58 protein-coding genes and 1 other annotated feature (2 of these 59 cut by a window edge) are annotated in these 57,671 nt (G+C 38.0%); of the genes, 7 read left to right on the forward strand and 51 right to left on the reverse strand.

The features are described 5' to 3' along the window. From pyrC to KI363_RS09515, 33 genes are all read right to left on the reverse strand, one after another. Positions 1 to 1,256 carry the 5' portion of a dihydroorotase gene (gene pyrC / locus KI363_RS09355; RefSeq protein ID WP_158320427.1) on the reverse strand. It extends 25 nt beyond the left edge of the window, so 1,256 of the gene's 1,281 nt are visible here — the first part of the coding sequence; the start codon lies at positions 1,254 to 1,256; its stop codon lies off the left edge, out of view. A 14-nt stretch (positions 1,257 to 1,270) separates the two neighbouring features. Continuing rightward, positions 1,271 to 2,146 carry an aspartate carbamoyltransferase catalytic subunit gene (locus tag KI363_RS09360; RefSeq protein WP_212966182.1) on the reverse strand — a complete coding sequence of 292 codons (876 nt, stop codon included), beginning with the start codon at positions 2,144 to 2,146 and terminating at the stop codon, positions 1,271 to 1,273. 145 nt (positions 2,147 to 2,291) lie between these two features. After that, the gene (pyrR, locus tag KI363_RS09365) at positions 2,292 to 2,828 is read right to left on the reverse strand and encodes a bifunctional pyr operon transcriptional regulator/uracil phosphoribosyltransferase PyrR (RefSeq protein WP_212966183.1); all 537 of its coding nucleotides are present in this window, start codon (positions 2,826 to 2,828) and stop codon (positions 2,292 to 2,294) included. Between the two features lie 371 nt (positions 2,829 to 3,199). After that, positions 3,200 to 4,102 carry an RluA family pseudouridine synthase gene (locus tag KI363_RS09370; protein WP_212966184.1) on the reverse strand — a complete coding sequence of 301 codons (903 nt, stop codon included), beginning with the start codon at positions 4,100 to 4,102 and terminating at the stop codon, positions 3,200 to 3,202. Then, entirely contained in the window at positions 4,089 to 4,565 is a 477-nt protein-coding gene (gene lspA / locus KI363_RS09375; protein WP_158320431.1) for a signal peptidase II, read from the reverse strand. Before lspA ends, KI363_RS09370 begins: the two co-directional genes overlap by 14 nt. Before the next feature lie 118 nt (positions 4,566 to 4,683). Then, complete coding sequence (ileS, locus tag KI363_RS09380; RefSeq protein WP_212966185.1) at positions 4,684 to 7,446, reverse strand: isoleucine--tRNA ligase; 2,763 nt, start codon at positions 7,444 to 7,446, stop codon at positions 4,684 to 4,686. A gap of 237 nt (positions 7,447 to 7,683) precedes the next feature. Next, positions 7,684 to 7,903, reverse strand: a binding site (T-box leader). A 49-nt stretch (positions 7,904 to 7,952) separates the two neighbouring features. Further along, entirely contained in the window at positions 7,953 to 8,468 is a 516-nt protein-coding gene (locus KI363_RS09385) for a DivIVA domain-containing protein (protein WP_158320433.1), read from the reverse strand. 92 nt (positions 8,469 to 8,560) lie between these two features. Continuing rightward, a complete protein-coding gene (locus KI363_RS09390) occupies positions 8,561 to 9,337 on the reverse strand; it encodes a YlmH family RNA-binding protein (protein ID WP_212966186.1) in 777 nt (258 codons plus the stop codon). A gap of 16 nt (positions 9,338 to 9,353) precedes the next feature. After that, positions 9,354 to 9,614 (reverse strand): YggT family protein, encoded by a 261-nt coding sequence (locus KI363_RS09395; RefSeq protein ID WP_158320435.1) that lies wholly within the window; start codon positions 9,612 to 9,614, stop codon positions 9,354 to 9,356. Positions 9,615 to 9,617: 3 nt separating this feature from the next. Next, a complete protein-coding gene (locus KI363_RS09400; protein WP_158320436.1) occupies positions 9,618 to 10,058 on the reverse strand; it encodes a cell division protein SepF in 441 nt (146 codons plus the stop codon). A 22-nt stretch (positions 10,059 to 10,080) separates the two neighbouring features. Then, positions 10,081 to 10,752 carry a YggS family pyridoxal phosphate-dependent enzyme gene (locus tag KI363_RS09405; protein ID WP_158320437.1) on the reverse strand — a complete coding sequence of 224 codons (672 nt, stop codon included), beginning with the start codon at positions 10,750 to 10,752 and terminating at the stop codon, positions 10,081 to 10,083. A 104-nt stretch (positions 10,753 to 10,856) separates the two neighbouring features. Continuing rightward, a complete protein-coding gene (locus KI363_RS09410) occupies positions 10,857 to 11,129 on the reverse strand; it encodes a YlmC/YmxH family sporulation protein (RefSeq protein ID WP_158320438.1) in 273 nt (90 codons plus the stop codon). Between the two features lie 170 nt (positions 11,130 to 11,299). Further along, a complete protein-coding gene (gene sigG / locus KI363_RS09415) occupies positions 11,300 to 12,118 on the reverse strand; it encodes an RNA polymerase sporulation sigma factor SigG (protein ID WP_212966211.1) in 819 nt (272 codons plus the stop codon). A 131-nt stretch (positions 12,119 to 12,249) separates the two neighbouring features. Further along, positions 12,250 to 12,969 carry an RNA polymerase sporulation sigma factor SigE gene (sigE, locus tag KI363_RS09420; protein WP_158320439.1) on the reverse strand — a complete coding sequence of 240 codons (720 nt, stop codon included), beginning with the start codon at positions 12,967 to 12,969 and terminating at the stop codon, positions 12,250 to 12,252. Positions 12,970 to 12,989: 20 nt separating this feature from the next. Further along, complete coding sequence (gene spoIIGA, locus KI363_RS09425; protein ID WP_212966187.1) at positions 12,990 to 13,916, reverse strand: sigma-E processing peptidase SpoIIGA; 927 nt, start codon at positions 13,914 to 13,916, stop codon at positions 12,990 to 12,992. A 473-nt stretch (positions 13,917 to 14,389) separates the two neighbouring features. After that, on the reverse strand, positions 14,390 to 15,538 hold the full coding sequence (gene ftsZ, locus KI363_RS09430; protein ID WP_158320441.1) for a cell division protein FtsZ: 1,149 nt from the start codon (positions 15,536 to 15,538) through the stop codon (positions 14,390 to 14,392). 37 nt (positions 15,539 to 15,575) lie between these two features. Further along, a complete protein-coding gene (gene ftsA, locus KI363_RS09435) occupies positions 15,576 to 16,850 on the reverse strand; it encodes a cell division protein FtsA (RefSeq protein WP_158320442.1) in 1,275 nt (424 codons plus the stop codon). A gap of 129 nt (positions 16,851 to 16,979) precedes the next feature. Next, entirely contained in the window at positions 16,980 to 17,336 is a 357-nt protein-coding gene (locus KI363_RS09440) for a small basic family protein (RefSeq protein ID WP_158320602.1), read from the reverse strand. Position 17,337: 1 nt separating this feature from the next. Further along, positions 17,338 to 18,063 (reverse strand): DUF881 domain-containing protein, encoded by a 726-nt coding sequence (locus tag KI363_RS09445; protein WP_212966188.1) that lies wholly within the window; start codon positions 18,061 to 18,063, stop codon positions 17,338 to 17,340. Continuing rightward, positions 18,063 to 18,767, reverse strand: coding sequence for a DUF881 domain-containing protein (locus KI363_RS09450; RefSeq protein ID WP_212966189.1), 705 nt, complete (start codon positions 18,765 to 18,767; stop codon positions 18,063 to 18,065). Before KI363_RS09450 ends, KI363_RS09445 begins: the two co-directional genes overlap by 1 nt. Beyond that, entirely contained in the window at positions 18,748 to 19,524 is a 777-nt protein-coding gene (locus KI363_RS09455; protein WP_212966190.1) for a cell division protein FtsQ/DivIB, read from the reverse strand. The genes KI363_RS09450 and KI363_RS09455 overlap by 20 nt, the downstream gene beginning before the upstream one ends. Positions 19,525 to 19,582: 58 nt before the next feature. Then, positions 19,583 to 20,680 (reverse strand): undecaprenyldiphospho-muramoylpentapeptide beta-N-acetylglucosaminyltransferase, encoded by a 1,098-nt coding sequence (gene murG / locus KI363_RS09460; protein ID WP_212966191.1) that lies wholly within the window; start codon positions 20,678 to 20,680, stop codon positions 19,583 to 19,585. A 177-nt stretch (positions 20,681 to 20,857) separates the two neighbouring features. Next, complete coding sequence (spoVE, locus tag KI363_RS09465; protein WP_158320447.1) at positions 20,858 to 21,958, reverse strand: stage V sporulation protein E; 1,101 nt, start codon at positions 21,956 to 21,958, stop codon at positions 20,858 to 20,860. A 72-nt stretch (positions 21,959 to 22,030) separates the two neighbouring features. Then, positions 22,031 to 23,398 carry a UDP-N-acetylmuramoyl-L-alanine--D-glutamate ligase gene (murD, locus tag KI363_RS09470; RefSeq protein ID WP_212966192.1) on the reverse strand — a complete coding sequence of 456 codons (1,368 nt, stop codon included), beginning with the start codon at positions 23,396 to 23,398 and terminating at the stop codon, positions 22,031 to 22,033. A 1-nt stretch (position 23,399) separates the two neighbouring features. Next, positions 23,400 to 24,374 carry a phospho-N-acetylmuramoyl-pentapeptide-transferase gene (mraY, locus tag KI363_RS09475; protein WP_158320449.1) on the reverse strand — a complete coding sequence of 325 codons (975 nt, stop codon included), beginning with the start codon at positions 24,372 to 24,374 and terminating at the stop codon, positions 23,400 to 23,402. Positions 24,375 to 24,497: 123 nt separating this feature from the next. Continuing rightward, positions 24,498 to 25,955 (reverse strand): UDP-N-acetylmuramoyl-L-alanyl-D-glutamate--2,6-diaminopimelate ligase, encoded by a 1,458-nt coding sequence (locus KI363_RS09480; protein WP_212966193.1) that lies wholly within the window; start codon positions 25,953 to 25,955, stop codon positions 24,498 to 24,500. Between the two features lie 605 nt (positions 25,956 to 26,560). After that, complete coding sequence (locus KI363_RS09485; protein WP_246516820.1) at positions 26,561 to 28,474, reverse strand: stage V sporulation protein D; 1,914 nt, start codon at positions 28,472 to 28,474, stop codon at positions 26,561 to 26,563. A 119-nt stretch (positions 28,475 to 28,593) separates the two neighbouring features. Beyond that, positions 28,594 to 30,756 (reverse strand): penicillin-binding protein, encoded by a 2,163-nt coding sequence (locus tag KI363_RS09490; protein ID WP_212966195.1) that lies wholly within the window; start codon positions 30,754 to 30,756, stop codon positions 28,594 to 28,596. Then, positions 30,753 to 31,109 (reverse strand): cell division protein FtsL, encoded by a 357-nt coding sequence (gene ftsL, locus KI363_RS09495; protein ID WP_212966196.1) that lies wholly within the window; start codon positions 31,107 to 31,109, stop codon positions 30,753 to 30,755. Before ftsL ends, KI363_RS09490 begins: the two co-directional genes overlap by 4 nt. Before the next feature lie 45 nt (positions 31,110 to 31,154). After that, positions 31,155 to 32,087, reverse strand: coding sequence for a 16S rRNA (cytosine(1402)-N(4))-methyltransferase RsmH (gene rsmH, locus KI363_RS09500; protein ID WP_212966197.1), 933 nt, complete (start codon positions 32,085 to 32,087; stop codon positions 31,155 to 31,157). Between the two features lie 31 nt (positions 32,088 to 32,118). Next, positions 32,119 to 32,550: a division/cell wall cluster transcriptional repressor MraZ gene (mraZ, locus tag KI363_RS09505; RefSeq protein ID WP_158320455.1), complete on the reverse strand. Its 432-nt coding sequence runs from the start codon at positions 32,548 to 32,550 to the stop codon at positions 32,119 to 32,121. A 125-nt stretch (positions 32,551 to 32,675) separates the two neighbouring features. Further along, a complete protein-coding gene (gene bshC, locus KI363_RS09510) occupies positions 32,676 to 34,304 on the reverse strand; it encodes a bacillithiol biosynthesis cysteine-adding enzyme BshC (protein ID WP_212966198.1) in 1,629 nt (542 codons plus the stop codon). Between the two features lie 78 nt (positions 34,305 to 34,382). Continuing rightward, entirely contained in the window at positions 34,383 to 35,285 is a 903-nt protein-coding gene (locus KI363_RS09515) for a 2-dehydropantoate 2-reductase (protein WP_212966199.1), read from the reverse strand. 219 nt (positions 35,286 to 35,504) lie between these two features. On the opposite strand from KI363_RS09515, the gene KI363_RS09520 reads away from it, so the two are divergent. Continuing rightward, positions 35,505 to 35,972: an N-acetyltransferase gene (locus KI363_RS09520; RefSeq protein ID WP_158320458.1), complete on the forward strand. Its 468-nt coding sequence runs from the start codon at positions 35,505 to 35,507 to the stop codon at positions 35,970 to 35,972. 78 nt (positions 35,973 to 36,050) lie between these two features. Further along, positions 36,051 to 36,491, forward strand: a complete 441-nt coding sequence (locus tag KI363_RS09525) for a DUF4064 domain-containing protein (protein WP_158320459.1) — start codon at positions 36,051 to 36,053, stop codon at positions 36,489 to 36,491. Positions 36,492 to 36,533: 42 nt separating this feature from the next. Here the strand turns inward: KI363_RS09525 and KI363_RS09530 are convergent, their stop codons facing one another. The 3 genes from KI363_RS09530 to KI363_RS09540 all read right to left on the reverse strand — a co-directional run bounded on the left by KI363_RS09530 (position 36,534) and on the right by KI363_RS09540 (position 38,316). Next, the gene (locus tag KI363_RS09530; RefSeq protein WP_158320460.1) at positions 36,534 to 37,112 is read right to left on the reverse strand and encodes an RsfA family transcriptional regulator; all 579 of its coding nucleotides are present in this window, start codon (positions 37,110 to 37,112) and stop codon (positions 36,534 to 36,536) included. Between the two features lie 449 nt (positions 37,113 to 37,561). Beyond that, the gene (rpmF, locus tag KI363_RS09535) at positions 37,562 to 37,735 is read right to left on the reverse strand and encodes a 50S ribosomal protein L32 (protein WP_158320461.1); all 174 of its coding nucleotides are present in this window, start codon (positions 37,733 to 37,735) and stop codon (positions 37,562 to 37,564) included. Positions 37,736 to 37,776: 41 nt separating this feature from the next. Beyond that, positions 37,777 to 38,316 (reverse strand): YceD family protein, encoded by a 540-nt coding sequence (locus tag KI363_RS09540; RefSeq protein WP_246516821.1) that lies wholly within the window; start codon positions 38,314 to 38,316, stop codon positions 37,777 to 37,779. Between the two features lie 217 nt (positions 38,317 to 38,533). Between KI363_RS09540 and KI363_RS09545 the strand changes: the two genes are divergently transcribed. Together KI363_RS09545 and spoVV are read left to right on the forward strand one after the other, a co-directional pair. Next, positions 38,534 to 39,742, forward strand: coding sequence for a nucleotidyltransferase (locus KI363_RS09545; RefSeq protein ID WP_212966200.1), 1,209 nt, complete (start codon positions 38,534 to 38,536; stop codon positions 39,740 to 39,742). A 143-nt stretch (positions 39,743 to 39,885) separates the two neighbouring features. Beyond that, on the forward strand, positions 39,886 to 41,142 hold the full coding sequence (gene spoVV / locus KI363_RS09550) for a dipicolinic acid transporter SpoVV (RefSeq protein WP_212966213.1): 1,257 nt from the start codon (positions 39,886 to 39,888) through the stop codon (positions 41,140 to 41,142). Positions 41,143 to 41,199: 57 nt separating this feature from the next. Here spoVV and coaD read toward each other — a convergent pair whose 3' ends face one another. The 10 genes from coaD to KI363_RS09595 form a co-directional block, all read right to left on the reverse strand. Next, on the reverse strand, positions 41,200 to 41,682 hold the full coding sequence (gene coaD, locus KI363_RS09555) for a pantetheine-phosphate adenylyltransferase (RefSeq protein WP_158320463.1): 483 nt from the start codon (positions 41,680 to 41,682) through the stop codon (positions 41,200 to 41,202). Further along, the gene (gene rsmD / locus KI363_RS09560; RefSeq protein ID WP_158320464.1) at positions 41,679 to 42,245 is read right to left on the reverse strand and encodes a 16S rRNA (guanine(966)-N(2))-methyltransferase RsmD; all 567 of its coding nucleotides are present in this window, start codon (positions 42,243 to 42,245) and stop codon (positions 41,679 to 41,681) included. Before rsmD ends, coaD begins: the two co-directional genes overlap by 4 nt. Positions 42,246 to 42,368: 123 nt before the next feature. After that, the gene (locus KI363_RS22235) at positions 42,369 to 42,503 is read right to left on the reverse strand and encodes a hypothetical protein (protein ID WP_281414100.1); all 135 of its coding nucleotides are present in this window, start codon (positions 42,501 to 42,503) and stop codon (positions 42,369 to 42,371) included. 27 nt (positions 42,504 to 42,530) lie between these two features. Then, a complete protein-coding gene (locus KI363_RS09565; RefSeq protein WP_212966201.1) occupies positions 42,531 to 43,922 on the reverse strand; it encodes a hypothetical protein in 1,392 nt (463 codons plus the stop codon). 144 nt (positions 43,923 to 44,066) lie between these two features. Then, on the reverse strand, positions 44,067 to 44,342 hold the full coding sequence (locus KI363_RS09570; protein ID WP_212966202.1) for a YlbG family protein: 276 nt from the start codon (positions 44,340 to 44,342) through the stop codon (positions 44,067 to 44,069). Positions 44,343 to 44,363: 21 nt separating this feature from the next. After that, on the reverse strand, positions 44,364 to 44,810 hold the full coding sequence (locus KI363_RS09575; RefSeq protein ID WP_158320467.1) for a YlbF/YmcA family competence regulator: 447 nt from the start codon (positions 44,808 to 44,810) through the stop codon (positions 44,364 to 44,366). A gap of 109 nt (positions 44,811 to 44,919) precedes the next feature. Further along, positions 44,920 to 45,297: a hypothetical protein gene (locus KI363_RS09580; RefSeq protein ID WP_158320468.1), complete on the reverse strand. Its 378-nt coding sequence runs from the start codon at positions 45,295 to 45,297 to the stop codon at positions 44,920 to 44,922. A gap of 60 nt (positions 45,298 to 45,357) precedes the next feature. Next, entirely contained in the window at positions 45,358 to 45,597 is a 240-nt protein-coding gene (locus KI363_RS09585) for a YlbE-like family protein (RefSeq protein ID WP_158320469.1), read from the reverse strand. A gap of 12 nt (positions 45,598 to 45,609) precedes the next feature. Beyond that, entirely contained in the window at positions 45,610 to 46,020 is a 411-nt protein-coding gene (gene ylbD, locus KI363_RS09590; RefSeq protein WP_158320470.1) for a YlbD family protein, read from the reverse strand. 134 nt (positions 46,021 to 46,154) lie between these two features. Beyond that, a complete protein-coding gene (locus KI363_RS09595; protein WP_246516822.1) occupies positions 46,155 to 47,120 on the reverse strand; it encodes a CAP domain-containing protein in 966 nt (321 codons plus the stop codon). A 420-nt stretch (positions 47,121 to 47,540) separates the two neighbouring features. Here KI363_RS09595 and KI363_RS09600 point away from each other — a divergent pair, with 420 nt between their 5' ends. The 3 genes from KI363_RS09600 to KI363_RS09610 all read left to right on the forward strand — a co-directional run bounded on the left by KI363_RS09600 (position 47,541) and on the right by KI363_RS09610 (position 50,708). Next, positions 47,541 to 47,900, forward strand: a complete 360-nt coding sequence (locus KI363_RS09600) for a YugN family protein (RefSeq protein WP_158320472.1) — start codon at positions 47,541 to 47,543, stop codon at positions 47,898 to 47,900. 177 nt (positions 47,901 to 48,077) lie between these two features. Further along, positions 48,078 to 49,136 carry a sporulation integral membrane protein YtvI gene (gene ytvI / locus KI363_RS09605; RefSeq protein WP_212966203.1) on the forward strand — a complete coding sequence of 353 codons (1,059 nt, stop codon included), beginning with the start codon at positions 48,078 to 48,080 and terminating at the stop codon, positions 49,134 to 49,136. A gap of 214 nt (positions 49,137 to 49,350) precedes the next feature. Continuing rightward, positions 49,351 to 50,708 (forward strand): IS3 family transposase gene (locus KI363_RS09610; RefSeq protein ID WP_373306765.1). Its coding sequence is split into 2 segments (ribosomal slippage): positions 49,351 to 49,822 and positions 49,822 to 50,708, totalling 1,359 coding nucleotides; the frame shifts between segments, so codons are not numbered across the junction. 117 nt (positions 50,709 to 50,825) lie between these two features. Here KI363_RS09610 and KI363_RS09615 read toward each other — a convergent pair. From KI363_RS09615 to ctaD, 5 genes are all read right to left on the reverse strand, one after another. After that, positions 50,826 to 54,332: a hypothetical protein gene (locus KI363_RS09615; protein WP_212966204.1), complete on the reverse strand. Its 3,507-nt coding sequence runs from the start codon at positions 54,330 to 54,332 to the stop codon at positions 50,826 to 50,828. Positions 54,333 to 54,653: 321 nt separating this feature from the next. After that, positions 54,654 to 55,580 (reverse strand): cytochrome c oxidase assembly factor CtaG, encoded by a 927-nt coding sequence (gene ctaG, locus KI363_RS09620; protein ID WP_306345167.1) that lies wholly within the window; start codon positions 55,578 to 55,580, stop codon positions 54,654 to 54,656. Positions 55,581 to 55,697: 117 nt separating this feature from the next. Beyond that, positions 55,698 to 56,030: a cytochrome c oxidase subunit IVB gene (gene ctaF, locus KI363_RS09625; protein WP_158320477.1), complete on the reverse strand. Its 333-nt coding sequence runs from the start codon at positions 56,028 to 56,030 to the stop codon at positions 55,698 to 55,700. A 5-nt stretch (positions 56,031 to 56,035) separates the two neighbouring features. Further along, a complete protein-coding gene (locus KI363_RS09630) occupies positions 56,036 to 56,662 on the reverse strand; it encodes a cytochrome c oxidase subunit 3 (RefSeq protein WP_212966206.1) in 627 nt (208 codons plus the stop codon). Beyond that, positions 56,662 to 57,671, reverse strand: the 3' portion of a protein-coding gene (ctaD, locus tag KI363_RS09635; RefSeq protein ID WP_158320479.1) for a cytochrome c oxidase subunit I. The gene runs 859 nt beyond the window's last position; only the last 1,010 of its 1,869 coding nucleotides appear in the window; the start codon falls outside the window, past its right edge — the gene reads right to left on this strand; the stop codon is at positions 56,662 to 56,664. Before ctaD ends, KI363_RS09630 begins: the two co-directional genes overlap by 1 nt.

Genomic DNA, 57,671 nt, shown 5'->3' on the forward strand with positions numbered 1-57,671 from the left:
CATTTCAATTCCCCATTAACAAAAGTGGCTACTGGCCATCCTTGACAATTCCATCCCGTGAACGGTGTGTTTTTTCCTTTAGAGACAAAATCACTGGGGTCGATTGTTTTTTCTTGCTTTAAATCAATCAATGTGAAATCAGCTGAGACCCCTAACACTATTTGCCCTTTTTCAAGGTTAAAAGTTTGCGCTGGTTTAATGGTTAACCAATCAAGAAGTTGTTCCAATTGAAAAACGCCTGTTTTGACAAAATGTGTATAAAGGAGTGGGAAGGCTGTTTCTAAGCCAACGATTCCAAATGGTGCTTGACGCATCCCCTTCGCCTTATCCTCAGCCGTATGGGGGGCATGATCAGTTGCAATAAAATCAATCGTGCCATCAAGCAATCCTTCAATCAGTGCCTTGCGATCTTCTTTCCCCCTTAAAGGAGGATTCATTTTAAAGTTCGTATCGTTTCCAGGAATATCCTCATCACAAAGCAGTAAATGGTGGGGCGAAACCTCAGCTGTCACTCGAATCCCTGCCCGTTTCGCATCCCTAACTGTTCTTACCGACTCTTTTGTACTAATATGACAAACATGATAATGACAATTCGCTGCTTCTGCTAGTAAAACATCTCTAGCAATTTGGACGGATTCACAAATTGACGGAATGCCTAGAATACCCGTTTGCCGAGAAAACTTTCCTTCATGTACGGCTCCTCCATAAATAAGGGAGTTATCTTCACAATGAGCTACAATCGCCATATCAAGCTTTGCCGCCTGCTTCATTGCTTCGTACATCTTCCCTGCCTCTTGCACACCGACACCATCATCTGTAAAGGCAAATGCTCCAGCTTGCTTTAAGGCTTCAAAGTCAACCAGTTCTTCTCCTTTTTGGCCGACCGTAATCGCTGAATAGGGTAACACATTGACATAGCCTCTCTTTTTACATTCATTTACGAGCCAACTCATTTGTTCAGCTGAGTCTGGCACTGGATTGGTATTCGGCATGGCCGCAACAGTCGTAAAACCGCCCTTTGCGGCAGCAAGTGTACCTGTTTCAATCGTCTCTTTCTGCTCCCCACCTGGTTCACGTAGATGAATATGGACATCAACAAATCCTGGGCTAAGGAGTAAGCCGTTTGCATTCCATTCCTTTTCACCTTGATTTGAAAGATCTTTTCCTAATTCTTTTATTATTCCATCCGTGACTCTTACATCTACTCTCTCTGAAGAGTTTGTTTGTAAACTCGCATTCTTAATTAACCAATTCATTTGCAACACGCCTCCTAGGATTCTAGTAATTTCCTTAAAACAGCCATTCTGACATAAACACCATTTTCCATTTGTTTAAAAATTCTTGAGCGCTCACACTCTACTAAAGAATCAGCTATCTCTACTTGACGATTCACCGGTGCAGGGTGCATAATAATGCTCCCATTTTTCATTCTTTTTTCACGTTCCACTGTCAACCCATGTTGCCTGTGATATTGTTCAGCTGTAATCGCCGATAAGCTTAAATGGCGCTCATGTTGGATTCTAAGGAGCATGACAACATCAACAGATTCAATAATTTCGTCTATTTTGTAGTTACACGTTCCCTTATCCAAAAACCATTCATCCGGCCCAGAAAAAACAACTTCTGCTCCCAATGCCTCTAATGCTTTTACATTTGATTTGGCCACCCGACTATGATTTAAATCCCCGATAATTGCCACCTTTAGACCTGCAAAAGAACCAAATTCTTGTTGGATTGTCAGTAAATCTAGTAAACATTGGGTAGGATGCTGTCCACAACCATCTCCGCCATTTACAAGGTGCAGCCCCACTCTATCTTTTAAATTGTTATAATAGGCTTCTTGTTCATGTCGTATCACAGCAATCGAGATCCCAATCGATTCTAAAGTACGAACTGTGTCATATAAACTCTCGCCTTTTGTTGTACTGCAGAACCCTGCCTCAAAAGGAATCACATCTAGGCCAATCTTTCGTTCCGCCATCTCAAAGCTTGTTTTCGTTCTTGTACTTGGTTCAAAAAACAAGTTGGCCGCATATGTCTTTTGTGCCGGAGACCAACTGTCGCCCTTGGCAAATGAATCAGCAATATGTAAAATTTCCAATATCTCGCTCGTCGTTAAATCATTCATAGATAGCAAATGCTTCATTCCAGTAGCCTCCTCATTTCCCCATAAAAAAACCCTCTGTCCAAATCTAGACAAAGAGGGTACAAAAAGAAGCAGGCAAAAATGGCTTCCTGTTTAACCTCCCTTTGTCAGCCTCTCTGGACTGTCTTTTAAAAGGGAATTCAATTTATTTTAAAATATTTACCTGGTCAATTCCATCGGATTCTACAAGTTCAACAACAATCTTTTCTTGACGGGATGTTGGGATATTCTTACCAATGAAATCTGCTCGGATTGGTAATTCGCGATGACCACGATCCACTAATACAGCTAACTGAATAGAAGCGGCACGACCAAAGTCTACAAGAGCATCCATGGCAGCCCGAACTGTTCGCCCTGTATATAACACATCATCGACCACAATCACTTTTTTATTGGTGATCTCGACCGGCAATTCCGATCCTCTCACTTCCGGTTCAGCATCAGCTGTTTTATACGAGAGATCATCTCGATATAAAGTAATATCCAATTCTCCTACAGGGATGATCTGTCCTTCAATTTGCTCGATTCGTTTCGCTAATCGCTCAGCTAGATGAATGCCTCTCGTTTTAATCCCAACGAGAATACACTCTTCAATCCCTTTATTTCGTTCTAAAATTTCATGGGCAATCCTCGTTAAAGCCCGTTGAATCGCTTTTTCATCCAAAACCAATGTCTTTTCCATCTTACTCACCTCTTTTTAAAGAAATGAAAAACCCTCACACCTTAAGGCATGAGGGTATACGAATCCCAAATGAATGACTTATGTCACGTTGACACAAGTAATGGTTTGTATCCTTCATAGCCTCACAGGACTACATTAAAGGTTCATATGTAACTATTCACACTATATACTTACCATTGACTATTGTCAATGATTTTTTTAGTTTTTCGGGCTGAATTTTGCGTTTCTAGGGATGCCTTAACTTTTCGTGCATCCAACATCACTTTGGATCGACGTTTTCGGGGATGCCTTGACTTTTCGTGCATCCAACATCACTTTGGATCTGTTTTCGTAATCTTTGAGTATAGGCGGGGGAACAAGGACAGAGAAACTCATTTCAAATTATTTAACAACTCCTGAAAATACGTCGGCAATGGGCTTGGAAATTCCATATATTCTTTTTTACGCGGATGAATGAATCCTAATACACCTGCGTGTAACACTTGTCCATTCGTCTCCAATGTTTTTCTAGGACCATATTTGGGATCTCCGACAAGTGGATAGCCGATATATTTCATATGAACACGAATTTGATGGGTTCTACCCGTTTCTAGTACACATTCCAATAATGTATATGGATCCAAACGTTCTATCACTTGAAAATGCGTAACCGCATGTTTTCCACCATCGACCACAGTCATCCTTTGTCGGTCTTCTTTATCACGACCAATCGGGGCATCAATTGTTCCATGATCATGAGGAATGACACCATGCACAAGAGCGAAATACTTTCGAGTTACTGTTTTTTCCACTAATTGGTTAACTAATTGTTCATGGGCATAGTCATTTTTTGCGACCATTAATAAACCAGAAGTATCTTTATCAATTCGATGGACAATGCCCGGACGTAATACTCCATTAATGCCTGATAAATCTTGACAGTGGGCCATGAGACCATTTACGAGAGTCCCTGTATAATGTCCAGGTGCAGGATGGACGACCATTCCTTTCGGCTTGTTCACGACAATGACATCTTCATCCTCATAATAGACATCAAGATCCATTGGTTCTGGTTGGACATCCAGCGGTTCTGGTTCTGGTATAGAAATGTCAATTTCATCGCCTATACGACATTTATAATTTGCTTTTGCTTTTTTCCCATTTACTTGAACACGTCCATCACGAATCCATTGTTGTATTTGCGTACGGGACCATTCTGTATGAAATGCAGTAATCACTTTATCGATGCGTTCTCCATTCCCGTCTTCAACTGTAAAGTGTTCAATGTTGTTCATTCTTTTTCTCCTTTTCTTCCCGAGCTTCCTTAATGAGTTGGATAAACATAAGAATGACTCCTATCGTTAGGGCCGAATCAGCGATATTAAAGATCGGAAAATCATAAGTGAAAATATAGGTATCGACAAAATCGACCACTTCTTGGCGAAAAACACGGTCAATAAAGTTGCCAAACGCCCCTCCCAATATAAAACTTAAACTAAGTTGGAACAGGTATTTCCCTTTTGCATGCTTTTCGAGATAATAAATGATCCCCACAACAACAATCACAGTAATAATATAAAATAACCACATTTGATTTTCTAATATTCCCCATGCTGCACCACGGTTCCTGTGGGAGGTTATGTAAAAGAAATTTTGAATAATTGGGATGCTTTCCCCAAGCTCCATATTTTTCACAATCAGCCATTTGGTCAACTGATCAAGAGCCACAATAAAAAATGCAATGATATAAAAGATCACTGGCTAACCTCCGCTTCAAAATGAAATCTATTCTTATGTATTTTAGCATAAATACGCACGCAGAACGAACCTATTGTGGAAAAATAGCTCTCCTCAGAAGTGGAGAGCTATCGATCATTTATGCGTAATTCTCTTTTACAACTTTTGCACAGCGCGGACAAAGGGTTGGGTGATCTTTGTCTTGGCCGACATCAGGAGTTACAACCCAACATCTTTCACAGGTTTCTCCTTCAGCCTTTTCCACTACAATCGCCCCATGTTCTAATTTCAAAGCTGCTTCAGGAGCCTCTTCAATGCCGCCACCAATCGCAAAATCAGAGACAATGAACAATTGTTTCATATTGTCATGTAACTGTTCCAATAAAGCTTTCGTTTCCTCATTGACATATAAGGTTACTTTTGCTGTCAATGATTTTCCGATCACTTTTTGATTACGTGCTTCTTCCAAAGCTTTCAATACATCATCACGTAATTTTAGGAATTCGCTCCAGCGCGCTTCAATTTGCTCACTATGCTCTATTTCTTTAAACTCAGGCATATCTGTAAGCTGTACACTTTCTTCCTGAACGCCTGGTACAAATGACCAAACTTCATCGGCTGTATGCGGCAAGATTGGAGAAAGAAGTTTCACCAATGTCACAAGCGATTCATACATCACGGTTTGCATGGCACGTCGTTCATAATGATCCTTTGCCTCAATGTATAAAATATCTTTCGCAAAATCCAAATAAAACGAACTTAAGTCAAGGGTACAGAAATTATTCACTTCGTGGTAAATGTTCATGTACTCAAAGTTTTCGTAGGCATCCCGAACTTTTTGGGTAAGGTTATTTAAACGAACAACTAAAAATTGATCCACTTCTCTTAATTTTTCATAGGGAATTGTATCCGTATCTGGATTAAAATCAGCGAGATTCCCTAGTAAGAAGCGAAATGTATTTCTGATTTTCCGATAAACTTCACTTACTTGCTTGATAATGGGATCTGAAATCCGCACATCGGCCTGATAATCAACGGAAGCCACCCAGAGTCTTACAATTTCTGCTCCATATTGATTCATCAATTTCGACGGAACAATCACATTCCCAATCGATTTACTCATTTTACGGCCTTCCCCGTCATTGACAAAGCCATGACTAAGGACGCTTTTATAAGGTGCTTGACCGATTACCGCAACAGCAGTTGTTAACGAAGAGTTAAACCAGCCACGGTATTGATCCGATCCTTCCAAATATAAATCAGCCGGGCGTTGGAGATCACTCCGTTCTTCTAAGACGCCTTGATGAGATGAGCCTGAATCAAACCAAACATCCATAATATCTGTTTCTTTTGTAAACTGTCCATTTGGACTACCTGGATGTTCAAATCCTTCTGGCAGTAACTCACCAGCTTCCTTTTCAAACCAAATATTCGATCCATGTTCCCTAAAGAGCTTGGCAATATAATTAATTGTTTCATCGGTCATAATAGATTCGCCATTTTCTGCGTAAAAGACAGGAATGGGAACGCCCCATACACGTTGTCTGGAAATACACCAATCACCACGATCGCGAATCATATTAAAGAGACGAGTTTCGCCCCATTTTGGTACCCATTGTACATTCTTTACAGCTTCTAATAATTCCTCTCTGAAATCCTTAATCGAGGCAAACCACTGAGAAGTTGCACGGAAAATAATTGGTTTTTTCGTCCGCCAATCATGTGGATAGGAGTGAGTAATGAAGCTTAAATGTAACAAGGCACCGACTTCATTTAATTTTTCTGTAATAGCTTTATTCGCTTTATCATAAAATAAACCTTCAAATCCTGGGGCCTCGGCAGTCATACACCCTCTATCATCGACAGGACAAAGCACATCGAGACCATATTTCTGTCCAACATAAAAGTCATCTTCCCCATGACCAGGCGCTGTGTGGACACAACCAGTTCCTGACTCAATGGTAACATGCTCTCCCAAAATGATTGGCGATTCGCGATCGTAAAGAGGATGCTTCGTCGTAATATTTTCTAGTTGGGACCCTTTAAATGTTTGTAATACCTCGGCATTATCCCACTCTAAAGTTGTTTGCACAGATTCTAATAGAGCTTCCGCAATCACATAGTTTTGATCCGCTACTTTGACAACAGCATAATCCAAATCTGGATGAACAGCGACAGCCAAATTGGCTGGGATCGTCCACGGAGTTGTCGTCCAAATAATAAATTTTGTCCCTGTTTCAAGGATATTCTTTCCATCGGTCACTTCAAAACTTACATAAATGGAAGGTGAGCGTTTATCTTTATACTCAATTTCTGCTTCAGCTAATGCCGATTCACTTGATGGAGACCAATAAACAGGTTTTTTGCCTTTATAAATATAACCCTTCTTCGCCATTTCTCCGAAGACTAAAATTTGCTGTGCTTCGTATTCAGGCTTAAGTGTAATATACGGATTTTCCCAATCCCCACGAACACCAAGACGCTTAAACTCTGTTCTTTGATTATCAATTTGTTCCAATGCATACTTGGCACAAAGTTCCCGAAATTCTTTTAAGGACATTTCTTTTCGTTTAACACCTTTGTTCGTAAGAGCCTGCTCAATTGGCAAACCATGTGTATCCCAACCTGGAACATATGGAGCGCAATATCCGCTCATTGATTTATAACGAACAATAAAATCCTTCAATATTTTATTAAGTGCATGCCCCATATGAAGATTCCCATTTGCATATGGAGGGCCATCATGCAATACATATAATGGCCGATCCTTCGTCCGTTCTTGCACTTTCTTATAAATATCTAGTTCTTGCCAACGAGCTTGCATCTCTGGCTCTTTCTTAGGTAGATTTCCTCGCATAGGAAAGTCTGTCTTGGGCATTAAGAGCGTTTCTTTATATTCCATTTATAAAATCCTCCTATCATTTAAGAAAAGCGTAAGCGCCCGTTTAGCGACGTACAAACTTTTTAGGGGCCTGACGAGATAAAGGAAACACGATGAACCCGAAGGGTGAATCGATGTTGACTTATCGTAGGAAGGCACCGAAAGTTTGCTAGTCGCTGGGCGCTGGAGCTAGATCCAACATTAGCTAAAATTTATACTTTCCTATCCTGTTATAAAAAAATAGCCTCCTCATCCCTTGTAAGGGACGAGAAGACTATTTCCCGCGGTACCACCCGTATTAGCAATGAAAATTGCTCACTCTTTCCGTATCGTGGAGGACCGCTTCCGTTTACTCATCAAAGAATTTCAACGCAAGAACTCTCGGGTGATTTTCGATTTCTACTTTTCCCAGGCTTACACCGTCCCTGGTTCGCTAAATAAAGAGGTAGAAATGTACTCTCCCTGTCATCGTTTCATTATCCATTACAATATTATTACATCATTATAGAGGATATCTTTGTCATTCGTCAATATTCACTTTCAGCTTCCTCTAATCCTTTTAATTCTGTTGTATCGACGTCATATTCCATCAATTTATCCCAATCATCATTGTCAATCAAATCCAATTGAGCCTCAATCAACATTTTGAACCTTGTTCGAAATACTTTCGATTGTTTTTTTAATTCCTCAATCTCTAAAGCAATTTTACGGGCTTTGCTCAAAGATTCATTGACAATTCGATCCGCATTTTTCTCCGCTTCACGAATAATCAATTTAGCTTCTTTTTGAGCATTCCCCTTCACTTCTTCAGCAGCCTCTTGAGCAACAACGATTGATTTATGCAATGTATCTTCAATGGTACTAAAATGTCCTAGACGTTCATTCGTACCTGCCAGTTTGTCTTCCAGTTCTTTCTTTTCACGTAAAATAATTTCAAATTCTTTAATAATCTGGTCAAGAAATGAATTGACCTCATCTTCATCATATCCACGCATTTTTCGACTAAATTCTTTATTATGTATGTCCACGGGCGTTAAAGCCATTGTGACGCCACCTCCACTAATCTCCTACATAGCTATCTTTATTATACAAAGTTCGACGTAATTTAGCTAGAATCCTTTTATTTTTTTTTAGATTATTTTAAAACACCTAATTTTACTCGTAGTTTATCCTTTTTTGTCATCCCAAGTATTTCTAGTAAAGTGCATCTTCCCAATCCTCTTACAGAGACCACATCTCCTTGAGCACATTCAAAAGATGTTTGCTCGATGATTCCCCAATTTACCTTCGTCTTACCTTGTTGAATTAGAAGTTGTGCCTTGTTTCGAGAAATTTGAAAAGCAGTTGCAGTCAGTGTATCTAAACGAAGTGAACTCATCGTAGTTTCTTTTTCTTTCCACTGTTCCTTTGGAGATAAGATCATAGCCAAATCCTGTTTTTCAATCGATATTTTTGCCTTCCCGATTTGATTCAAATGGACACGGATATAATCTTCCATTGCAAGATCAGTTAAAAATTGAACTCGATCTTCATGAATGATAATATCACCAAATTTTTCACGTTTTATTCCTAAGGACATAATGGATCCAAGAATCATCCTATGATCCAATTGGACAAACTTCTTTGGGTAGTTCATTTCATATAAGCCAATTTGGAAGTCTTCTACTGTTGGCTGATAATATTCAGGAAAAAGTAAAGCCCTTTTTCTTTCACATTGTTCTGTTCCGCCAAATAATTGGTACTTTATTTCATTTTGCTCACCAATCATCGATCGCAAAATATATTGCTCGCGTGGATCTAAAAAATCAGTTAGTTTAGGTGAATAGGTTTGATCAACATATTCTCGCCAAGCGATGACTTGATCGATAAATTCCTTCTCCTCGGGACGAAAATGTTGATACACTTCAGACATATTTTCCTTCCTCCCTTTAGAACCACAATGCTAATGAATGTACCCCTCTTGCCGCAAGGTTTAAAACAAAAAAGGCAGCTAATGGAGAGATATCAATCATACCAATAGGCGGGATAAATCGCCGAAACGGCTCTAAATACGGTTCACAAATCCGAGCAAGAAATTGTCCAATTGAAGTTTCACGAGCATTGGGAAACCAACTCATTAAAATATAGATAATTAATGCCCATGAATAGATAGTAATAATTTGTGACACAATCCCAAAAACAAAATTCATTCCTTAATTCCACCTCGAATCATCAAAGTCATGCTCATTCATCAGTTCTGATATATTCCCTGAAACTTCTACATTATCTGGTGTACATAAAAAGATATCATGGCCAACTCTTTGTATGTCACCACCTAAAGCATACACAGTTCCACTTAAAAAATCCACAATTCGTAAGGCCTGATCCCGATGAATACGTTGCAAATTAACAATCACGGCTTTCCGATTAACAAGATGGTCTGCCACCTCTTGTGCTTCCGCATAAACTCTTGGCTCAATTAGAATAACTTTTGAAGATTTTTTGGCACTTTGTAAGCTGACAACATTTTGCCTCCGATCTGCCGGCACACGTTGCTCTTCTTCAGGTGAGATGTCTTTTGAACTTTCTTCTTCCACATATTCGTATTCATCTTCAAGCATAAAGAAATTCTTGAATTTCGATTTTATTCCCATTTATTCGTACCCCTCCCTCTCGTTATTCTCCAACTAGAGCCGTGCCAATCCTAATATAGGTAGCACCTTCTTCAATAGCAATTTCAAAGTCATTAGACATTCCCATTGACAACTCTGTACATGGTGCATGAGGAAAATCAAGATGATGAATTTCCTCTTGTAATGCCTTCAAGTTTCGAAAACAATCGCGTATCACCATTTCATCTTCTGTAAGAGGCGCCATAGTCATAAGTCCGATTGTGCGAATATTAGGGTACATCTCTAATTCTTTGACAAAATCAATCGCTGCCTCTGGCTGAATTCCATGCTTCGATTCCTCTTTAGACATATTGACTTGCACAAAACAGTTGATAGGTGAAATGGCACGTTTATTAATTTCCTTTGCTAGGGAATGCCTGTCCAAAGAATGGATATAGGAAACTTTGTCTAAAATATTCTTCACTTTTCGTGTTTGCAAACTTCCGATAAAATGCCATATTGGCCTGTTTCCTAACGTCTCCCATTTAGAAAGCAGGCCATCATCCCGGTTTTCTCCTAAGTGCTGAATCCCTGCATCCAAAGCTTCAGCGGTCCTCTCATTCGACACATACTTTGTAACAGCAATCACTTTTACATCTTTAGGATCTCTATCCACTTTGGAACAAGTTTGCGCAATTCGTTTTTCTATAATAGATAATTTATCTTTTACTTTCACAAATCAAAACTCCTATTGATATTGATGTTTTTTCTTTTTAAATCGCGAAAAGAGATATTTTTATATAGTGTACCATAAAAGCCTCCAGGAGATAAGAAATATCACTATTTTGGTTTATCTAATTGTTGTTGCACATATTGATTCCCCTTATGTCTTACTAGAATCACATCTTCACCAATTTTCACAATCTGTTCCCAAGGAATAATCACTTCCTCTTCTCTCCCTAAAAAACCAAAAAGTCGTGTTGAATTTCCAATGATGATCGTTTCGATTCTACCTGTATCCAAGTTGATTTCTATGTCTCCTACATGTCCAAGTCTACGACCATCCGCAATATTAACCACGTCTTTCACTTGAAATTCCGAAATCCTTACCATAATGGCTCCCACCTCTTTGTTCAGCTCTTTATATATATGTATGCTCTAGTCAAATAGATATTGTCATTAAAGTTAGAAGTGAGCAACAAGCTAAAATATGTTGTTTGCTATACAAGAAGAAAAGTCTGACTCTAGAATCGTTTGATTCAGAATCAGACTTTCGTTGCTTTTTACAAAATGTTTTTATTCATTTGTTTAATGGCAGCTTTTTCTAGCCGAGATACTTGAGCTTGAGAAATCCCGATTTCTTCTGCCACTTCCATTTGCGTTTTCCCTTGAAAAAAACGTTTGCGAATAATCATTTTTTCCCGATCATTCAATCTTTGCAGCCCGTCATGAAGCGCTATTTCTTCAATCCATGTACTGTCTTTATTTTTCTCATCACTTAATTGATCCATTACGAATATGGGATCGCCCCCATCATTATAAATCGGCTCAAATAAGGAAACTGGATCTTGAATGGCATCCATTGCAAACACTACTTCTTCATGTGGAATGTCCAATTCTTTTGCAATTTCTGCAGCTGTCGGTTCACGAGATGTTTTGGCCATTAATTTTTCGCGTACATGTAAAGCCTTGTAGGCAATGTCCCGAAGAGATCGTGAAACCCTGATAGGGTTATTATCCCTTAAATATCTACGTATCTCCCCGATAATCATCGGAACGGCATATGTAGAAAATCGGACATTTTGGCTTAAATCAAAATTATCAATTGACTTCATGAGTCCTATACAGCCAACTTGAAACAGATCATCTACATATTCCCCCCTGTTATTAAAACGTTGAATCACACTTAATACAAGACGCAAATTACCATTCACTAATTTTTCTCGCGCTGACCTATCACCCTGCTGCATTTGCTTTAAAAGTTCCCGCATTTCTTCATTTTTTAGGACAGGGAGCTTTGAAGTATCCACACCGCATATTACTACTTTATTTCGCTTCAACTTTTTTCCCTCCTTGCAGGAGCTGATTACAAAATTCAGTATCTCCTCGGAAGGGAAATATATGCATCCGCATTTTTTCAAAAAAGCTTGGACATGACTTTAATTCTTGTCTACTCTATCGTTATCCGCTCTTTTTTATTAAAAATATTTTTTTCATCCACTTTTTTAACTTCCTAAACCATTTTATTAAATTCTCTGCGCAATCTTTTAATAATTCTTTTTTCAAGTCTTGAAATATAGGATTGAGATATTCCCAATTGGTCAGCTACATCCTTTTGGGTTTTTTCCATTCCTCCATTTAGACCAAATCTTAATTCCATAATTTGTTTTTCACGAGCAGAAAGTTTTTGTAAGGCAGTTAATAGTAGCTTTTTATCTACATTGGCTTCCAAATCTTTTGTAATGATATCCTCTTCCGTACCAAGGACGTCAGATAAAAGCAGTTCATTCCCATCCCAGTCAATATTTAAAGGTTCGTCAAATGAGACCTCTGATCTTGTTTTATTATTTCTCCGCAAATACATCAAAATTTCATTTTCAATACAACGTGAAGCATATGTAGCCAATTTTATTTTTTTCTCTGGGTTAAAGGTATTTACAGCTTTAATTAATCCAATGGTTCCTATACTAATAAGATCTTCAATATTAATCCCTGTATTTTCAAATTTCCGCGCAATATATACAACTAAACGAAGATTTCTTTCGATCAACATCGATCTTGCTGTTTTGTCACCATGGGGAAGTTTTTCTAGTAAAACTTCTTCCTCATCTTTTGTTAAAGGAGGTGGTAATGCTTCACTTCCGCCAATATAAAATATTTCATCTGATTTCATACCTAATTTTGTTAAAAGCCGATACCAGTAATACTGAATCCGTAAGCGTAACTGTTTCATTCCTCTTCCTCCTTTAAAAATTATGATGCGGAATTCATTGCGAAACCAGGGGCCATTTGTGGATGGAGAATACATTGAAATGTTCCATCCCCTGACAGTTGTTGAGTCGTAAACACAATAAGCACTTCCGTTTCAATCTCTCTCCCGCTCTCTTCTTGGATCACTACCTTTTCCGGCTTAAAAGCACATAAAAGTTGATTGTTTTTTCCTAAAGATTTCGCCGGAATAAGTCTCATAATGTGAGTCCACTCTGTCGGCAAAAAAGTAGAAGAGGTGTAAAGGTCATTTTGAACATCTGCAACATTTTTTAGTTCCTCAGGAAAATTGCCCTGGACAGATTCAAGGGAGACGATCATAACAGGTTTTTTTGAGATAGGATCATATAATTGGTTCCCACTGTCAATAAGCCCTTTAAGCTTTAATTCAACCCCATTTATCAAAATATAGACATCATACAAGACATCATATTGAATGCTTGTCTTTGTTAAATGTCCAATTCTATTTCTAGAAAACAACCAAGCAATTGGGAAGGCTACGGCTACAAAAAGCCAACTAATCGGATCACCATATCCTCGTACACTTTCTATTGCAACTGAGTTTCTTAAATCCAAATGAAAGGATAAAAAGTAATGGGTGCCCATTAGAATGCCTCCCATTAGAAAGGTCGCAAAATAAAAAGTAAACAAGGAAGCCAAAAACATTGATAATCTTTTATAGCCAAATGTCACCCAAACCATTAATAGGGACAAACTCCACTTTATAAAAGGATGCATAACCCCTGTAGAGAGTGGCGTAATCGCCATTAAAATAACGCTTGATCCTATTAATCCACCTAATAATATTTTAAAAAGGGGGATCTTTCTTTTTAAATAAATAGATGTAGCCCATAAAAGGAAGCTGTCTATAAGAAAGTTTAACAGCCATATAATGTCTAGATAAACAACCAAATAAACCTCCTCCCTCTCCTATATCTTTCCTTCTCTTACATATATATAGAGTATAGAACACAAATATTCTAGATTGTGTCACATTCTGTAATGAAAAACTTGGAAGTTTTCGCTTGTTTAGCCGAAGTTTGTCAAAATAAGAAAAGCGCAAGCGCCTGTTCAGCGACGTACAAATTTAAAGGATAAACAGCTAAAAGCGCGCCGTCCTGGCGCAACGCTGTTTTGACCAACGTCCTGTTGGCCTAAACACGGTGAGGACGAAGGGGACGAACCGATGTTGACTTATCGTAGGAAGAAGACGTAAATTTGCTAGTCGCTAGGCGCTGGAGCTAGACAAAAGAAAAGCGCAAGCACCTTGATCAGCTGGACATCAACCGCGACATAAGCAAGCTATCAATAAGCAAAGATTTTATAGTGCGCTAAGCACCAAAAAACCAACCCTTGGAAAAGAGTTGGTTTAAACTTATAATCTATTATCTTCTTCTATTTCTATTTCTTAAAAATGTTGGGATATCTAATGTATCTTCAACGGATTGGCCGGATTGGCCAGATTGCACTGGTTCACGATGCTCTTCTTTTTTTACTTCGTGAGCAGGTGCCTTTTCCTGTTGACTCACATTTGGTTTTAATTGTCCAAATGATGGTCTGGATTTTTTTGGTTGGGCAGCTGCTTCATCAAAACCCGTAGCAATTACTGTAACAACTATCTCATCTTTAAGATCCTCATTAATAACAGAACCAAAAATCATATTGACTTCTTGATCTGAGGCGGAGGCCACTATATCGGCTGCTTCTTGAACCTCGTATAAACTTAAATTACTGCCACCAGAGATATTCATCAAAACCCCTTGCGCACCATCAATAGATGTTTCAAGCAATGGAGAAGAAATAGCTTTTTTCGCTGCTTCTGCTGCACGGCTTTCACCTGATGCAACACCGATCCCCATTAGGGCCGAGCCTTTGTTTGTCATAATCGTTTTGACATCGGCGAAGTCCAAATTAATCAAACCGGGAACGGCGATCAAATCAGAGATACCCTGAACCCCTTGTCGTAGTACATTATCAGCCTCACGAAATGCTTCTAGCATTGGAGTACTCTTGTCCACAATTTCTAATAAACGATCATTTGGAATCACGATCAAGGTGTCTACCGCTTCTTTCATTGTGCCAATTCCACCACTTGCCTGATTCGATCGCTTTCTACCTTCAAATGTGAAAGGTCTTGTGACAACTCCAACAGTTAAAGCACCTATATCTTTGGCAATTTGCGCGATGACAGGTGCTGCTCCTGTACCAGTTCCCCCTCCCATTCCAGCTGTGACAAAGACCATATCCGCTCCTTTAAGAGCTTCTTCGATTTGCTCTTTACTTTCCTCGGCAGCCTTTTTACCAACTTCAGGATTAGCTCCAGCTCCAAGTCCTCTTGTAAGCTTCGCTCCAATTTGCATTTTTATTTCAGCTTTTGATAGATTTAAAGCCTGTGAATCAGTGTTAACTGCGATAAATTCGACTCCTTGAACATCATGTTCAATCATTCTATTTACCGCATTATTTCCACCTCCACCAACTCCAACTACTTTAATGGTTGCTAAAGAATCTAAATTAGTATCGAAATCTAACATTGGCAAGTCCTCCTATTTTGTTTAATAACTGGGATGCCTACTCGAAAAAGTGTCCAAAAAATTTCTTTACTTTTGCGGTAATTTTTTCATCCGGATTTTTTTCAATTTTTTTAGTATGTGTCGGTTTTACAGGCTCTGTTTGCTCATATGATTCAGAAGTAGAACTAATATTTCTTCCTTCTAATCTAGCAGTTTTATAAGCGTGTTTAATTAATCCGACGGCCGTAATATACTGTGGTTCACGTACACCGATATAATCTGGGATCGCAATTCGAACCCGATTATGAAAGATTCCCTGTGCCAATTCCAAAATACCAGGAACATTCACGGCGCCCCCCGTTAGGACAATACCTCCCGGTAAATCTGAGACACCCATTTTTGTCAATTCACTTTGAACGAGCTCAAATATTTCTTGTATCCTTGCTTCAATTATATCAGACAACTCTAATTGATTAAATTGCTGATGTTGGTCACTTCCAATAATTGGAACACTAAAAACCTCATCTTCAGATGCCTCATCATAATAGGCATGTCCATGCTTTTTCTTAATCTTTTCAGCATCTTCTGTCGTTGTTCGGAGTCCAATCGATAGGTCTTTCGTAATATTATCTCCACCAACTGGAATCACTGTTGTTCCTTTTATGTAACCATGTTCAAACAATGCAATGGTCGTAGATCCACCACCCATGTCGATCAATGCTGTCCCTAGATTTTGTTCATCCTTAGATAACGCGGCCGAAGCGACAGCAAGCGGTTTAAGGACAATATCAACAATTTCTAAGCCAGCTCTTTCAACACATCGAAGTGTATTATGTAGATTTGTTTTGGAACCAGTCACAATGATGCCTTCCATTTCAAGTCTGACACCGATCATTCCCCTTGGATCTGTAATTTCATCAAGTCCATCTACAATAAATTGATGTGGAATAATATTAATAATTTCCCTTTCTGGTGGAATAGAAACAACTTCTGCTGCATCCATTACTCTAGCAACATCTTCATCTGTAATTTCTCTGTTTTCACTTGAAACAGCCACGACCCCGTGACAATGCTGAAGACCTACTTGGTTGCCAGCAATGCCAACAATCACTTGGTTAATTTGCATTCCAATCATTCTTTCAGCCTGTTCGACAGCCCGTCTGATCGAATGGACTGTCTTGTCAATATCCACGATGGAACCTTTCCTAATCCCCTCGGAATTGGCGGTGCCTACTCCGATAATATTTAGTGAATGATTGGTCATTTCCCCAATAATCACCTTGACTGAGGATGTACCAATATCTAGACTGACATATATTTCGCTGTTGCTCATTTTCTGGCACCCCCTTGTTTCGTTCCTCTTCTATTATTGTCTTCTATTCTGTTCATGAATAATCAATCCTTGAATATGCTTAATTAACTAATTCGTCACCTAAAAGAATTTTCCTGTTTATCATACTATTTATTTCGAATTTTCTCTAGTATTTCCCCACTTATTAAGCAAGATTCTTCGAATAACTGCTATATTTTGGAACAATCGGACTCCAAATGCAAACACTGCAGCTAAATATAAGTCTACACCAAGGTGCACTCCTAGAAAAGCTAAACTTGCTGCAAGTAAAATATTAAAGAAAAACCCAGAAACGAACACCCGATTGTCGTATAAATTTTGTAAATACGCCCGAATCCCACCAAATAAAGTATCTAAAGAAGCTAATACGGCAATGGACAAGTAATTTGCATATTCATCTGGGATGTGTATGTCCGTTAAAAAACCTAAAAGTATTCCTATTAGGAGTCCGATGATGGGAAGCAACAAATTACACATCTCCTTTTTCTTCCACAGACTCCATATTCTTGGTCGTAATTGGATTGACATAAGCCGGCAATTCGATCGACACTTTCGGGTCTGATACATCTATCTGTAAATCATCTATAAAAAAATCATCTAATACAGGGGATATTTGCATATGATTATATAGCTTCTCAGCCACTTCCGAACTGTCCGTTAGCACGAGGATTTGAAATGGAAGATCATTGATTGAATGGGTTCCAACCTTTGTTTCCCCGTTAATATCACGGATCACCGTTGTGTTAATGTATCTCTCCCCATCAATGGCTATGGCTTTTGCTCCATACATATTTAACTCATTAATTAATCTTTGTAAAACAATGGGAGATGTTTGGGGTGGTGGCTGCCCAAGCAACATGCTTTCGTCTATTGTATCTACGGTGAGAATAATACCTGGACCATCTATTTTAGTTAAACCTGCTTCCTTCTTCAATTCCAAAATGGTCTGTTTCAAGACGTCTTCTTTATTATCTTGCAGTTCGGAAGAATAATCATGGATTTTTTTATCTTGAAGACGAATCTCATCTAAAAGCTTCGCTTGCATGTCCATCTCATTATTAATCGCTTCTCGTAGCTCCCATGCATCCCGCGCATCTCGATTATTTGGTTTTTGTACTGTATTAAATTGCACAGCTACCATAAAACCCACTATGAACGTGATAAGTGTAAAATATAGTGTCGTTTTATTCGCCATTATGACGACTCTCCTAAAATTGGATCTAAAACAATCTGCTTTTTCTTTTCAATTGTAAACATAATATTATCATTTACTAATTGATCCCGCACCCCACCCTTTAATGTCAATGCAGAGGTAAGTATGTCCGCATCTCCTATCGCAGTAATTTTAAAAGGCGCTGGATAAGGATTACCATCAACTGTAATAACCGGGCCTGTACATACAATGTAAGAATCAGATTTTAATCTTTGCCCATTTATGGCAATAGCAGAAGCTCCAGACACAAATAATTCATTCACTACTTTAAAGACGTGATGCTCGTGAACAAGGTAATTATTAGCATCTTCATCTTTCTTATAATCCCCGTCTTCCAGTAAAATTTCGACCCCTGGCCCCTTCACTTTTACTTTCCCTAAATACATACGATATTTTTCTGCATTGGCGGCTAATGTTTGATAATCCTCTTCTTCTTGGAATAATTCCCTCTCTATTTGCCTTACATTATCTTGTTTACCATACAATTCTTTTTGTAATTCTTGGTTCCGATCTTGAATGGATATCAATTGGTTCCGTAAATCTTTTTCTTTCATATACTGGCTATCTGCAATTTTTACATTTGAATGCTTATCTTTTCCAGTCTGACTATAGGAAAAAGCTAAGATAAAGCCAAATATCAGAAATACGAAGGAAAATATGATATATTTACCTTTCTCCCTCCTCACTCATATCTTCCCCCTCATTCTCATATGCTCTAAAAAATGATCCCACCTCAAAGTCAATCACACCTTTAATATTTGGATCTAATTGTCCCACAACAGAGGGGTAGTGCGCCATTTTTTCCGCTAAAGTCGAAATGGTTGCATTCACTTCATTCCCATCATTCATATATAAATAGATATGGTAGGGATCTGTATTTTTAGGATCATGTTGAATTTCAGAAATGGAATAGTATATTTCCGTTGGAATGTCTTTTAGTTGGCTAATGAGGTCTTTTAATATCTCGTCCTCTTTAAATCCAATTAAAATGGGGGCATTCATCAACAGGCTATTTTTCTCTTGTAGCACCTGTCCATTTTCTAAAACTGGCTGAACACGATGATCATTCATTAATAAAGCAAGACTTGAGTGTTCTTTTATATGTACCTCAACTGTATTGGGAAATTTAATTTTAACATCTATATCCTTGACTTCTGGGAGCTTTTTTATTTTTTTTCGTACATTTTTTTGGTTTATATTCCATAAACTCCCACCAGGTTCTAGCCCAGATATAGATAGAATGTCCTCTTTAGAAGCAATTTTATTCCCTTGAATATCGATTTCTTTGATATGACTAAGAGGGGATTGGAAGTAAACAACCACAACAATCAATAAAAAGAATACGGATAATAAGATGATTAATCTTCTGTTGGCTTTTTTTCTTCGATGTTCTTTTATCTTCGGTATCCTATCCTCTAATGATAAAACCTTCCCTTTTTCCATAGGCATGCCCCCTTCCCACCTTATCTATTTCGTAATGGGACTCTCAAATTTCATCTTATTAATGTTGTTTTATCAATTGAAACATCAGATCAGCTAAACGTTCAGATGCATCCCGCATGCCAAGCTTTCTAGCATGATCTCCCATGATGTTTCTCTTTTCATCATTTAGCATGATCGAATCTAATGAATCTAAAAATAGTTTGCTAGACAATTCCCTTTCTAGCAACATAATGGCCGCTCCATGTTCTACCAATGTTTCAGCATTCTTCTCTTGGTGATTATTTGTCACATAAGGACTAGGAATTAAAATGGAAGGAATGCCTATAGCTGTAATCTCAGCAAGGGAAGTGGCTCCCGCTCTGCCAACGACTACATCAACGGAAGATAGCACCTTTTGCATCTCATGAATAAACGGAACAATGGCGATATTAGATTGTTTTCCTAATAATTTTGCTTCTTCCATTACATTGTCATAATGTACTTGTCCTGTCACGTATATGACTTGATAAGACCTTTTTGATAAGGAGGTCAATGATTTAACCACAGCCTCATTAATCGGTCTTGCTCCTCTGCTTCCTCCTGTAATTAAAACCGTTGGGATGCCCTCTTTCAACCCAAGAGATTTTAACACCCCTGGTTTTCTTTCTCCAACAACCTCTGAAGCACGTGGATTTCCCGTTAATATCGCCTTATCTTTTGGAAAAAATTCTTTCACTTCTTCAAAACATACAGCAACCTTATCAACATATCGACTGAGAAATTTATTCGTTAGTCCAGGTACACTATTTTGTTCGTGAATGATCGTGGGGATTTTTTTCTTTGCCGCAGCATATACAACTGGTCCACAAACATATCCACCTGTTCCAATCACGATATCGGGATTAACTTTTTTTAAGATATTCTTACTATCTTTCACACCCTTTATAAAGCGAAAAATGGTTTTAACATTTTCAAAGGATAATGATCTTCTAAACCCCGTTATATGGATCGATTCAAAAGGAATATTTTCACGGGGAACGATATCTGCCTCCAACCCTTTTTCTGTACCAATATATATGAATTCCGTTTCTGGATATTGCTGCTTAATCGTCCTAATTAAAGCGAGCGCCGGATAAATATGTCCACCCGTACCTCCACCCGTGACCACTATTTTCACATTCCCACCTCTGTCTCAATCATTCTGTTTTTTGAACATCCTCTTGTAGTTAAAAAATTCACCTTCATCATTATCTTACTATATTTTACTCGATAATAAAGTGTTCGTCATCGAATGTTGTTTAAATGTAATAAAAATATAAGAAAAACCGGGAAAAAAGCGACCCGGTTTTTCTTATTATATACGTGAGTATCGACTAATGTTAAGGAGGATTCCCACAGCCATTAACATTAATGTGAGAGAGGAGCCCCCATAGCTGAGGAATGGGAGTGTAATGCCTGTAACAGGCATTAATCCTGTTACAACTCCGATATTGATCATCACTTGGATGGCAATCATGGATATAATGCCAACCGCCAGGAAGCTACCAAATAAATCTGGGGCGCCAAGAGCGATTCTGATCCCCCGCCACAATAATAAGGCAAATAATAATAGAATGAGACTGCCTCCGATAAATCCTAACTCTTCTGCCAGAATGGCAAAGATAAAATCAGTTTGCGGCTCTGGTAAGTAAAAGAATTTTTGCCTGCTTTCTCCTAAACCTAGCCCAAATAATCCCCCTGGTCCAATCGCATATAAGGATTGGATAATCTGAAAGCCCGTGTTTTGCGGGTCCTGCCATGGATCTAAAAAAGATGTGATCCGAGCTATCCTATATGGTGCAGAAAGGATTAGACCGACAAAGCCAGCTATTCCACACAACCCAAGGGCGACAAAATGAGCGATCCTTGCCCCCGCGATAAAAATCATAATCATACATGTGCCAACCATCACAGTCCCTGTTCCTAAGTCAGGTTGCAGCATAATCATTCCAAATGCAAGAAAAACGAGAGATAGTGATGGCAGTAAGCCTTTTTTAATCGTTGTGATATAACGTTGTCTCTCAGAAAGAAATTTCGCTAAAAAGGCAATCATCGCCAACTTCATAAACTCTGAAGGCTGGATAGAAAAGGCGCCGACACCTAACCAGCTTCTTGATCCGTTTCGTTCCATCCCAACGCCTGGAATAATAACCAGAATTAACAATACAAAACATACAATCACCAAAGGCTTGGCCCATTTTTTTAATACCCAATAATCCACATTCATAATCACAAACATGGCAACAATTCCAAGAGCGGCAAATAGAAACTGGCGCTTCACAAAGAAAAATGAATCGGAAAATTTATGGTCAGCCCATACGGCACTCGCACTATAAACCATGATTAATCCGATTGCTAGTAATAACATGGTAGACAGAATTAAAATAAAATCAGGGGCTGTTTTTTTCAATGGCAATGCACAACACCTCGTAACTAGCAATTTAGAGCTTTTTAAGGGGTGTCAGCCTTGCTTCTCTATTGATGTCCCCTAAAAATTCTTGCTCTCTTCCAGTTTATGCACAGCCTCAATGAAAATATCACCGCGAACTTCAAAAGTTTTATATTGATCCCAACTAGCACATGCCGGTGAGAGTAAAATAACATCTCCGCGAGCAGATAATTCATAGGCTGTAGGCACAGCTTCTTCTACATTATCGACATGTACAATCGTTTGTATTCCTGCCTTTTTTCCTATTTCATCCAATTTTTTTGCCGTTTGACCAAATAGAACAAGGGCTTTTACATTTGATAGAGAAGGAATGAGGTCTTCAAATTCATTACCACGATCTAAACCACCTGCTAGAAGAATGATAGGATCCTTAAATGCCTTCAAAGCACTTGAAGCAGCTAAAATATTGGTCGCCTTTGAATCATTATAAAATCGTCTTTGGTTGAATTCTGATACGAATTGAGTCCGATGCTTCACACCTGTAAAGGTAGACAAAATCGTAACGATATCTTTCGTTTCCACCCCTTTTAGTTTGGCAGCAATCGTAGCGGCTAGGATATTTTCTAAATTATGGGCACCAGGTAGAGCAATCTCGGATATGTCGATTATCTCTTCTTGGTCATATATTAACTTCCCATTATCGATAGACGCACCATTTTCAAGATATCTTGTTGTGGAAAATGGGATAATTTGTGCATGACTTGTTTGCGCTAAATTTAGTAATACCTCTTGGTCTGCATTCACGATTAAATAATCATCTGGTGTTTGGTTTTTAGTAATATTCATTTTTGCTTGGGCATATTCATTCCAAGAACTGTGATAATCTAAATGAGCCTCATATAAATTTGTTAAAATCGCAATATGAGGGCGGAAGGTTTCAATTCCCATCAATTGAAAGGAAGATAATTCTACGACCATTGTATTCTCTGAAGTCGCTACTTGGGCTACTTCAGATGCCACAGTCCCAATATTTCCAGCAATGAGCGGCTGTTTATGTGCCATTTTAAGCATTTCAAAAATTAAGGTTGTCGTAGTCGTCTTTCCATTAGTACCTGTGATACCAATGATATCTGCTTCAGCAATTTGGTATGCAAGTTCGACCTCCGTTATGATCGGCAGCCCCATATCCACGGCTCCCTGTATAATGGGGTTAGAATAGGGAATGCCCGGATTTTTCACGATCAATTCAAATCCCTCGTCTAAGAGTTCCACAGGATGACTGCCACAGATTACCTTTATCCCCTGCTCTAGTAACCCTTGAGCATCTGGATTTTCTTCAAATGGCTTAAAATCATTCACTGTGACGAAAGCACCTAATTGATGTAATAGAGAAGCCGCTACTACGCCACTTTTTGCGAGCCCTAAAACCAATACTTTTTTATAATGATATTGTTTTATATTTTTCACTCTACAACCACACCTCTACATAAATTCCTAAAATGGAACAAAGAAGTCCGACAGCCCAAAAAGTCACAACAACGCGCCATTCCGACCATCCCGATAATTCATAGTGATGATGCAAAGGACTCATCTTGAAAATTCTTTTTCCAGTTGTTTTAAATGATGCAACCTGCAGAATAACAGATAGCGTCTCAATTACGAAGACAGCTCCAATGACGAGCAAAATAATTTCCGACTTTAATAAAATTGAAATAGCGGCAATCGCTCCACCTAAAGCTAAGGAGCCCGTATCTCCCATAAACACCTTTGCAGGATGGGCGTTGAACACTAGAAACCCTAAGACTGCCCCAACAATCGCAACAGAAAAGACAGAGATATCAAATTGCGATTGACTCCATGCCACAATGGCAAAAGCACCAAAAGCGATAGCGGCCGTACCTGCAAGCAGGCCATCTAATCCATCTGTTAAATTAACCGCATTTGAAAACCCTACTAGCCAAAATACAATGAACACAGCATAAAACCAACCAAGATCTATACTGAAATCAGTCATTGGGATAGCAATAACGGTCGAAATATCGTTTGTTCTTAACACAATATAAAAAATAATGGCAATCACAATTTGACCAATTAATTTTTGCATGGATGTTAAACCTAGGTTTCTCTTAAAGGCAATTTTTATAAAATCATCTAAGAAACCCAGTAATCCATACCCTAACGTCACAAATAATAATAAATAAGTCTCCCAGCTTGGTTGTGAAAATTTCCACATCATGATTAATGTTGTAATAAGGATGGATAGGACAATCAATATCCCTCCCATCGTTGGGGTTCCACTTTTCTTCTGATGAGACTTCGGTCCTTCTTCCCGAATACTTTGCCCGAATTTAAGCCTTCTTAAAAACGGGATAAAGATCGGAGAAAGCAGGACAGTAATGAGAAAACTAATAAGTAAGGAAAATAAAATAACTCTTTCCATCATAATTTCTTCGCTCTCCAATTCCAAACGCTGTTTTTCTTTTAATGAACGACGCTCTTTTATAAATCGTCATCTAACAATGTAAATCAGCTTTTTATTTTTATAATCTTCATCCAGCAAAATAGTTTACTTCTTCATAATAGCATTTAATGAAACCAAGCGATCATCAAAGTCATACACTTTATCACCAATGATTTGATATGTTTCGTGCCCTTTACCTGCCACAAGAACAACATCGCCTTCTTCGGCTAAATCGATAGCACACTCAATCGCCTTTTTTCGGTCAGGCTCAATCAGATATCGTTTGCCTACTACTCCTTTTTTCATGTCTTCTATTATGGCACTTGGATCTTCACTACGGGGATTATCTGAAGTGAAGATAGGATCTGTCGCCCATTTACAGGCAATCTGCGCCATTAATGGTCGTTTTGATGGGTCTCGATCCCCGCCACAGCCAACGACACAAAATACACGTTTATCGGCAAATTGTTGAATCGTTCTTAAAACATTTTCCAAGCCATCTGGTGTGTGTGCGTAATCCACGATAACGGCAAATTTTTGCCCACCATTCACTAATTCAAAACGACCTGGAACACCTTTAGCCTGTTCAACTGATTGTATAATGCTGTGGAAAGGAATTTTCGACACATACGCAGTTGCAATGGCTGCCAAGGCATTATACACATTAAATTCTCCCGCTAATGGTAAGTGAATCTCCCTTTCCCCTTCTGGAGAAAGAAGTTTAAATGTAACCCCATGACTATGGTAAGTAATGGAATCCGCTTGAAAATCAGCTGCCTTGTTAATTCCATAGGTGACTACATGGGCAGATGTTTCTGAAGCCAATAATTCCGTAACCTCATCATCGGCATTCAGTACAGCAAATTTAGGATGTTTAGTTGAATAGGTATTTCCTAGTTTAGAAAACAATAAACTTTTTGCCCTTTTGTATTCTGCCATCGTATGGTGGTAATCAAGGTGATCTTGGGAAAGGTTTGTAAAAACAGCCACATCATAATCACAGCCATTAACTCTCCCTTGTACCAAAGCATGAGACGATACTTCCATAATGGCCGTGTCAATTTTTTCTTCAACCATTTCATGAAAGACTTTTTGTAGTTCTAAGCTATCAGGCGTTGTGTTTTTTGTTTCCAAAACTTTGCTTCCGATTTTGATATTAATGGTTCCGATTAAGCCTGTTGAATGTTCAGCATCTTTAAAGATGGAGTCAACCATATGACTTGTTGTTGTTTTTCCATTTGTTCCAGTAATGCCAATCAAATGCATTTTTTGAGTCGGATGGTGATAAAAGGCATCTGCTAGAATGGCCATTGCTTTTTTTGTATCTTTCACTAAAATGACAGGTACTTCTAACTGTAAAGGCCTTTCCGCTACAATTGCTACTGCTCCTTTATTTATGGCTTCCTCAGCAAAATTATGCCCATCAAAAGAATGTCCCTTTATACAAATAAACAAATGTCCTTTTTCTACTTTTTGGTGATTGTTCGATATTCCAATTATTTCATCATTTTCTTCCGGTGCTTCAATAAATGGAAGTGATTGTAATAGCCTATGCAAATCCAATAATCTTCAATCCTTTCATAATGGTTAAGAAAAGCGCAAGCGCCCGTTTAGCGACGTACAAACTTGGATAATAAGGCTGAACGGCTAAAATCGCGCCGTCCTGGCGCAACGCCGTTCTGACCAACATCCTGTTGGCCTGAGATAAAGGAAACACAGTGAGCCTGATAAGGCGAACTGATGTTGACTTATCGTAGGAAGGCACCGAAAGTTTGCTAGTCGCTGGGCGCTGGAGCTAGATCCAGCACTAGCCCAAATTTATACTTCTATCCTTGAGAAAAGCCGTCCCATTATATAAGCTAGAATTTCCTAAAATAATGCTTCTGTAAAAATACAGAAAAAAACATTCCTATCTATTTTACATAATAATTGAATTTGAAGCTATCCTTGAAGCATGATTTTTTGTATAAATTTTTTAACGAACTTAAGAAGCGGTCATGAATGAATCATGCCGCTCCGTTGTTCTCAAGAAAAGCGCAAGAGCCTTGATTTAAGGTAGAACAGCTAAAGACGCGCCATCGTGGCGCAACGCAGTTCTGCGCCGCCCTAGCGCTACGCCGATGAACTCACATCCTGTGAGCTTCTCGGGGCTAGGCGCTGGAGCTAGATCACTCAAGATAGACTCTGATTGCGGAGCCCTCTTCTACCTTTACACCTGGTTTAGGGCTTTGCTGAATGACTTTTGAGCCCTCCCCGCTTGTTTTAAGCTTTAAGTTATACATTTGCTGTTGAATTTCCTTGATTGACATCCCCTTTAAATCAGGCACTGTGATCATGACGGGATCATTCCACTTTTTTTCTTTTTCTATTTGGTTTTCACGGGGTTTGACGCCCATGGCTTGCAAAGAATCTTCTAAGATATTTCCTACAATCGGCGCAGCGACCGTGCCGCCAAATTGAACGGTACCTTTTGGATTATCGACAGCCGTGTAGACAACAATTTGTGGATCATCTGCAGGTGCAAATCCGATAAATGAGACAACATAATTATTTTCTAAATAACGACCATCTTTTGCCTTTTGTGCCGTACCTGTTTTTCCTCCAACACGATAAGAGTCTACAAATGCATTTCCACCTGTACCTTGAGCGACAACACTCTCAAGCGCATGTCTCACTTCTTTTGAGGTAGACTCTGAGATCACCTTTCTTTTGGCAACAGGAGTTTTCCGCATTACAACTGCTCCTGTTCGTGGGTCTACAAGTTCTTTCGCAATATAAGGTTGATATAAGGTTCCTCCGTTGACTGCAGCAGCAACAGCGGCCACTTGTTGGATAGGAGTAACTGAAACCCCCTGTCCAAACGATGTTGTCGCCAGCTCAACGGGACCAACCCGGTCCATTTTAAATAAAATACCCGTTCCTTCTCCAGCTAAATCGATCCCCGTTTTTTCCCCAAAACCGAAACCACGAATATAATCAAATAATTTTTCTTTGCCTAATCTTTGACCCAACTCCACAAAACCTGGGTTACAGGAATTTTCAACCACCTCAAGAAATGTTTGACTCCCATGCCCCCCACTTTTCCAGCAACGTAGGTTTGCTCCACCTACTTTAACCGAACCATGATCATGGAAATGTTCTTCTTCTAAGTTCACTTTTCCTTCTTCTAGGGCAGCGGCGAGTGTAATAATTTTAAATGTTGATCCTGGCTCGTACGTACTCCAGATAGGAAGATTTCGATTATATACTTCCTGAGGCACATTTTGAAAATCAGCGGGATCAAACGAAGGCCTGCTAGACATTCCTAAAATTTCTCCAGTATTCGGATCCATCGCAATAGAAATAATGCCATCTGGGTTATATAATGCTTCCGCATTATCTAGTTCCCTTTCAATGATCGATTGAATTTTAGTATCAATTGTTAATTTTAGATCATAACCATCTTGAGGAGGATCAAATTCATCTGACATCTCCGGCATTCTTTTTCCTTTCGCATCCGAAAAAAACTGTACGGACCCCTTCTCTCCTTTTAGTTCTTTATCATAATATAATTCTAATCCAGCAAGACCTTGATTATCTATGCCGGTGAATCCTAACACATGCGATAAATATTTCCCAAAAGGGTAATGACGCTTTGAATCTTCCGCAATATAGACCCCTTTTAAATCTAAAGCTTGAACTTCTTTTGCTTTTTCAAAGGTTATTTTTCTTCCTTCAGGTAATCTTTCAATAGAAGAGTTTTTAGAGACTCGTTGATAAATATCCTCTTTGGAACCTTCTAATACTTTTGCGAGCTTCTCGGCCGTTCCCGCAGGATCCTCTATCTGTCTTGGGATGACATATACCGTTGGGGCGGATTTATTTTCGGCAATCGAAACATCATTCCTGTCCACAATTTTTCCTCGTTCAGGTTCAAATGGAATATTTCTACTCCATGAATCTCTTGCAAGATCCGTTAGGGCTTTTCCCATACCAAACTGAACATACCCTAATCGCACATCAATAATAAAAAATACAAACAGTCCCGCTATTAATATAAATGACAGTCTTTTTCTTACCGTTACGGTAGATACACGCTTCAAAAAAAGGACCTCCTCTTCCAGGGCTCGTTCCACTATATGCGAAATTCCTCGAACATAGAACGATTCCAGCAAAAGAAAAAGAGGATGTACAGCATACATCCCCCAAATATAACTTGAAACTATTCATCTGCTTTTTTCTTGTTCAATGCCTCTCGCGGAGACTGAAATTGGATCTCTAATGTTTCCCCCGGTTCCACCACTGTTCCTGGTTTAGAACTTTGTTGCAATACATACCCTTCTCCTTTTATTTTAAGGGTTATATCGGCCATTTCAGAAAGATTGATCACTTCTCGTTTCGACCATCCTTTCATGTTAGGGATGGTTGTAGGGCCATCTGTTTTCAAATAAACCTTTTCACCAACAATTAACGCCTCTTTGGAAAATGGCGATTGTTGAATAATCTTGTTGCCTTCACCAATGACTATTGGGTTTAATCCTTTTTCTTTCACCCATTTTGTGGCTTCACTCACGCTCATTTCAGAGAAATCAGGAAGCTGAACCGTTTTGGCCTTAACAAATTCTTCCGGTTTGATATTTAAATATTGTAAACTGCTTTTCATCACCGTATTAAAAATCATCGAAACAGGTTTACTTCCACTTTCATTTTCGTCCAAGTGCGGCCGATCGACCATCACATACATCACTAACTGCGGATTATCAGCGGGGGCAACACCAAGAAAGGAATAAATATAATTATTTTTCCCTTTCAGATATCCGGTTGGCCCTGCTATTTGGGCTGTCCCCGTTTTTCCCGCTACTTGATAGCCCTCAATATTATAGATTTTTCCTGTTCCGTTTTTACCGGTGACCACTGTTTCTAACACTTCTAACACTTCTTTAGCCGTTTCTTTGCTAATCGGCTTCCCTGCTACCTCAGGCTTTGTTTCTTGAACAGTTCCATCATTGGGATTCACAACCTTATCTACAACATACGGCTTCATCATCACACCTTCATTGGCAATAGCAGTCATTGCTTGAACCATCTGAATGGCAGTGACCGTTGTACCTTGACCGTATACACTCGTGACTTTTTCAACAGGATACCGATAGAGAATCTTGCCGGTAGCCTCATTAGGTAAGCCAATATTGGTCCGTTGTCCAAATTTGAAATCCTCCATGGCTTCACGCCAAGCTTTTGTGCCCATTTTTTCAAGTAAATAAGCAAATCCTACATTGGATGATCGTTGCACACCTTCTAAGTAAGAAATGGTTCCCCAGCCTTCCCCACCATTATGATCATTTATTGTACTTTGGCGATCCACTTGGTATTTACCAGAAGGGAATGTATCAGCTGGTTTAAAAACACCTTCTTCAATCGCAGTAGCTAATGAAAAAACCTTCATCGTAGAACCAGGTTCATAGCTTGTTTCAATTACTTCATTGTGCCAAGATTTGTCAATCCCCTCCCTTGTCTCGGGATGGAAAGTGGGAGTCTGACCCATTGCTAAGATTTTCCCAGTTTTTGGCTCTGCTACAACCGCCATAATTCTTTCAGGAGAATACTTTTCATCTACTTGACTGATCGCATCTTCTAAAAAGGTCTGAATTTTTTTGTCCAACGTTAAGTATATATCCTGGCCATTTTCAGGTTCTTTAATATGTTTCTTCGAGTTTGGTAATATATAATTCCAAACATCCCCTTCATATTGCACGGAACCATTTTTCCCACTCAAAAGATCATTATAGCTCATTTCTAAGCCAGTTCCAGTAAGCTTTTTTTTTCCATCTTCTTCCACTTCTTGCGTATAGCCAATAAGGTGGGAAGCAAAAACACCATTTGGATAGAACCTTTTTGTATCCTTTAAAAATCCAATACCAGGTAAATGAAGGTCTTCAATCTTATTTTTCACACTATGGGATAGATCTTTTCCCGCTTTTCCGAATTCCACTTGTTTGGCATCTTTCGTTAAAACAGCATAAATATCCGCTTCTTCCATATCGATGTATTCAGCTAATTGCTTGGCTGTTTTAGCAGGATCGACGACATGCCTCGGCTTCTTTTTATCGATTGTTAATGCTTCATCTAATACTGCTACTAATGTATAAGACTCTGAATCTTCTGCGATAATCTCTTTGTTGCGATCAAAAATAGTGCCTCGTTTCGCTTTCAAAACACCTTGACGTAAATATAATTCTTTTGCTTCTGCGGCTAGTACCTTTCCCTCTACTTTCCCAGTTGTTTGAATGGTCACAAATCTAACAATTAAGACAAAAAAGAGCAGGCTAAATATAATAAAAAATACTGCCGCTCCTATATTCCTATTCTTTTTATGACTACTCATTTTTCCCCAACCTTGACATTATTCCCGTCTAAATTAAGACCTTTTTTCTCCGCTATTTCCTTAATTCTTTCGTATCTGCTCATTTCCTTCACTTGAGCTTCGAGTTCACTATTGACTGTCTCTTGCTCTTGAATAGCCGTCTTGACATCTTCCACGTCTTTATTCACTTCATACACTTGCGCATTGGCTGAAATAATTTGAATGGACATAACAGCTAGAAAAGCGATTAATAAAAAAGCAAGGACTTTCTCCCCAGGAGTGATCTTAGCATGACATTTAACTTTTTTAATTTCTCTTTCCGGCTGTTGTGCTGGTTGATATTGATATTGTTGTTTTCGGGCTAAATTACTCAAATAAAAGTCCCTCCGTCTCCCTTAAAAATATACTTTACATATGTACTATATCTTTTCAGCAATTCTTAACTTTGCCGATCGAGCACGATTATTAACCTCTAACTCTTCTTCACTTGGAATAATTGGTTTTCTGTTAACCAATTTCAATATTGGCTCATAGCCTTGAGGAATCACTGGCATCCCTGGTGGCAATGGTGGCCCCTCACTTGCTGTTTTAAAGACCGTTTTGCAAATTCGATCTTCCAAAGAATGAAAAGTAATGACACATATTCTCCCACCCGGACGAAGCAATTCAATCGCCTGTTCAAGTGAGGATTCAAATGCATGCAACTCATCATTCACCGCTATTCTTATGGCTTGAAATATCCTTTTAGCGGGATGTCCCCCTTTTCTTCGTGCAGGTGCTGGTATCCCTTCTTTAATTAGTTCAACTAGCTGACCCGTCGTTTCAATAGGAGCCTTTTCTCTGGCTGCTTCAATCTTCCTAGCAATTTGTTTGGAAAACTTTTCCTCACCATATTGGAAAAAAATTCGTACCATGTCTTCATATGACCAGTTATTTACAACTTCATAAGCTGAAACAGCACTACTACGGTCCATCCTCATATCAAGTGGTGCATCGTGATGGTAACTAAAACCTCTTTCCGGGTCATCTAACTGTGGTGAAGAGACGCCCAGATCGTATAGTATCCCATCTACCTTTTGTACTCCAAGCTCTGCAAGTCGATCTTGAAGATGAACAAAATTACTTTGAATGATTGTGAGCTTACTTTTCTCATGAGAGAGTGTTTCCCTTACATGAGCAATAGCTGTTTCATCTTGATCAAACGCGATTAATTGTCCTTTGTCTGATAACTGTGAAAGGATTTTTTGGGAATGGCCACCACCACCTAAAGTACAATCAACATATACCCCGTCAGAGTGAATGTTCAGTCCTTCCGATGCTTCATTTAATAATACTGTCGTATGTTTAAACATGATGCCCCCCTATTCTATCCCTATTGGTCAATCAAATATCAAAATCAATCATATTCTCAGCAATTTCAGCAAATGATTCTTCTGACTCTGTAAAATATTCTTCCCAAATTCCTTTATTCCAAATCTCTATACGATTAGAAACGCCTAAAACTACACATTCTTTTTCTAATTTTGCATAGCCAATCAATGTGGTGGGCAAGTTGATTCTACCTTGCTTATCGATCTCACATTCAATCGCTCCGGAGAAAAAAAACCGTGTAAAAGCCCTCGCATCCTTTTTCGTCATCGGTAAGGTTTTTAACTTTTCCTCCAACTGGCGCCATTCATCAAGAGGATATCCAAATAAACATTGGTCAAGACCTCTTGTAATAACAAATGATTCACCAAGAGAGTCTCTAAATTTAGCTGGAACGATTAAACGCCCTTTCGTATCAATGTTATGTTGGTATTCTCCCATGAACATGAGACATGCCCCCACTTTCTATCTCTAATTTACCACAACCTACCACTTTTCACCACCTTTTTTTCCTACAAATAAAAAAGACTTCTAATTGCCGAATAGCCGACTAATTAGAAGCCCTAAAAAAACTATATTTTAATAATTTTGTGCCTTCCATCAAACTCGAATGACAGGGACATTAATTCATGGATAAATGACTCTCCTCTTTCATTTAAATAATAAAAGATATTCCATATCCTTTCCTGTGGGCTGCCATTCGGACGCAAAGATCTTTCAACCCGATCATATTTCTCTAATTCACTTTCATACCTTTCTTTTACATACCAATCTGCTTTCTTTTTCAGAAACTCAATTTGCTTTGTATGAAAAGCTAAGTTTTTATGTGCAAGAGGTAAAAGTCCACGTTCAGTATGTTCAAGCCTTTCAAAAATAGATTGGTAACGTTCTTCTAGAAACTTGTTCATATCATCCAACATCATTTCCAAATCTCGGTCTGTTACGGAATCAAGATAAGTTTTTTGTTGTTTTTCCACTCCATTTTTTAAAACATCCTCAATCGTTAGTTGTAAATCATCTAGATCCCGTTCAATATTTGGTTCTATAAATGTAATATTTATCCTTGGTACAAGGGGGGGCATTTTCATATCCCATAATTCAAATGCTTGTTTTAACTCACCCCAATACGCAATTTCTCCTGGACCGGCGATAAAAGCTAGAGATGGAAATAAAGACTCTTGCATCAGTGGTCTTGTAACGACATTATTACTGAAAATCTCCGGAGTCTCTTTCAGTTTCTCAGACAAATCTAGGCGATCCATTTGCCAATCTGTTTTTTCAACTTTAAACCGATCTGATTTCGAATCATAATCCAATAACAATCGCTCATTTCCCTCATATAAAAACAAATTGGCTGATTGCGGATGAATATCAAGCATACGAGTGAATCCATAATGGTGAATTAGCTTTTGCTGAGTTAAGACCTTTTCTGTAATTAGAGATGCTTGATCAATCACTTTTGAAAAAACAGGTTTTTCCAAATTCCTTAAATGTCGATCCGCTGCATCAATCACTAATAATCCATAATCTTTAAATAACGACATAATAATCGTTGTAAAGAAATCTGTGATCGTTTCACTACGATTACTTGCTTCCAGCACGGAAGCGAACATTTCTTTCGTATATTTTCGTTCTCCTAAATGCATAAAAATGGTCTCCAGCCATTTTTGCATTTCCTCTTTATTATATACGATATCAGAGGCCATTTTTTTCAAACCTTTTTGTTCTGGGAAATTGACCTTCTTCATCTTACGTCCTGCTTCAGCATACACATGATTAATTTCTAAAAAATCATGGTCTTCGCCAGCAATCCAAAACACAGGAATAACTGGAGTCCCCAAATTTCTTTCCTGTTGTTCCGCCAATTTAAGTATGGAAATAACTTTATGTATGGTGTAAAGCGGACCTGTTAATAATCCAGCTTGTTGCCCTCCAATCACAACTGTGGATTTGTCATTTTGTAATTTTTCAAGTGACTTCCTAGTTTCATTAGACGTAGGGAAGCGCTCCATATAGTTTTCTATGCAAGCGGCAAGCGCTTTTCGATTAAAATTCCTTTTCATTAAATCGTTATAGCGTTTTTCATAAACCCCGTTCTCTGTTATATCATAATGAAAAAAACCTTTCACCGGTTCTTTTTGTTCCATATAAAGAGAAGCAAAGTCGTTCGTTGCTGGAATGACGATGCTTTCAATTTCCATTAAATAACTCCCTTTCATGCATTGGTAAAGGTAGATAAAAGTATAGCAAAATGAAGAAAAAATTGATATTAAATTGTCCTAGATGTCTTCGAAACCGTATTCTCTCTCCATTCCTTTGATCATTTCGAATATCGTTGCCGTAATAGGTAAAACCATTCCTTTTTTTTCGGCGTGTTCCAAAACAGCTCCTACGATCGCATCGATTTCCGTTTTTCTGCCTGCAATCATATCACTGAGCATGGAAGAGCGATTTTCTTTCGTACTATGACAAATATGAATAATTTTTTCTAATGACTGCTTTGTATCTATTTCAGGGAAAACCGAAGATAGTTCAGCATGCAGGCTTTCAAATACCTTGTAATAATGGGGATTCTCGATAAGGCTTCCATTTTTCACTTTAAATATAGCTGTTAAAGGATTAATAACGCTATTAGCGATTAATTTATCGAGCAGGATTTTTCGATAATTTTGGTAAAAGCAAAAAGGAAATGCTTCGCTGACACTGTCAGGAAAATCAATCAAACTCTCTTTCCTTCCGCGAAAAAGGGCAACATTCGTTATCCCTATACCTGTGTGATGAATGTGATTTGCCCCGATTTTTTTCACCCCATGTTCAACGGTCCCAATAAAGATTGTTTCATGTGGCAATGTTTCTAGTAATTTAATATGACCAATTCCATTTTGAATAAATAGAAGTGGTGTATTAGTGGGAAGAGTCAAGAGATGCTTCAGTAAGGACGCAAGATCATATTGCTTAACGGCAATGATTATTAAATCTTGCTTTTCTAATTTATCAAAATCAGAATATGCCGTCACAACATATTTCATATCCTTATGTGAATTTGATAATACGATTCCCTTTTCATTAATGACAGTAGCTTGTGTATTTGTCCTAGTCAGTAATACAACCTTATGATTTAAACTAAGGTAAGTGCTAAACAACAGACCTACTGCACCCCCACCAATAACTCCTATCTTCATATCATCACCTGCATTTTTATATTCTTTATTTTTAAAATTAAAATCCATTAAAATAAACTGATTTTTTATTAAGTTTATATTATAATATTCCTAACTAAATTTCATTTATCAGACATAAAGATTGATGCTAGTATAGTTTCATGGACACATCTAAGTTAAATTTATACAATGACTTTTAAGGAGGATGTGTCCGATGAGTAAGAAAAGGAGGTTTTGCATATGCCACAAAGTGTGAAAAGGCTTAAGATTAATTTTAAAACCCTAGAGGAATTTAAAAAATTTAAAGAATTCGGCATACAAGAGCTGTCCATGATAGATGATCTGCAAGCGAATATGATTGAAGATAATACTTTTTCCCCATTCTATGGGATCTATTTTGGTGATAAACTAATTGCCAGGATGAGTTTATATCAAACCCCCGCTAAATATGATCAATATTTTAACCCTCCACAGGACTATCTAGAATTGTGGAAACTAGAAGTGTTACCTGGATATCAGAAAATGGGTTTTGGCAAAGCCCTTGTAGACTATGCTAAGAGCTATAATATGCCGATTAAAACAAATCCGCGTATGAACTCACGACCTTTTTTTGAAAAGATGGGATTTGAACCGGTCCATTATGAAATGGAAAGGGATCGTGGAGAGGAGCCGTTAGTTTGGTATCCTAAAGGAGTCACCCCTCAATAATTTTAATAATATATGAAACTATTTTACATTATCATCGTATATTAGTATGCAAACATTTATAACTAGGAGGTATTTCTTTTGAAAAGAACAGGTGAAATTACATTAGGTGTTATTGGGGTCGTATTAAGTGCATTTACCAGTTTAATTGGTATGTTCTTCCTGTTTATGGGATCAGATGCAGTGAAAAATGAGGTTGCGAATGACCCCACTCTTGCCAATGATCCAGCCTTATCAATGGAAGAAATGGATAGCTTTCTGAGCATCTTTTCCGGGTTCGGATGGGCGATTATTATCGCAACCATTATTGGACTAATTCTTGGAATTATTGCGATCGTTAATGTTGTCGGTAATAAAAATCCAAAAGTGGGCGGCTGGATGAATATTATCGGAGCGGTGTTAATGGGGATCATTTCTGTTGGCATAGCTTTTCTTCCCGCTCTGCTTTTACTCATCGCTGGGATTATGTGTTTTGTCCGCAAAGCACCTCCTGAAGAACCAATCCAGTCACAAACGCTATAATTGACAGAAAGAGGAGCCGACGCATACATTCGGCTCCTTTTCCTATTTTACTTCAACCTGCTTACCAGCCGATTCTTCCGTAAATTCATCTGCTATTTTCCTAGCCTTATCTAAAAGATACATTAAAGAGTGATAATCTTTTTTTAATTGCTGATATTTTTCAACCACTTCTTTTACTTTTTCATTAGCTGTTACATTAAGGGCCTCTAAATTTCTTATTTCCTCCTTTAAACGCTTATTTTCTGTTTTATAGGAATCTAATTCAGCTAATTCTTTTTCTATCTCGCCAAGAAGAGAGGTGGCGTTTGCCAATATTGTAGAAGACGGCTGTTGCGCTAACTGGTTGTTCTCCATCTCCTGCGAATCCGTAGTGGTCGCTGGAGCCTCCCCCATCTTAAGTTGTTTTCTAGCCTTTTTTGCCTGATTAATTTCTTCTTTATACTGTTTTCTAATATTAGAATTCCACCGAAACCCGCATGCGGCTGCGGTTCTTTTCAATTTCTTTCCAGCCTCTTCAAATGCTTTAAGTTGTGTACTACCCCCGCGTATATGAGATAACACTAATTCAGCTAATAGAAGATCCTCATCCGCAGACCAAGCATCCTGCCGTGAAGTTGTCATTTTATCACCTCTACTTTTTTGTAAGTATATGCCACTACACTGAAAGATAGAATCAGCCTGCAAAGAAAAGCGAAAGAAAGACAACAGTGGCCAACAGGTTGTTGGTCAAAACGGCGTTGCGCCAGGACGGAGGCCAACAGGATGTTGGTCACAAAGGCGTTGCGCCAGGACGGCGCGTATTTAGCCTTTGAACCTTATTCTCCAAGCATGTACGCCGCTAAACAGGCGCTTGCGCTTTTCTTGTCCAGCTCCAGCGCCCAGCGACTAGCAAACTTTCGGTGCCTTCCTACGATAAGTCAACATCAGTTCGCCTTATCAGGCTCACTGTGTTTCCTTTATCTCGTCTAGGCCCCTAAAAAGTTTGTACGTCGCTAGACGGGCGCTTGCGCTTTTCTTGCAATAAAAAAGTGCGAAGAGCCATGGTCTCTTCGCACTTTTTATTGCAATAATTATTTGTTCACAACTTCGCTACCTTTATAAGTTCCGCAAGCTTTGCAAACCCGATGAGCAAGTTTCTTCTCTCCGCAGTTTGGGCAATCAACCATGCCTGGGACTTGTAGTTTAAAATGGGTCCGACGTTGTCTTTTCACTGTTTTTGAAGTTCTTCTTTTTGGTACAGCCATAATTCCCACCTCCTTAAAATCAAATAGATATCAGAAAAGTATTATTCCTCTTCGTTATCTAGTAAGGCAGCAAGGCCAGCTAGACGAGGATCTACTTTTTTATCCTTCTGTTTTTCATCTAGATATTGCTCTTCTGTCATAACATTCCAATCTTTTCCCGACAGCGTGTCTCTATTCAATGCTTCTTGTGAAAAGACTTGCATCGGAATATTCACAAGGATCAATTCTTCTATGACCGGAATTAAATCCACTACTCCGTTTTCAGGTTCATGCACGTTTTCGTCTATATCATCACTTGAAATTTTATTCATATTAAGTGAATAAATTTCTGTTGAAGAAATATCGATCGGATATTCAGTATCCACTAGTGTACGAGCACAAGGTAAAATTAAAGTACCTTTCAGTTGCAGATGAAAGGTTGCTTCTTGAGAATCTACTTTAATATTCCCCTTAATCTCGATCGGAGAAGCGTCCCTAATTTCTGAATTTCTGTTTGTAAGATCCTTTGAAATATCAATAGTTTGGTCAATTTCCACTTCAGAATCTCGCATTTTTTGCAATTGAGAAACTGTCCATTTCATGTTGATCACCTCTTGGCAACAAAAGTAATTATAGCTTTCAGGTTCTCGTTTGTCAATATATGTACATTATCAGCTTACCCATTTTTTCTTAAAAAAGTCTTATCAATTTCTTTGTTTACCATAATTACATTATGTTTATTTTATAAAATGAAGTTGTTTTTATTTTCCTCCAACCTTTAGTATCATAATAGAAAGTAACGTTCGGGGGGAGCAAGTCATGAAAACAGTAGGAATTGTAGTAGAATATAATCCATTTCATAATGGACATTTGTATCAATTACAAAAAGCTAAAGAGGAAACACATGCTGATGTCGCGATATGCATCATGAGTGGCAATTTCTTACAAAGAGGAGAGCCTGCTCTCGTTTCAAAGTGGTCTAGAGCCAAAATGGCATTATCAGCTGGAATTGATCTTGTAATTGAGTTACCCTTCGCTTTTTCTGTACAAAAAGCTGAAATTTTTGCTTATGGAGCTGTTTATTTACTTAATGCATTAAACTGTAGCCATATTTGCTTCGGGAGTGAATCAGGTCAGATCACTGAATTTCATCATACGATTGACTTTTTAAAGCAACATCGTTTGCGATATGAAAAATATATAAAAGATTTTATTAAAATGGGAATGAGTTATCCTTCTGCTTTATCAAAAGCCTATGAGGCTTTGCATCCAAAGAATGAATTGATTGATTTATCCAAACCAAATAATATTCTCGGGTTTCACTATATGGATGCCGCTTCTGATATCAATCCCCATATACAATTTATTACGGTAAAAAGAAAGAACGCTGGGTATCATGATCCCGCATTTAATGAAACAAATATAGCGAGTGCTACTTCCATAAGAAATAGAATACAACAAACAGATCAAACCGATTCAATTAAAGAATATATTCCGAAGACTAGCTTTTCCGAATTACAAAGTTACCTTTCTCATTTCGGCCAACTTCATTCCTGGGAAAATTATTGGGATTATTTACAATACCAAATTTTATCTAAGAGTAGTGAAGAATTAAAATCCATTTATGACATGGAAGAAGGTTTGGAAAATCGATTTATCCGGGCCGCACAAACTGCCAAAGACTTTCAAAGTTTCATGGAAACAATGAAAACAAAAAGATATACATGGACAAGGTTACAACGAATCTCAACTCAAGTTCTTCTAAATGTACATAAAAAGGAGATCCGTTCCTTGGGAAGAAAACCACAATACATTCGCCTGCTTGGAATGAGTCACAGTGGACAAAAATATTTAAGGACAATAAAAAAAGACTTAGAAATCCCCTTGATTTCCAAAGTCTCTGCACAACAAAATCAAATGCTAGCGCTCGATATAAAAGCCACACAGATTTATGCACATGGATTACAAGAACCCTTTAGATCAAAGTTGCGTGATTATGAATACAAGCAACCCCCTATTATGTTTTAAAAGGGGGTTCTTATCGTTATTGTTTATGGTTTGAATCCTCATGCCTCCAGACCCTAGTGCTAAGCCTATTTCAGTATGCCCCATCGCCTCCTCGAACATCTTATGGTCTAAATGTGATTTTTATGAGTATATTGATATTGTGGATGTTGGACAGGGGGTATACAGTATTGGGTAGGTTTACTTTATCAAAAATGAAAACATTACTATTAGCTTTTTTAGTTACCTTAATGGCTATATCAATGATCACTCTGCCAGAGGATTCATTAGAAGCATCCATACGCGGATTAAAAATGTGGTGGGAAATTGTCTTTCCTTCGCTCTTCCCCTTCTTTGTCATATCCGAATTATTAATTGGGTTTGGGGTTGTTAAATTCTTGGGGGTTCTTCTCGAGCCTTTTATGAGACCTTTTTTCCGTGTTCCCGGAGTTGGAGGATTCGCTTGGGCCATGGGCATGGCCACTGGTTTTCCTGCTGGCGCTAAACTAACGGTTCGACTAAGGCAAGAAAAGCAATTAACCAAAGTAGAGGCGCAAAGGTTGGTCTCTTTCACAAATTCATCAAGCCCATTATTCATTTTTGGTGCCGTTTCAGTAGGCTTTTTCCATAATCCTCGTTTAGGTTTTTTATTAGCCGCCGCGCATTATTTAGGTAATTTTTTCGTTGGTTTTATTATGCGTTTCTATGGTGTAAAAGAAAAAAGGCTAAAAAAACATAAGGGAAAAAAAGCAATACCCAATATTTCAGAAGCATTATCGGCTTTACATCAAACAAGAATTCATAATCAAAAGCCGATCGGGAAACTGCTAGGCGATGCCGTCATGTCATCCATTCATACTTTACTTATGATTGGCGGATTCATTATTCTCTTTTCTGTGATCAATAAATTATTATTTCACCTTCATTTTACACCAGCGATCGCATCTTTACTTGACTACATTTTGCCTATTTTTCAATTACCAAAGGAATTTGGCAACTCTTTAGTCGCTGGAATTTTTGAAATTACATTAGGGAGTCAAATGGCAAGTGAAGTCCAAGGTACTATACTACTACAACAAGCCATCATTGTTAGTTTCATTCTTGGCTTTAGTGGTTTTAGTGTTCATGCTCAGGTGGCTAGCATATTAGCAACCACTGATATTGCTTATAAACCGTTTTTCTTTGCACGTGTGTTGCATGGATTTCTTGCAAGTATTTTTACGGTTTTACTTTGGAAACCCTTTTCCAATTATTTTCATATTCAGGCAATCGAGACAGCTGTTCCTGTTTTTCTTCAAGACCATGATCGATGGTGGGAAACGATTTTGCTTACATTTAGCAAAATAGGTCCTTTATTTACGATTATCTCCCTGACCATTTATATTTTCTTCTATATTAAAAAGATGGGCCGTACCCGATTTTAAAAAAAGCTGTATTTATCCTGAAAATTTTCAATGGATAAATACAGCTTTTCCTAAAACTCATTCACTAAATTTCTTATCAAGTGCTTTTTTCACTTCACTAGGGACTAGTTCAGAAATGTTCCCTTTATATTTGGCTACTTCTTTTACAATGCTTGAACTTAAAAAGGAATATTGATTATTCGTCATAATAAAGAATGTTTCAATTTGTTCATTTAATACTCGATTCATAGATGTCATTTGCATCTCATATTCGAAGTCTGAAACAGCTCTTAATCCGCGAATAATCGCGTTCGCATTTACACTTTTCGCATAATCAATAAGCAAACCATCAAAAGTATCGACAATGACATTGTCAAAGTCTTTTGTTACGACTTCTAAGAGCTCCACCCTCTCTTCAAGTGAAAATAAAGGGTTTTTTGAAGAATTATTCAAAATCGCAACCCGAACTTCGTCAAATACTTTTGCTCCTCTTTGAATAATATCCACGTGCCCCATTGTAACGGGATCAAAACTCCCTGGACAAACTGCAATACTTTTCATGATGTCCCCCTTGCTACTTCTTTATAAATGGATAAAGCCGTAATTCCAAATTGACCTGTCCTATCACAATGTAATTCTCCCACGGTCGCGGGCAGTGAAAGTTCAAAATCATGTTCCACTATAATCATACCTTGCTGGATAAGCAGATGATTTTTTTCAATGGTATGTAAGATGGTTTCTAATTTTTGTCGATGATAAGGAGGGTCCAAGAAAATATAATTGAATTGGATATCCCTTTTCATTAAAGCTTTTAAGGCTCGCTCTGCATCATTTCGATAGATTTCTACTTGACTGTTCAAATTGCAATTTTGAACATTGTTTTTGATTGTTTGAATGGCTTGACGGTCTTTATCAATAAAAATAACCTTTTCCATGCCACGACTTAATCCTTCGATTCCTAAGGCGCCACTACCAGCGAATAAATCGAGGGCGATGCCACCTGTAAAATAAGGTCCAATAATATTAAATAGCGTTTCCTTTACCTTATCTGTTGTCGGTCTTGTTCCATTTCCCGGTACTGCTTTTAACGGCCTTCCCTTTAAATTTCCAGAAATTACTCTCATATCGTCACCAAATCTTATTGAAGTTTCACTTTATCCTACCACAATCTAAATTACCTAACAAATGAAATATACAGTTCTACTTTATGCTGCTCATCTTTCTTTGGCTAAATAAGTATATTTCTTTTATTTATAGGCCATAATAATCGTAACGGCATCAGAATGATGCTGTTGCCAACCGCGGAGAAGACTTACATTCCCCTTAAGTTCTTCCTCCGGTTTCTCCTCTCCCTTTTGCCTTCTAAACCGTTTAGACGGCAATGGAAGGACCCTGCAGAAATTGCAGGGTTATTTTTCTTTAATATGAATCGTATTTTCATCTTGTTCTATCTCTACGTTAAATAACGTATGAATAAAGGGAACCTCCATTAAGATCGTTTCTTGATAGAAAATGACAGGTGCTTCGCCGACGCCATATCGTTGTCCATTTAAATCAAAAAACCGTTTATTGGGATAAAAGCGATAATGGATCTTCCCCTTATCCACTTGAACCATGTTCTGATCCATTATTTGTGTTTGAAAATCTAACGCCTTTAATAGGGGGAGGACATCCATTAGCCATTTATCATTCTTATGGAACACATCAAATTCTCCTATATCTTTTCCATTTAATCGCGCCTTTCTAGAATCATATTGGATCAATGGTGAAAATGGTTGATCTTTGTCCGTATTATGAGTAAAAAAGCGAATCTTTCCTCCTAAAATTTCACTTAACATTAAGTCAAGATCTCTACTTTTTAATTGTTTTTGTGTATAGGTTTGAAGCATCTGCTTCCATTCTTCTACTTGCTCTATGGAAAAATAACGATCTATTTCTGTATACATTTTTTTTGCCTTAGAATCTTTCGGTGGCTCGCCTAATATGACTGCGGCTAATACTTCGGCGAGCCACTCCTCCTCTGATTTGAACAAAAAAGCATTTTCTATATCCATTATCACCCATTGTTGCTGAAGATCTTTCCCATTATCTTCTGGTGGCATAATCCATAATCGATCTTTTTTTATTTCCTTATGCTGATCAGTAAGGATCAGATATAAGGGCTCTTCACTAAATGGCCTATAGTTGATTTTCCCCATTTTTTTGTTTTCCTTAGTCGAAAACAGAGACACTTCATCATGAAGATCAACGATATGTAAAGGTTTCTGTTGCCAGTACAAGATAACGTCTTTTTCTAGCCCTTCTAAATAATAATAACCTAAAAGATCCATTTTTTTCTTGGTTGTTTCTCTTGTGTTCCCAACCCAACTTCCCTCTTTCCAGTCAAATTCACTAAGTTGGATCTTATGTGATTGAATATCAACACCCTCTAATTGAATAAGCCAATCTTCTAGGAGGAAACTTTTAGGCTTCTGTTTAGGGGTTGTAATCGTATAAGTAAAACTGATTTCTTCTTCTTCCACCTCGATGTGACTACTCTTTAATGAACATATTTGATTGTTTCCCACATCACATTTAATATCATTTAGTTTATCCGGAATTTTCAACTTAAATAGCTGATTGGGTAAGTCCTTAATCACTTGCTTGATTTGAATTTGTCCTTGTACATGTTTCATATAAACCACTTCATTGGCTGATATGGTAACTTTTTCATCATTCGAGGAATAAACTTTCCATTGATAAAATAATGTACTCCCAGTTAAAAAAAGCAGGATAAGGGTCAAAATAATATGTCTTTTCACTGCAATTCTCCTTAGTCATTCTACTAAAGATATCGGTTCAAAACGCCTATTGTTTTGCACGATAAAAAGCTGTCATAGAAGAAGGAAGATCTTGTCCAACCAAAAAACAGGATTTCTTTTTCTTCTATAACAGCTTATTCATATTTACAAACCAATTCGATAGTCATATTCTTTTGCTTTGTCTGGCTTCGAATTTTCATACACCGTTTTTAAAAATGGTTTATTTGATAATTCAACTTTTTTGACAAAAGGCATATAAGCTAGTTTTTCCGCTTTTTCCTCTGCCTCCGCTTGTGCAGTATACATGACTACATACTTCATTCTTTTGGATACATAATGAATATTGCCGTATCTTCTTAAGGTTTTCACATTCTTCAAATTATATAACCAAATGATCAATCCCTGTCTTTCACTAAACATATATCTTCCCCTTTAAATGACCTAGGCAGAACAACCACAACCCCCACCGGTGCCACAATTTCCACCACAAGATGAACCTGTCTCGAAAAATGGATTTCCAGTAGGGACTTTTATTTGTTCTGAAACAGATCGAGCAATCATGATACTCACTTCGTCTAATAAAGATTGTAGCTCGTTTTCTGCCCTTCGGAAATTAGCAATGTTTTCATCTAAATCCATTTCCCTTTTCCGCTCCCGGGTCTTCACCATAATTTCTTTATAATCGGGATGGTATCGTCCAAATCTTTGAACGTCTTCGTATAAATCCTTCATCTCAAGAAATGACTTGATCTTCCTTTGAGTCTCTGGATTCTCTTGCAATTTATTGTAATAAAATCTATATTTATCAGCAACTTCTGAATGGATAATTTGCATGCCAATGCTATCGGCTTTTTCTAGTAATTGCACCGTTTCGATTGTAGCAAGCATATGCTCACCTCCAATCGCTATTTTATCATGTTTTGCATACGGTTGCGACAATTCTTCACAATTTGACGTAACAATTTGTGATTTTTACTAGCTTTATACACATCATGATTTAAAAAATAGTCACCTCAAAGCTCTTTGATAATTGGAAGGTTTGTTCATTTAATCCGACAACTTCTATTTTCATCTTATGTGATCCAGCCTCTAAATTTTTTATAACGAAAGCTGCCGTATCGTATTCATCGTGGAATTCTCCATCAATATATACATTGATTTTGGCGGAGTTTCTATCCGCGTTGTTAAAAGATACCTCCGGAACAAAGCATTCTACTTTGACACGGTTTCCTTCAACAAAATGTTGTACTTGAATATCGGAATCTTTCTTCCCTAACTCCGATGCCTCGGCTGTAAAAGATTCAGGCTCAGGTATTTTTTGACCACAACCCGTGATTAAAATGAATATAATCGATAAAAAAATGAATCTCCACATGATTATCACTCCTCCCTTTTAGTTTTTACAAAAGGAAGAGCTTCATACCAGAAATCTTATTTACTTTGAGGTGTTAAATGCTTGAAGCATATTCATCATCATGGATGCCATATGCATATTGTTTGAAAATTTTTCAATACGGTGAGGGATCGTCTTTTTAAAATAGTGTAAAGAGGCAACTTCAAATTGTTCAAGCTGTTCTGGTTCTCGTGATAATTTCCGATACCATTGTGGTTGTTCCCTTAAAAACTGTTGCAATTCTCTCTTGTTATAAATATATTGAATGATTTCTTGTCGCATTGTTTTCCCTCCCTAATCTTTTCTGAAAGAAAAAGGATTATTAGCTCTTGGTTGTTGTGTGCCTGATGATGGTGTACCTGTTTGACCGCCTGATTGACTAAATTGGGTCAACACACCTTGTACCGCGCCGATTGCCTGACTTAGCTGCTGAATATGATGTTGCAATTGATTTCCATCCATATTCTTTAAGATCTTTGTGATTTGGCCGATTGATAATTTACTTTCTCCATCTTTATTTGCATTTTTTTCTGTTTTACTTGAGCTTTCACTTTTCCACTTAGGGTCGTCTTCCCCAAGTAAATACCAATCCTCAAATAACTCTTGCCACGTATATTCTTCCCGTCGAACCGCTTTAATTAAATGAGGATGTTGCTGAATAAATTCCTTAAATTCCTTCACAGAAGGATGAAGATCTTTACTCATTACGTCCCACCTCGCCTATACAATAATCCTATATATAGATTATGTTTGCCTGACAAAAAAGTGAGTAAAGGACAAATTCATGTATGAGCGAGTTGCATAAAATATCATGACTTTAGAAGTACCTGCAGCACTTCTTATTCTACTTCAATAAAAGTTTGAGTATAATACTTTTGATAAACCCCTACACCTAAATTTGTATACTTATCATCCAATAACGTCTTCCTATGGGTATCAGAATTGAGCCAACCTTCTACTATAGCAGGACCATCTATATAGTCTTTGGCTATATTTTCTGCGGCTGCATCGTATTCAATTCCTTGTGAATCCAGTCTTTCCGCAAGCGAACCGTTTTCGGGTGAATCATGGGAAAAATAGCCAAGTTTTGCCATATTCTTACTATGATCGTATGCAACGGCCGACACTTCTTCATCCCATTTTAAGGGGTTTAAATCAAAGCGTTCCCTAATAATATTTGTAATATCAAATACTTGTTGTTTGCTTCCTTCTTCAATTGCCCGCCAATCATCCCTTTGTAATTCTTTCGGCTCTAACAGCCTTCCATTGTAAACTAATTCATATGGTTTTTGGGTAATAAGTGTTTTTTTATCTAAAAAACGGATACTAGATAAAGTCCCTGTATATTTGTCGATGGATAATTGGGCGAATATTTCACCTAAAGGGACAAGTGGACGAATATATAAATCCTCCTCGGATAATTCAAATCGATATGTCCCATCTTCTGTGGAAGCTGTAATCTCCGTTTCTAAAATAGTCGATCGAAAAATATCCTCAACAGGCTGGCCAATCGTAAAAGGAGCTACATTTAATTGGTTCCCAATCGCATAAATCGTGACAACCTTTTTCTTTGTAACGCCGACCTGCATATATGTTCCATTAAAACCTCTATATATCCACCAATCATACCCATAGGCAGATGGTTCAATTCTTTCTGGCTTTCCATAATCTTCTATAATTGCCTGGCTGTCTTTCCCAATATAGACAGATAGCCCTTCCTGGGGACGAGTTGTATCCTCCATTGTATCTTCATCATCCATAAAATAATCAATTTTAGGGGGAGTGGCAGAATTTTGATCTTTCAAAGGTTCATCATCTTCATTAGTAGAATGTGTAAAAATCATCAGTATAAAAATAAGTGTCGTTATAATACAAACACGAACAAAAGTACGCAGCCTTGACCCTCCTTCCTCTAAAAAACATTCTCTCTTTATCCCTAATTAATTTTTATTATGTATATAATGATTCCATTCTAACATTGTTTTCTTCTCAATGAAAATGAATAATAGATAGAATGCAGGGATTCTCATGGTTTAATTTTTTCCTTTCCAAACTAGAAAATCATTCGCCTAAAAATTGTCACCTTTTAACTAATCTTCCCTTTCAACGAACTCATAACATTGCAAGTTCTTGATTTTTCGACTATTATATAAGAGGAATAAATAATTCTTCTCATGTTAAAAGTAAACCGATCAATCAATTGGATCACAAAGGAGGTACATACCTTGAAATTTGAAAATACCAAAATTGAAACATTACATATGGACTTGAATCGATTGGATGAAGTAATGGAAGAAAACGCTATGGTAAGAGCGGGACAATGGGATTATGAGCGTGTCACTTATGACCACAAATTTCAAATTCGTGAAGGGACATACTATTTACGAGTTCAGGGCTATGCAACACAAGGAGATGTGGGAGCACATGATGCTTTCATTCAACTTATGACCCCGATTCTAGGTAAACATTATTATCCTCATGGCGTGGAATATGGAGAAGATGAATATTTTCCAGATCACCTTGTAAAACAATGTCAGCAAATGCTTGAAAAAATTTATAAAGATCTATCCGTGTTTGCCGATTAATACGAATCGAAAATATGAGAGATCGTTCAAAAAGTAGAACATGAAGATGCCCTTAACTTTCTTCATGTTCTTTTTTATTGCAAAATAATCCCAGCTTTTAAGGGATTATAGATTGTTTATTAGTGCCTCTTCCATATATAATAGTAAGGAGAAATCGTATGTGTAAGGGGGGCCATTTTGTCTAGACTTTTGAAAAAGAAATATATTATCGCTTTTATTCTTATTGTATTAGCGGCTGTTTTATTTTACTTTATTTTACCTATATCTGTACCACTGATATTAGCGTTGTTTACGGCTATTATTTTGGAGCCCATCGTTACCTTTATCCAAACAAAGGTTAAGTTAAAACGCCAATTTTCGATTATTATTGTTTTTACACTTTTTACCTTAATCCTCGCTTTCACGATCTTTTTTATTTCTACGAAGGTTGTGGCGCAAGGTATTAAAATTATAGAGGATGCACCAAGTTATATTAACAATATTACGAGTATTTGGCATAATTATGAAGAAAATTTAAAACATGTCGCACAGGATTTTCCCGACGAAGTTGTCAAAGCCTTTACGGAAGAAATTAACAATGTTTTTGATACGTTAATTACAGGGCTTAAACAATATGTGAGTATTGAAAAGATTAGTGCCTTCCTATCCTATATTCCCAATTACCTAGTTAGCTTCCTTGTATATCTAATCGCTTTATTTTTATTTATGATCGATTTGCCGCGTTTAAAAATTAGTATTTATAAGTATATGACGGATAAAACTGCAGAGAAGTTTAAATTTATGACGACACGTCTTTCCTCTGTCGTAATTGGCTTTTTTAAAGCACAGTTTCTCGTTTCACTCATCATCTTTGCAGCGACATTATTAGGACTTTTATTAATTCAACCCAAAGTAGCACTCATGATGGCGATTATCATTTGGATTATTGATTTAATCCCTATTATAGGCTCCATCATTGTCATGGCGCCGTGGTCTTTATACCATCTATTAGTTGGGGATACAGTAGTCGGAACAAAATTAGCCATTTTGGCTGTTATATTGCTTGTCATAAGAAGAACCGTTGAACCAAAAGTAATGGGACAGCATCTTGGCCTTTCGCCACTTGCCACATTAATATCCATGTATCTAGGTCTAAAATTATTTGGAGTATGGGGTCTTATTGTAGGTCCTGCCAGCTTGATCATATTCAAATCAGCAAGAGAAGCAGGGATTATTAAATTGAATTATAAAATTTGATTCAATAGAATCAATTTCATAATTGCTTTTTGTAAAAATACATGCCGTTCAATGTAAATTGCAATAAAGCCCGTAACATAACGTGAGACCTTATACACCGTTGATTTCCGTTGCAGGCGGACGCTTTCCGGGGGGCGTGCGGTGAGCCTCCCATCGCTTCGTGGGCTGCTCACCTAATGTTGGACACTCCATCCAACATTAGGAGGTCTTGAAAATGTCCAAGTATAGTAATGAGTTTAAGCTGCTAGTAGCCCAACGATATGAAAATGAAATCATTAGTTATCGTGACCTGGCAAAGCAATCCGGCATTGACGAATCGGTAATCCGTTATTGGGTATTGTTATTTCAGCATCATGGAGACCAAGCGTTTAATTTTCCCTATACAAATTATCCGGCAGCCTTTAAACTAAGGGTAATTCAATTCATGAACGAGACGAATTATTCCATTCGAGAGGCATCAGCCCTTTTCCATATCCCGGATCCCAGTATGGTTCGTAGGTGGAGGAAAAAGTGGGAAACAGGTGGAGTAGATGCCCTTGAATCAAAAGAGAAGGGGCCATCTATTATGACATCTCGTAATCAAAAGAAACATACTTCCGCAGATCTTTCCAGCCAATCAAGAGAAGAGTTGGAAAAGGAACTCGAGTACCTCCGCATGGAGAACGCCTATTTAAAAAAGTTAAGAGCCTTAGTTCAGAAAGAGACATCACCAACAAAGTCAAAGCGAAAGTAATATTCGAACTAAGGCACGCATTTCCGGTGATCAAGATGATACAGGTAGCCAACCTGGTAAGAAGCACCTATTACCATATTGTGAACAGCTGGAAACAGCCAGATCCCGACCGCAAGTGGAAAAGAAGGATCACGTTCATCTATCACCGACACAAGGGCCGCTATGGCTATCGCCGTATTACAGATGTCCTCAAGGAAAAAGGATACGAAATAAACAGAAAGAAAGTCTTGCGGCTAATGAGAGATTTAGGGCTCCAATGTATAGTCCGAATAAAAAAATATAAATCTTACAAAGGAGCATACGGGAAAGCAGCCCCCAATATTTTGAAACGTAACTTTAAGGCTGAAAAGCCAAATCAAAAATGGGTGACAGACGTAACGGAATTTAAATTATTCGGGGAGAAACTGTATCTCTCTCCGGTATTAGACCTTTTTAACGGCGAAATCATTACCTATACCCTTCAAACCAGACCTACCTTTGATTTAGTGGAAACGATGTTGGATCAAGCATTAAAATCCATTAAGGAAGGCGACAAGCTCTTGATCCACTCTGATCAGGGCTGGCATTACCGTATGCCCCAATATCGAAAAAAGCTGAAGGAAAATAAGATTAGACAGAGTATGTCCCGTAAAGGGAACTGTTATGACAATGCCGTCATAGAAAACTTTTTTGGAATACTTAAATATGAATTCCTGTATCTACAGGAGTTCGACAGCATAGAGCATTTTAAAATTGAATTGGATCAATACATGTATTACTACAACCATTTACGAATTAAATCAAAGTTAAATCGAAAAAGTCCAGTGGCTTATCGAGAGAACTTTACATTAACCGCATAGGAAATGAGTGTCCAATTTTATGGGTCCACTGCATTCGCTCTTGCGGGGTCTCACCTGTCTCGCTAATCCCCCAGGAGTCGCCGCCTTCCACTCCAATCAACTAGTTTATCTTTCTCACTAATTCCATTCTTTCAATCGAGCGATTATTTTTTTCATGAACTGCACAAGTTTTCCTTCTGATTCACGCTGTTTCTGCCACTCATTATAACTGGCAATCGTAATCAGTAACAAACCAACAATCAATAGATAGCCCCACCAGGGCATATTCCCCCAATAAGGTCTTGTTTGATACATAACATTAAACAGCAATGTCCCTAGCCCGACAAAGAAATAAGATTTGATCTGAAACTTCATACCTAATAAGAAAGCCGCTAGAGAGAGTGTACCAATAATGAGTGCATCCCAAATCGTACTGCTCTGAATCGCATCATGAATGAGATAAACCGTGATGACTACAAGTATAACGGTTTGGATGTGATTCATAACTTGTTTTTTGTCTTTCCATGTTCGTGTGGCCAATAAAATCGACAAAGTTAGAATCGGCAATGCTCGAAGCTCAGCATGTAGCAGCGGCGTAACAAGATCCAGATATTCTGATAATACTAAATAGTAAGCAGGCAAAATAGAAACACTAGATAAGGTAATATAAATCTTCTTCTCTATGCCTTTTTGGAGACGATTGATTTGTAAAGATAACCAACTTGCGATCATTAGAAATGGAATGACCCGCAGCCAAACATTGTCTACTGTTAATGAAAGGATAAACTCATAGGCAACATAAAAGAGGGCGCCAACCGTATACCAATCTACTTCTGTCACCTTGTTCTTCGATTCCGTATAGAGACTTGTAAACAAGTATCTTCCAGTCCCTATTAACAAGATGAAGAAGAACACACTTACAACCATAAGTTGATCTGTTTCTGTGATCCATTCTTGCTGCATCCACATTATAATGGAAGCAATCACTGGGACTAAGCTGAAAACTAACCATTTCCGAACATGTAGTAAATATAAACTTAACACCATCCAACCGATTAGAATGATGATTTCAACTACTGTTTCAATGGATAAGGTAATTACCGTCACAAGTAGATTTACATGAATGAATGGAATCATATACCATTCCATTCTTTTTTTCCAGACAGATGGGGCGAACCACCATACACCAAAGAACAGGATACTTGCTATAATCGCTGCATACTCAATTGGTAACTGAGAGATTATATTGTAATAGAGAATATGCATCATGATTAGCCATGGGATCATCGACATAGCCGCATATAAAAACAACTTAATCTGCCATTCTTTTTTCTTCACGAAAGTACTGTATAGATAAATGGTAAGGGTGATAAGCATAATAGTTGGATGAATCGAATGATCAAAGATCGAATCGATACAAAGGAACAGCATTACCCCAATCAGCGTAACATGGGCCAGCCAAAAGAAATATGGTTTTAACTCCCTGATATACTTTCCTCCATACCCGTCAACTACTAACAAAAGGACAGGGGCAAACATCATATACCAAGCATAGCCTTGCACCGAATCGATTGGAAAGAAACTATACAAGGACATATAGAAAAACAGTGTAATCACAGATACCAGGCTCCATAGCGGCTGCAGCCGAGAGCGTTGTACCAGCCAATACGCCAAGCCAATACCAATTAAAAAGATGAACGATCGAACCAACTGCCCATCGTTATAGTAATAAAATACCGCTTGTAAAACGGCTATATAATAACCGACTTGGCCAACGTAGAAGGCTGCCTGCGCTAAACCGGATTTATTCGTATGATCCCAAACTTTGCATACCGCTAATAAAACAATAGAAGATACAGCAACATGAAATGGAATATCCAATCTCACTTGATAAGCTGGAATCTGCTCCACTACCTCAGGATAAATCACAAACAGAGCCAGAATCCAACTAATCGCATGCAGCCATACGGCCACTTGTTTCTCTACAACCTTTGCAGAAGTCGATACAAGCAGGCTAAGGATTCCTAATAAAACCAGCATTATGGCCAGTTCGATAAATTCTCCTAGTAGCCATCCATAAAGCAAGGTGAATAACATAACTCCTGCACTAACATAATACGTACTTGTTCCAATTGCTTGGAGATATTTCCATTGTCTTCTGAAACCAATCATAAAAAACAGAAGCGCGGCATAGATAAACATAAAAAAATGCCAACTTATGATAAAATAAGGCTCAATCGCAGCATTCCAAAGCTGTATGCCAACACTGACAAGAAAGACTGGAGCCAGCCAGCGGAATACCTGTTTATTCGTGATATTGGATAGGTAAATATAGGTTCCGGCAATGACGAAGTAAGCCAGCAGCAATGTCCAAGAGTCTGATCCTTCCCTTATCATTAGGCCTTGAAAACTGATATAAATAAAAGCAAAAAGAGAAATAATCCCTGCTGTATAGTGGAATACCTTCTCGACAAATGTATTCTTTCTCATTATATAGGCAAGGGCTAAATATCCAGCACCTAACAAAGCATAAACAAAAACATCAATAGACTGCAGCCAAGAGGATTCTGTGAGCTGAAACACGCCATATGCAAACAAGGCAATAAAAACAAACTGATAGGCCTTAGTATTATAGACAAATACCATGGCCATATAGAGAAGCGCAGTCACTAAGATATTAAAGCTATAAAATAGTTCCTGTTCAAAGATCACCAGCATCAGTAATGTAGAAACAATCAAATTCAATTGCGCATAAGCTGGTAGTTCTTTTAAAAACAACAAAATTTTTGATTGCTGTTGACGGTGAAAGCGGTGATAGACATATAATAAACCGGCATTATAGATCATAATAAATAAATAAAAAAGATCTCTCGGCACTTGAATAGCCGCAAACAGAAAGCCAACAAAAAAGGATAAGAATAAAAAGAAAATCCAGACAAATAACCTAGATCGATTAACAATCGCATTTCTCATATATAATGGGAGTGGAATGAATGTACACATCATCCCCAAGATATACCTGCCCTCGCCACCAATTGTTAAATAGGAACCTAATAAACCGAAATAACCAATCGCTAATATTCCGATGGGGAGCAATAAACTTCCTAATGTAAGAAATGCAAAAGCGGTTTTATCAATTTTCAGGAATTTACCAGAAACGATACTTAATCCAAGGAAGAATAAAGAAACGCCTAGTAATGTAATAACTTTCATCAGCGCTCCCATTTGATCCCATGTCGACGTTGCGACCACTAAACCACTGATCAATAAGAACACAACGCCTATACTCAATAACCAAGTAATATTTCGTTCCCGAATTTGTTCACTCGACTTTTTAGGTTTTGACTGCTTTTCTTTCGTCTCTTTAACAGGTGTTTGTGTTGATGAAACGGTCTGTTCTGTTTTTATAGCAGGCGACTCGATTAATTCATTGGATGAATCAGCTGATTGTGGTTCCTGGATAACAACCGGTCCCTCTTGCTCCCGCAATTGTTGAGCAATTTCTTTTATCCGCTGCATACGGTACTGCTGATAGGTCTGCATAAAGCGGTGAAACTCTTTTTCAGTGATAAAGCCCTGTTGGTATAATTGGTTTATTTCCTCTTTCACAATACTTTCTTTCGTTGACCTTGGAATCTCCTCCATCCCTTCCCCCCCTTTTTTACTAATACTGTATATGGATGGCCATGATTGATAATAAATGGCACACCTTTAGTTGTCTTTCTACGTTATAACAACGCCTTCATTTTACCATAAACCCTGCTAGTTTTTTCATTTATCCCGAAATAATTGGCGGTAAGCCCCACTTCTATAATTCCAAGACACGGAATTTTTTAAGTAATCAAATAATTTATTCTGTATTTATTGTAAATTCTGCTTGATTTTTTCGTTTTCCAAGGTAAAAAGAGGAGCCCTCTTAAAAAGTCTATTCATTGACCTTTTTGGATAGCTCCTCTTTTTCTTATTTTATTCGGCATGTTTGGGATGATGTTGCAGTAAAGCGGCTTTATTAATCTCTTCACCTTCCAACTTCTCCTTCTCATACCAAGCAAAAAATACTTTTACGAGCATATAACCAAGCACGATTTCTTGAATGACCTTCATGATGACGCCACCCAGTTGCTGGTCCACTTTCGGTGCGACATTCGTAAACAATTCAGGACTAAGGCCACTTCCAGCAAGACCTGATAATGTAGAAGTAGGTACACAAAGTTCCATTGCTTTAAGCCACATTTCTCCATCCGTATAGGTTGCATAGATGGCAGTAGGTGCAAATATGATCATCCCGCATGCTGGTAAAAGTAAAATGCCATCCGCTAAAATGTAACCTACTTTTTTCAAACCATGAATTTGGTATCCCTCGTCAAGTTTATTCGTTATTGGCCACCATAAAAATAGGGCTAAAATGAAGAGAAGAATCGTATAACCAGCATGGAGAAAAATGTTCATCTTAACAGCATCCATAACGACGGGAATATGGTATATAGAAAAGATACCATTAAACACAAGTAAAGCGATCAAAGGCTTTGTCATGAACTTAAAAATAGGATGAAACCATTTACTATGAATAAGTTCTTTCCACACCCAATTTGGAATGGAAACAATTAGGATTGGTGGTATGACCAAATATAAAAACGCCATTTGGAACATGTGAAAAGTAAACATAATATGAGCCATTAAATCGACAGGGGAACCTTTTGTCACATACAGAAGGGTCATGGCAATGATGAATAATATAGCCTGCTTTGGCTTAAGTGCTTCTCGGTCAGGAGCATTGCCTCTTAGTTTCACTGTTACAAAGAAATAAGCGACAATTAAAAGTAAGACAAAAATCATAAAATATGGACTCCATAATGCGCGGAAGCCAAAAATACTTAAAGGCACGCTCTTCACCTCGTTTAGAATACTGATAGTACTTTTATTATACTTTTATAAAGAGCCGAATTCAACGCAGCCAATTGACATATTGATGACATTGCAAAAAGCCAGCCTAATCGGCTGGCTTTTTAATCACCACCAAACGATGGTTAGAAACGCTAGAATTGTTGCAAATCCAATGATGACTCCACCGTATATAAATAACTGTGGAGCTTCATGCCCTTTCTGATTCATGTGCATGAAATAATAAAGTTGAAAAATCACTTGGATCACAGCGAGTAACAGGATAAATGGAAGTACGAACCATTTATCAAATCCTGCTGCTACCGCGCCGAATGCGCAAAGTGTTAAGAAAATAGAAATCGCAAAAGAGATAACCTGATGACGCATTTCTTCAGCATTTCTTTTTCTTCGGTATTCATATTTTGTATCCATATCTCGTGAATTTAATTGTTCGTTTCCCATTTATATCACACCATCCCCATTAGATATACGACAGTGAAGATAAATACCCATACGACGTCAATAAAGTGCCAATACAAACTTGCTAGATAAAATTTGGGGGCATTATATAAACTTAACCCTCTATTCGCATTTCGCACCATAAGAGCGATCATCCAACCAAGTCCAAATACTACGTGACCACCGTGAAATCCTACTAGGGTGTAGAAAGCTGAACTAAAAGCACTCGTTGTATACCCAAAATCTAAACCGTGAGTATAATGCCAGAATTCATAAATCTCACAAGCCAAGAATGCCAAACCAAGAACAACTGTTATAAATAACCAAGCTTGCATTTTTTTGAAATGAAAGTTCTTCATATGGTAAATGGCATAAACACTCGTAATAGAACTGGTTAAAAGTATCATCGTCATAATAAAAGCTAATTTCAAATCAAAAATATCCGTAGATATAAGACTATCCTTATTTGGTACTTTGTCTTTCAATGCCAAGTATGTTGCAAACAGGGAAGCGAATAGAACTGTTTCGCCTCCAAGAAAGAACCAAAATCCCAAAAATTTATTTTTCCCTTCCAGAGTTGCTCTTTCGGGTGACTCAGGCCATGTTTTGGGTGTAAATTGCTCTTCAACATGCATTATGCCTTTACCCCCTTATCCTTTTTATCAACTAGCTCCGATTTTGGTATATGGAAGCCATGATCATCTTTTAAAGATCTAAGTAACATAGAACCAAATGCTACAATCAGACCGATAATCAAAACAGGATCTCCCCATGCATGATCATTACGGAAGATCGCCCCATAAGAAGCAATCATAAAGCCTAGAGAAATAAATACCGGGAAAATAGAACCGTTCGGCATATGAATGTCATTAACAGGTTCAGCCGGAGTCACTTCTTGCTTACCTTCCATTTTTTCAATCCAGTATGTGTCAATACCACGTACTAAAGGCAACTGTTTGAAATTATAAAATGGCGGTGGTGATGGTAGTGACCATTCCAAAGTACGTCCATCGCCCCATGGGTCGTTGCCAACACGGACATTTTTTACTTGGGTCATAATAATATTGTAAAGCAAAATCAATACCGCTACAGCCATGAAAGCTGCACCGATCGAACTGATTAAGTTTCCTGTATTCAATCCCTGATCATCTAAGAATGTAGCAATTCTTCTTGGCATTCCCATTAAACCAAGGAAATGTTGAATAAAGAAAGTTAAATGGAAACCAATAAAGAATAAGACAAACTCAATTTTACCTAATGTTTCATTTAACATCGTGCCAAACATTTTCGGCCAATAGAAATGGACTGCAGCCAAAATGGCTAATACCACTCCACCAACAATGACATAATGGAAGTGGGCTACAACAAAGTAGGTATCATGGAACTGATAGTCTGCAGGCGCTACGGCAACCATGATTCCTGTTACTCCCCCCATTACGAAAGAAGGAATAAATCCAGCTGCATAGAGCATCGGTGTCGTAAATTTGACACTGCCGCCCCACATCGTAAAGATCCAGTTAAAAATCTTAATACCGGTCGGCACTCCAATTGCCATGGAAGCTACGGCAAAGATCGCGTTGGCGATATTACCTAGTCCAACTGTAAACATATGGTGAGCCCAAACCATGAATCCAAAAAATCCAA

It is taken from the genome of Lederbergia ruris (assembly GCF_018332955.1).
GTDB classification, from domain to species: domain Bacteria; phylum Bacillota; class Bacilli; order Bacillales; family Bacillaceae_C; genus Lederbergia; species Lederbergia ruris.

Bases quoted from the DNA above. Each gene is read 5' to 3' on its own strand.
- KI363_RS09360 (WP_212966182.1), bottom strand. From the start codon at position 2,146: ATGAAGCATTTGCTATCTATGAATGATTTAACGACGAGCGAGATATTG.
- pyrR (WP_212966183.1), bottom strand. From the start codon at position 2,828: ATGGAAAAGACATTGGTTTTGGATGAAAAAGCGATTCAACGGGCTTTA.
- KI363_RS09370 (WP_212966184.1), bottom strand. From the start codon at position 4,102: ATGAACAACATTGAACACTTTACAGTTGAAGACGGGAATGGAGAACGC.
- ileS (WP_212966185.1), bottom strand. From the start codon at position 7,446: ATGGAATATAAAGAAACGCTCTTAATGCCCAAGACAGACTTTCCTATG.
- KI363_RS09385 (WP_158320433.1), bottom strand. From the start codon at position 8,468: ATGGCTTTAACGCCCGTGGACATACATAATAAAGAATTTAGTCGAAAA.
- KI363_RS09390 (WP_212966186.1), bottom strand. From the start codon at position 9,337: ATGTCTGAAGTGTATCAACATTTTCGTCCCGAGGAGAAGGAATTTATC.
- KI363_RS09395 (WP_158320435.1), bottom strand. From the start codon at position 9,614: ATGAATTTTGTTTTTGGGATTGTGTCACAAATTATTACTATCTATTCA.
- KI363_RS09400 (WP_158320436.1), bottom strand. From the start codon at position 10,058: ATGGGAATAAAATCGAAATTCAAGAATTTCTTTATGCTTGAAGATGAA.
- KI363_RS09410 (WP_158320438.1), bottom strand. From the start codon at position 11,129: ATGGTAAGGATTTCGGAATTTCAAGTGAAAGACGTGGTTAATATTGCG.
- sigE (WP_158320439.1), bottom strand. From the start codon at position 12,969: ATGAAACAGTTACGCTTACGGATTCAGTATTACTGGTATCGGCTTTTA.
- ftsZ (WP_158320441.1), bottom strand. From the start codon at position 15,538: ATGTTAGATTTCGATACTAATTTAGATTCTTTAGCAACCATTAAAGTA.
- ftsA (WP_158320442.1), bottom strand. From the start codon at position 16,850: ATGAGCAACAGCGAAATATATGTCAGTCTAGATATTGGTACATCCTCA.
- KI363_RS09445 (WP_212966188.1), bottom strand. From the start codon at position 18,063: ATGGCGAATAAAACGACACTATATTTTACACTTATCACGTTCATAGTG.
- KI363_RS09455 (WP_212966190.1), bottom strand. From the start codon at position 19,524: ATGGAAAAAGGGAAGGTTTTATCATTAGAGGATAGGATACCGAAGATA.
- mraY (WP_158320449.1), bottom strand. From the start codon at position 24,374: ATGATGGAAAGAGTTATTTTATTTTCCTTACTTATTAGTTTTCTCATT.
- KI363_RS09490 (WP_212966195.1), bottom strand. From the start codon at position 30,756: ATGAGTAGTCATAAAAAGAATAGGAATATAGGAGCGGCAGTATTTTTT.
- rsmH (WP_212966197.1), bottom strand. From the start codon at position 32,087: ATGTTTAAACATACGACAGTATTATTAAATGAAGCATCGGAAGGACTG.
- mraZ (WP_158320455.1), bottom strand. From the start codon at position 32,550: ATGTTCATGGGAGAATACCAACATAACATTGATACGAAAGGGCGTTTA.
- bshC (WP_212966198.1), bottom strand. From the start codon at position 34,304: ATGGAAATTGAAAGCATCGTCATTCCAGCAACGAACGACTTTGCTTCT.
- KI363_RS09515 (WP_212966199.1), bottom strand. From the start codon at position 35,285: ATGAAGATAGGAGTTATTGGTGGGGGTGCAGTAGGTCTGTTGTTTAGC.
- KI363_RS09520 (WP_158320458.1), top strand. From the start codon at position 35,505: ATGCCACAAAGTGTGAAAAGGCTTAAGATTAATTTTAAAACCCTAGAG.
- KI363_RS09530 (WP_158320460.1), bottom strand. From the start codon at position 37,112: ATGACAACTTCACGGCAGGATGCTTGGTCTGCGGATGAGGATCTTCTA.
- rpmF (WP_158320461.1), bottom strand. From the start codon at position 37,735: ATGGCTGTACCAAAAAGAAGAACTTCAAAAACAGTGAAAAGACAACGT.
- KI363_RS09540 (WP_246516821.1), bottom strand. From the start codon at position 38,316: ATGAAATGGACAGTTTCTCAATTGCAAAAAATGCGAGATTCTGAAGTG.
- KI363_RS09545 (WP_212966200.1), top strand. From the start codon at position 38,534: ATGAAAACAGTAGGAATTGTAGTAGAATATAATCCATTTCATAATGGA.
- spoVV (WP_212966213.1), top strand. From the start codon at position 39,886: ATGTTGGACAGGGGGTATACAGTATTGGGTAGGTTTACTTTATCAAAA.
- coaD (WP_158320463.1), bottom strand. From the start codon at position 41,682: ATGAAAAGTATTGCAGTTTGTCCAGGGAGTTTTGATCCCGTTACAATG.
- rsmD (WP_158320464.1), bottom strand. From the start codon at position 42,245: ATGAGAGTAATTTCTGGAAATTTAAAGGGAAGGCCGTTAAAAGCAGTA.
- KI363_RS09570 (WP_212966202.1), bottom strand. From the start codon at position 44,342: ATGTTTAGTGAAAGACAGGGATTGATCATTTGGTTATATAATTTGAAG.
- KI363_RS09575 (WP_158320467.1), bottom strand. From the start codon at position 44,810: ATGCTTGCTACAATCGAAACGGTGCAATTACTAGAAAAAGCCGATAGC.
- KI363_RS09580 (WP_158320468.1), bottom strand. From the start codon at position 45,297: ATGTGGAGATTCATTTTTTTATCGATTATATTCATTTTAATCACGGGT.
- KI363_RS09585 (WP_158320469.1), bottom strand. From the start codon at position 45,597: ATGCGACAAGAAATCATTCAATATATTTATAACAAGAGAGAATTGCAA.
- ylbD (WP_158320470.1), bottom strand. From the start codon at position 46,020: ATGAGTAAAGATCTTCATCCTTCTGTGAAGGAATTTAAGGAATTTATT.
- KI363_RS09615 (WP_212966204.1), bottom strand. From the start codon at position 54,332: ATGGAGGAGATTCCAAGGTCAACGAAAGAAAGTATTGTGAAAGAGGAA.
- ctaF (WP_158320477.1), bottom strand. From the start codon at position 56,030: ATGGGAAACGAACAATTAAATTCACGAGATATGGATACAAAATATGAA.
- KI363_RS09630 (WP_212966206.1), bottom strand. From the start codon at position 56,662: ATGCATGTTGAAGAGCAATTTACACCCAAAACATGGCCTGAGTCACCC.